A 51,598-nucleotide genomic window follows, 5' to 3' on the forward strand; every position below is an offset into this window, starting at 1 on the left:
TGTTTTCCGCTCCGTTTCCGGCGCTTCGTTCATCCAACTCGCTGGTGTCTTCTGCGGCTTGACGCCCCGTCCGACGTTTCAAACTCTAGCCGATCTCCACTCCGAAAAGCGAATCGACCGCAATCCAATAAAACGAGCACACCGATATACACACCGGGCCTCGCTCGCACATAGCAAGCCGACCCGGCCCGAACCCGGGACGTGGTGTTTCGAAAGGATTGGCCGCCCCGGGACCGTCCGCGCCGATGCGTGTCCGGTGCTCCCTGCCGAGCGACTGGCTGACAGTACCCCTACTCAGCGCCCGAAACAAATGCCCAGCCCAGGGCGCGCCCGCCAAGGCGAGCACGGACAGACCGTGCTCGACCTCGGCGGACGCACCCCCTACAAAACGCGACGCGCAGGGTCAGCCGACGGCGCCGAGGATCGGCGCCCAGGCGGCACCGGTGAGTGCGGCCACCGCCTGCTGCTCGGAGAGCGGAGGAGCGGCACGGGTCGGCTTCGGCGTCTCGGCGCCGGTGCCGCCGCCGGTGCTGTTCCACTGCACCATCTGAAGCTGCGCGCCGGTCGACTTCAGGGTCACCGTCACCGTCCAGCGGCGGGCGGTGTCGGGACGGACCGGGTGCGCGGCCGCGTTCTGCTGGAACATCACCAGGGCCCCGCCGGGAATCTCGGCGCTGCTCGGCAGCTCGCTCATCTTGCAGGTGTCACCGTCACGCTTGGGCTGCCACTCGCAGCTCAGCCCGTCGCCGTCCTTGAGCGGCAGCTGGAGCCGCACGGCCGAGACACCGACGAAGGCGGCGCCGTGCCCGTCGTCGAGGACCAGTCCGCCGTTGGCGACGCGCCCGTTGGACGGATCCGAGGGGTTGTTGCTCTGCCCGCTCTCCGCGCTGAACCGGCCGCCGGGGAACGACGCCTCCAGAGCCTGGATCATCTGGGTGTCGGTGATCGCGGAACGCGGCATCGCCATCGCCGCCACCCTGATGTCGGATCCTTCGGAGTGCATCCCGGCGAGCACGTCGGGGATCACCAGGCCGGCCGCCGCGATCACGGTGCAGGCGCCGACCCCGGCGATGACGCCGGCCGTGCGCCGACGCCGGCGGCTTCGCCCGCGCTGGACGGCTCCGCGCATGAGCGTGGTGAGGTCTGGTTCGAGGGAGTCGGTCGTGCGGTCCAGGGCGTGTGCGAGGTCTGCTTCGAACGGCATGCTGGCGTCACCTATTTCTGTCGCTGATGGGGGCTTCGTGGCGGTTTCGACCTGCGCGCACCGATGTTCAGTGCGGAACCAGGTCGGACAGGCTGTCGCCGAGCAGGGCACGCACCCTGCCGAGCGCCCGGGTGCCCTGGGAGCGGACCGCGCTGCTGCTCAGCTTGAGCATCCGGGCGGTCTCCTCGATGCTGCGGTCCTCCCAGTAGCGCAGCAGCAGCACCGCCCGGTCGCGGGGCGGAAGTTGGCCGAGCGCGTCCAACAGGGTGAGTCGCAGTGCGGTGTCGGGGCCGGCCGCCGCGCTGTCGGGCATGTTCCCGATGGGGCGCTCGCCGCTGCTCCGTCGACGCCGCAGGCTGAGGAAGGTGCGGACCAGGACCGTCTGGGCGTAGGCGGCCGGGTTGTCCGCCTTGGCCACCCGCTTCCAGTGCACGTACACCCGGCTGAGGGTCTCCTGGACCAGGTCCTCGGCAAGATGCGCGTCGCCGGCCGCGAGGACGTACGCGGAGCGGTACAGCGCCTTCGCCCTCGCCGCCACGAACGCCAGGTACTCATCCTCCTGTGCTGATTTCACTCGGTTCCCGCCTGTTCCCTTGTCCTGTGATCCCCGTGCATACCCCTCATGACTACGTAAGGCGTCAGCATGTCGCGCGGGCGGGGCACCTTCTTTTTTTTCACCGCTGCCGCGTCGGCCGCCCTCTACGGACACCTTCGTCTCCCCTTCGTCTCCCCTTCGTCTCCCCGCGGCCGACCCCGCGAGAAGCAGCCCCGGCCAGCGGTGATGCGGTCGGTATCATGCGCCCGGGGGTTCGTTTGCAGGCAGAGGGGAACGGTCGGTGGGTGGGTTGCGGTTCACGGTGCTGGGACCGATACGGGGGTGGCGGGACGGCGGCGAGCTCGCACTCGGGTCGCCGCAGCAGCGGAACCTGCTGCTCTCGCTGCTGCTGAGGGCCAACCACCCCGTGTCGACCGGTCAGCTCGTCGACGACCTGTGGGGCGAGGAGCCGCCCGCCAAGCCCGTAGCCGTGATCCGGACGTACGTCCACCGCCTGCGCCGCGTCCTCGGGCCCGCCCCGCTGACCTCGCTCAGCGGGGGCTACCTGCTCACCGTGGATCCCGGGGAGCTGGACACCCACCGCTGCGAGGAGCTCGTCGGCGCGGCGAAGGAGCTCAGCGGCGCCGGGGAGCACGCCCGCGCCGCCGCGACGCTGCGCCTGGCACTGGCCCTCTGGCAGGGCGAGCCGATGTCCGGACTCTCCGGCCCCTATGCCGAGCGGCAGCGCGGCGAGTGGACCGAACGCCGGGTGACCGTCCTGGAGTCGTGTCTGGAGGCCGAGATCGAGGCCGGACCGTCCGGCGAGGCCGTCGCCGAACTGACCGCGGTCGCGGCCGAGCACCCGCTCAGGGAACGGTTCTCCGAGCTGCTGATGCTCGCCCTCTACCGGGCCGGGCGGCAGGCCGAGGCCCTGAGCGTGTACCGCGACACGGACCGGCGGCTGCGGGCGCAGCTCGGCGTCGCCGCCGGGCCCGGTCTGCGCGAGTTGCAGCGCCGGATCCTGGTGGCCGACACCGCCCTCGTGGCGCCCGCGCCGCCCCGGCCCGACACCACCACCACGGCCCGCCCGCCGTACCACGCGCCGATCCGGCCGACCCAGGTACCGGCCGACCTCGCCGACTTCACCGGCCGCGAGGCGCAGACGGAAGCGGTGCGGGCCGTCCTGCTCGCGCCCCGCACCGTGCCCGTGGCGACGGTGTCGGGCCTGGGCGGCATGGGCAAGACGGCCCTGGCCGTCCATGTCGCGCACGGCCTGGCCGCCGACTTCCCCGACGGCCAGCTCTACGTCGACCTGCACGGGGCCGACGGCCGCCCGACCCCTCCCGAGGAGGTGCTGGGCGCCTTCCTCCGCGCCCTCGGCGTGCCGGCGGAGGCGCTGCCCGCCGGGCTCGCCGAACGCTCCGCCCAGTTCCGCTCGCTGCTCTCCGGCCGACGCGTGCTGATGGTCCTCGACAACGCCCGGGACGCCGAACAGATCAGGCCGCTGCTGCCCGGCCGGCCCGGTTGCGCCGTGCTCGTCACCAGCCGGGCCAGGCTCGGTTCACTTCCCAACGCGCAGGTCGTTGAGCTGCCGGCCTTCGCCCCGGAGGAGGCCCTCGACCTGCTCGGCCAGGTGGTCGGCGGGCAGCGGTTGCGGGCCGAGGCGGACACGGCCCGGGAGCTCGTGCGGCTCTGCGGTCACCTCCCGTTGGCCGTGCGCATCCTCGCCGCCCGCCTCTCCTGCCGGCCGGGCTGGACCATGGCCCGGCTGCTCGACAAGCTGTCCGAGAATCGTCGCCGGCTGGACGTGCTGCGCACCGAGGACCTCGCCGTCGAGTCGGCGTTCCGCTTCGGCTACGACCAGCTGACGCCCGACCAGGCCCGGGCCTTCTGTCTGTTGGCGGTGCCGGACGTGCCCGACCTGTCGCCGGGCGCGGTCGCGGCGGTGCTCGACCTGCCCGAGCACGAGGCCGAGGAGCTGGCCGAGTCGCTGGTCGACTGCTCGATGCTGGAGACCGCGCCGCCGGACCGCTACCGGTACCACGACCTGCTGCGCGCCTTCGCCCAGCGGCTCGTCCCGGAGACAGCGGCCGACGTCGAGGCCGGCGCGGGCTCGGCCCCGGAGGCGGACCGCCCGGCCGCCGTCCTCACCCGCCTGGTGATCCGCCAGCACGCCGAGACCGTCGCGGCCCTCGGCCCGGCCGCCACCCGCGCGGCCCTGACCGGCGCCGGTGCACCGTACGCTCCCGACTGCCGCGCGGTGGCCCGCGGTCGCGGCGAGTACCACGGCATCGGCGCTCTGGTCGGCCAGTACGCCGGGCTCCCCCGGCCACCCCGGCTCGATCTGGTGGCCGAACTGCTGCTCGGGGGCAGCCTGTTGTGCGAGACCGGCCAGGCCGCCCGGCCGCTGGGGCACGCGGCCAAGGTCCTGCTCCAGGCCGCCGTCCGGCAGAGCGACCGAACGGCCGAGGTCAGGGCCCGGCTGGTGCTCGGTCGGCTGCTGACCGAGGTCGGCTCCGAACCCGCGGCCCTCGGCGAGCTGATCAGGTCCCGCGACCTGTGCATCGCCCACGGCCTGCCGGGGCCGCTGCTCGCCCTGGCCCACGCCTCGCTGGCCGCCCTGTTCCTCCAGGTCGGTCGGCCGGGCGACGCGGTCGACGGCTTCGCGGCGGCGATCGCGGTCTGGGAACGGCTCGGCGACCGGCGCTCGGTGGCGGGCGAACTGCTCAACCTGGCCGGTGCGTTCACCGAGCTCGGCCGGCCCGAGGCGGCGGTCCGCGTCGTCGACCAGTCCCTGCTGATCTGCCACCAGCTCGCCGACCACGAGCTCCAGGCGCTCGCCCTCGACTCGTTGGGGACGATCGCCCACGATCGCGGCGAGTTCGAGCAGGCCCTGCGCCACCACCGCGGCGCCCTCGCCCTGCTGCGGCCGGACGACCGGCGCCGGACGGGCCGCACGCTCCTGCGGCTCACCGAGTCGCTGCGAGCCGTCGGCCGCGGCGACGAGGCGGTGGAGGCGGCCGACCGGGCGGTCGAGGTGCTGACGCTCGACGGCGACCGCCGCGGGCGGGGGCTGGCCTTGGCGGCGCTCGGTGACGCGCTCGCCGACCGCGGCGCCGCCGAGGACGCGGCCCGGGCGTGCCGGTCGGAGGCCTACGACATCCTGGCCTCCATCGGCTCCCCCGAAGCCGACCGGCTGCGCGCCCTGATCGGCCTCGGCGGGGCCGCCGACCGGCCCCGCCGGCAGTGGCCGTCCTGGCTGCCGGCGTGATCCTCCCCTCGCCCCGGGGGTGTTCGGCTGGCGGGCCGACGGCTCAGCGCAGCTCCCACACCTGGTTCTCCGCGTTCGAGCAGGCCGCCACCCTGACGTAGTAACCGGCTCCGTCGGACGTCAGGCAGCCCTTGGTGGCGCCGTTGACGATCTGGTAGCCGCCCCGAACCTGCGTGAAGGACCAGAGCTGGTTGTCGGTGAACGGCGGGCTCGTCCAGATCTGCACGCGCCCGTCGCCCGTGTCCAGGTCCAGCACCTTGGTGTAGTTGCTGGAGGCGTTGCGCAGGAAGTACTTCCCCTCGAAGACCTTCTCCAGCCGCCACACCTGGGCCGACGTGCCGTTGACGCTGAAGGTGCCGACTCGGTTGCCGTTCTGGTCCCCGGAGTAGGAGTTGTCCAGCGCGCCGCCGACGCTGGCGATCTGTGCCTGGGAGGGCAGCTGTGGCTGCGGTTTCGGCTCCGGTGTGGGCGGCGTGGGCGGCGCCGACGTCGCGGACGGTGTGGGCGTGGGCGGTTCGTGGGAAGCGGGCGGGGACGGGAGGGCGGAGGTCGGCGCGGGCGGGGCGGGGTTCTGGCCGGTGGTGGGCGCCGTGGAGGCCGGAGCCGGCACACCGGGCTGGGACGGGGAGGCGGAGGTCGGCGCGGGCGGGGCCGGGTTCTGGCCGGCGGTGGGCGCGCCGGAGGCCGGAACCGGCACACCGGGCCGGACGGGCCCGGCGGAGGTCCGCCCGGCGACCGGCTCGGGCTCGGCGCCGGGCGTGGGGCTCCCGCCCGCTTCCGGTCCGGCCGACGGCACCGGGGCCGTCGGCTCGGCGGGCTGCTGTCCGGCGGGTTGGCGGTCGGCTGCCACCGCCGCGGGAACGGCCGGGCCCGAGAGGCCGGCCACCGGGCCCGCGACGGCGGCGGCGTCCGGCGCGCCGTCCTCGTCGGACCGGATCACCGTCGCGCCGGAGGCCCCGACCACGCAGAGCAGCGACAGCGCCGTCACCCCGATCAGCCCGCGCAGGCGGAACCTGGCCCACGGTGCGCGTCCGGCGACCGGCCGGGGCCCGACCGGAGCCGGCGGCGCCGTCTCCTCGGCCGGTGCGAGGGCGTCCCGTACCGCCGCGGCCATCGCCGCCGCGTCGGGCCAGCGCTCGCCGGGATCCTTGGCCATCGCCCGCTCGACCAGCGCCCACACCGGCGCGGGCACGTCCTCCGGAAGCGGCGGCACGGGCTCCGTCAGGTGCTTGAGGATCAGTTCGAGGGCGGTCTCCCCGTCGAAGGGGAGCTTGCCGGCGAGGCATTCGTAGAGGACGACGCCGAGTGCGTAGAGGTCCGCCGAGGCGGTGACCGTCCCGGTGGAGGCCTGTTCGGGTGCCTGGTAGGCGGCGGTGCCGAGCACCATGCCCGGTACGGTCAGCCGGGCGTCGCAGCCGGGCCGGGCGATGCCGAAGTCCGCGATCACCGTCCGGTCGCCGCGGACCATCAGGTTGGCCGGTTTGATGTCCCGGTGGACCACCCCGGACTCGTGCGCGGCCTCCAACGCCTCCAGCACCTGGAGCGCCATCCGGAGGGTCTCCTCCACCGGCAGCGCGCCGCGGCGCTCCAGCACGGCGCTCAGCGGTTCCCCGTCGATCAGCTCCATGACCAGGTAGCCGACCGAGGGCCGCCCGTCCACGGCGCTGTGCCCGTAGTCGTAGACGCCGACGATGCCCGGGTGGCGCAGCTGCGCCATGACGCGGGCCTCGGCGTGGAAGCGTTCGGCGAAGCCGGATTCGTCCAGCAGGGCCGGCTTCACCACCTTGACCGCGACCCGGCGGCCCAGGACCTCGTCCTCGGCGAGCCACACGTCGCCCATCGACCCGCCGCCCAGCAGGTCCACCAGCCGGTAGCGGTCGGCGAGCACGGTGCCGCGCATGATACTCCCTGAATCAAGCCCGAGGACCGGAGCGAATCCGGAGACCGGCCCGGTTCCATGGGCGCACCTTGGTCCGGGGCGCCCTCCGAGGATCATGACACCGGCAAAACAACTACTGGCTGTCCATCATATGAATCACGATCGACTCAAGCCATTCCCGCCCCATGCCCCACCCCACGCCCCCGCGTCTCGACGGCCGCGTTGACGCAGCCGACCGGGTGGGGTGTCAGGCACACTCCCCCGGCTGCGACCGGTCACCGGTCACCGGTCCACTCGAAGGAACGCCGTCGTCGAGCCTCGCGGAAGCCGTCGGCGGGGAGGCGGCTCGTCCTCGGTCCCGGACGGCCGCGGAGCAGGCCGTCAAGGCCTCCCGAAGCGCCGGACCGACTTCTCGCGCTTCTCGCGCCAAAGGTTCGTAGCAAAATTACCTGTCACTGGAATGCAGGTCACCAGGCCTTTTCGCATCGCGCCCCCGGACCGGCCGACCTAGCGTGGTTCGCGGCGCTCCTCCCCGGCATTCCTCGCCGCACGCGAGCCATGGGACTGAGCCGCAGATCCGCCCGAGCACAGCTTCGGCGGCACACGAACAGATGAATTCAGAAAGGCTCACGCATGGGCTTCAACCGTGTCGACGCGGTGATGGCCGTTCCCGACAAGCCGAACCAGCTCTGGGTGTTCTCCAACACCGACTACCGGCGCGTCGAAATCACCGTGACGAGCAGCCACCCGTACCCGGACAAGCTCATCCTCAAGGGCACCATCCGCGAGGACTGGCCCAGCCTGTCGGACTTCGCGAAGATCGACGCCGTCATGAAGGTCCCGGACGGCAGCAACGAGTACTGGGTCTTCTCCGGCGACCGGTTCGTGCGGATCAACGTCGCCAACGGGGAGCCGCACACGGACACCAAGACCTACGGTCCGGCGCCGCTGAGCGAGTGGGAAGGCCTCACCAAGGGCTGACGGCCGCCTCGGGTGCCCGGACCGCACCGGACCCGCCGCACCCAGCACTGGACGCCCGGCCGGGCCGCCCCCGGCCGGGTGTCTCACGTACCCGTACGTGCCCCGAGCCGTCGGTCCCTTCGTCCACCCCACCTCCCCCGCCCACGTTCGCCCGCTCCGATCGGAGACCTGCCCATGGGTCAGTTCGTCACAGACGTCAACGTCCTGGTCGCCTACGACGACCCGGTGCGAAGTCCGTTCCACACACCCACCGGGTGGGAGTGGATCGACGTCGACCTGAACAAGGGCGCGCACGGCGCCTACCTGTACCTCGTCTTCGAACGGTCCGCCGACGACCGGCCCGTCACCGGCATCCGCGTCCTGAAGGACGACGAGAAGCCGCCCGCCGGGTACCAGAAGCTGCCGGTCGACCTCAACAGGGGGACGCCCGTACACGGCACGGCCCTGTTCCTGGCCGTCACCCGCCAGGAAGGCGCAGGCCCGCCCGTCGTCGACCTCACCGTCACGCACTGGAAGGACGGATCGCAGGAGATCCCTCCCGAGACGGGCTACACCCGCGTCGACACCGATCTCAACAAGGGCGCCAAGGGCGACCTCATCTACCTCGACTACCTCCGGGCCACCGAGACCGCACCCTCCGGTTCGCCCGCCACGCCGGACCAGGAGAACGCGTGAACACTCCCCACTCCCCGCAGAGCGCTCCGTCGCTGCCGGACTCGCTGCTGAAGGCCCTCAAGCGCAAACCCCGCCCCGGCGGTCTGAAGGCCATCCGACACGTGGTCTTCCTGATGCAGGAGAACCGTTCCTTCGACCACTACTTCGGCAGCAACTTCCGAGGAGTGCGCGGGTACGACGACCGCAACCTCGTCACGTTCCCCGGGACCGACGGCCGCACCGTCCTCGACCAGCCCGACCCGGACCACCCGTCCACGCCCCGGAGGCCCTACCAGCTCAGACCGGACCAGGGTACGGCCGAGCCGGCGGCCCACACCTGGCCCACCGGCCACCAGGCGTGGAACAACGGCCGCTACGACCAGTGGATCAAGGCCAAGGGGACCGTCACGATGGGCTACTTCGACCAGCCGGAGGTCGTCGGCACCTACCGGGCGCTGGCCGAGCGGTTCACCGTGTGCGACGCCTACCACTGCTCGGTGATGAGCGAGACCACCTCGAACCGCAACTACCTCTTCAGCGGATTCGGCGGCTGGGAGCCCGACGGGTCGCGGGTCACCGGATCGGCCGCGCACGACCGCGAGAACCCCGATGCGACCTACGCGGGGGACCGGACGCCGGGCTACAACTGGTCCAGTTACCCCGAGATCCTGGAGGGCAACAACGACCCCTTCGGCTCCGACGGGATCAGCTGGCGCGTCTACCAGGGCTGGGACAACTACTACGACAACAACCTGGACTTCCACGCCGAGTTCAAGCGGATCTTCCAGACCGTGCTGAAGACGGCCAAGCTCGACTACCTGAGCCTGTACGACTTCTACAAGGATCCGAAGCGCGTGCGCCCGGAGGACGTGGAGGCCCTCGCCAAGGCGGTCGCCGACCTGCCGCCGGCCGACCGGAGCCTCTACGACCGCGGGCTCTTCCGCTGCCCGCCCCCGCCGGACTCGAAGCAGAACCCGAAGAACTACCGCGACTTCGTCTACGCGTTCGCCCAGGACGTGGCGGCGAAGAGGGTCCCCCGGGTCTCGTACCTGGTGCCCTCGGACGCGGACTCGGAGCACCCGGGCGACGGCGGTTCGGCCCCCATGACCGGCGAGGAGGTCGTCGCCCAGGTCCTGGACGTCATCGCCTCCGACGAGGACATGTGGGACTCCACCGTGCTGTTCATCAGCTACGACGAGAACGACGGCTTCTTCGACCACGTGCCGCCGCCGGTGCCCCCGCAGGGCGTCGACGACGAGTACGTCGGCAAGGAGCCCATCGGCCTGGGCATGCGCGTGCCGATGATCGTCGTCTCCCCGTGGACCGTGGGCGGCTACGTCAACTCCCAGGTCTTCGACCACACCTCACAAATCCGGTTCCTGGAGGAGTGGTTGGGCGTACGGCAGCCCGCCATCAGCCGCTGGCGGCGCACCGTGGCCGGCAACCTCACCTCGGTCTTCGACTTCGACCGCACCGGCGACCCGCCACCGCAACCCACCGACCCCACCCGGCGTCTGGCCCGCCCGCTGCCGTACCAGCCGGACGCCCACGGCGCCCTGGACCAGAAGCAGGGCGCGTTCGTCCTCCAGCCGACCAACACCGGCGCCGCCGCCGTCCACCTGACCCTGTACGACAACGTCGGCACGTCCGGCGCCTACGACGCCCCTCGACACTTCGACGTGCTCGGCACCACCACGCCCGCCACCAAAGTGCCGGTGCGCGGAGGAAGTTACGACTTCTACCTCACCGGCCCCAACGGATTCCGCCGAGAGTTCGCCGGGAAGGCCGCCGGGGCCGCAGCCGAAACCTCCGTGGCCACCGCCATCGCCACCGCCCCGAAGCGCGTTCTCACCCTGACGATCACGTCGCCGAGCGCCACGCCGCAGACCGTCACCGTGGCGCCCCGGCACTACAGCACCGCGAAGGCGCTGACCGGGACCGTCGTCATGGGCAAACCCCTCGTCCTCGCCTGGGACACCGATGCCGCCGACGGCTGGTACGACCTGGACCTCGCGATCGCCGAGGACGCGTCCTTCCGCCGCCGCCTCATGGGCCACGTCGAGAACGGCCGGCCGAGCATCAGCGGCTGAACGGCGAAGAGGCCGGCGCCGGGGCGCGGCGCCGGCCTCTTCGGGTGTGAGGCGTCCTACCGGCGGCCGCGGGCCGGTGCGGGGTTGAGCTTGGCACTGAGCACCGACAGGAAGGTCGGGAGCCTGTCCACCGCGGTCTTGGGGACGGGGGTGACCTGGACGGTGTCCCGGACCACGTCCTGCACGACGAGCTTGTAGGTGCCGCCCTCCTCGACGAGTTCGGCGGCGTAGAGCAGTGTTTCTTCCACCAGTGATCCTCCGGTTGTCTGTCGTACGGCGGGTCAGGAGCCGTTGAGCCAGGCGTTCCACGCCTTGGTCGCCTGCTCCTCGTCCGCTCCCTCGGCGAACAGGTGGTGGCCCAGCCAGATCGGCCAGTTCCAGGTGCCGCCGTTGAAGAACCGGTACAGCGCGTCCGGGCCGCGCAGGCCGATGAAGTCGGGGCTGAGCCAGTCCACGACGACCGCCTCCGGGCCGCCGTCCGTACCGGGGACGTGGAGTTCGAGCCGGTCGCCGACGGCAGCGTCCTCGGCGAGGCCGAGGCGTCGGCGCAGGGCGGCGAAGTCGGCCGGGTCGGCGGTGGGTTCGGGGCGCTGGGCCTTGACGTAGACGGCGGGGCGGCCGCCGAAGTGCCGCAGGTACTCGGCGAGGCCGTGCTGGTAGAAGTGGACGTGCTTCTCGGCCGCGTCCGCCTTGGTGTCCCAGGTCGCGTCCCAGACGCCCTCGTGCACCCAGTGGATTCCCATCCGCAGGTGGCTCGTTCCGCTGTCCACCGGCTCGATCCGGTAGCTGAGCGTGTTGGAGAACTCGTCGCCCAGGGTCGCCCGGACGGCGAAGTGGCTCGGCGGCTCCCACACCACGACGGTGCTGTCGGACCGGGTGGCCTTTCCGCCGACGCGCGGCTCGACCTCCATCGGGTACAGCCAGCCCAGGTTGCCGGCGCCGGTGGCGACCGCGGCCCAGACCTGTTCGGGTGTCGCGGGCAGGTCCTGTTCCTTGCGGACCTCGAACTCTCGGGTCATGGTCGGTTCTCCTTCGTCGTCGGTCGGGTGTCAGTAGGTGAGCGGGAGGGCGCTCAGCCGCCGTTGCAGCGGGTTGGGCCGCCATTCGAGGGCCGCCCCGCCGGCGGCTTCGTCGGCCAGCCGCAGCTGCGGGAGCCGACGGACCAGCGTGCTGACGGCCACCTCCACCTGGAGCTTGGCCAGCGGGCCGCCGAGGCAGAAGTGCGGGCCGTGGCCGAAGCTGAGGTGCCGGTTGCCGGGGCGGGACAGGTCGAGCCGGTCGGGGTCCTCGAAGCGCTCGGGGTCGCGGTTGGTCGCGGCGAGGAACAGGTACACCAGCTCGCCCTCGCGCAGCGTCCGCCCGCCGATCTCGACGTCCTCCGCGACGACCCGGACGATCGCCTGGGTCGGCGTGTCGTAGCGGGCCAGTTCGTCCACGGCGGTGCGGATCAGCGCCGGGTCCTCGCGCAGCCGGGCCAGCTGGCCGGGGTGGCGCAGCAGGGCGAGCACGCCGTTGCCGACCAGGTGGGTGGTGGTCTCGTCGCCCGCGGTGATCAGGACGAAGCAGGTGGACAGCAGTTCGGAGTCGGTGAGCCGGTCGTCCTGCGCCTGCGTCGCGACCAGGGCGCTGATCAGGTCGTCGCCCGGTTCGCGCCGGCGCTGCCGGATGAGCCCGGACAGGTACTCCTCGTACTGCCCGATCGCCTCCTCGGACTTGTCGATGTCCTCGCCCAGCCGGCCGAAGCGGCGGAACCAGGTCTTGACCTGCGGGCGGTCCTCGGGCGGGATGCCGAAGAGCTCACAGACGACGGACATCGGCAGTGGGGAGGCGACCGCCTCGATCAGGTCCATGGCCGGGCCCGCCGCGAGCGCCTCGTCGATGAGCCGGTCGACGATCCGCTGGATGCCGTCGCGCAGGGCTTCGACCCGCCGGGCGGTGAACGCGCGGTTGGCGAGCTTGCGCAGCCGGGCATGGTCGGGCGGGTCGGTGTTGGTCATCACCCGGCCGAGCCGGTCGGTGAGCCGGCTGAAGGCCTTGAGGTCGCCGCCGAGCGCTCCGTAGGCGCGGGTCATCCGGTCCCGGTCGTTGGACAGCCGCAGGTCTCCCAGGGCCGCCTCGACGTCGGCGTACCGGGTGAGGTGCCAGATGCCCTCGGCGCTGCGGTGGACCGGGCTCTCGCGCCGCATGCGGGCGTAGAACGGGTACGGGTCCCGCCGGGCCTCGGGGGTGAGCAGGTCCGCGGCGAAGTCGTGGGGCGGGGCGAGGCCCGCCGCGGGGCGGGCCTCGTCCGTGGTGTCGGTCGCATTCACAACGGGCCGCGTTACCGCTGGGCGTCCATGGCGTCGGCGAGGCTCCTGGGCCGCATGTCGGTCCAGGACTTCTCGACGTACTCCAGGCAGGCGGCGTTGGTGTCGGGGCCGTGGGCGACGGTCCAGCCGTCGGGGACGTCCGCGAACTGGGGCCAGAGCGAGTGCTGGTTCTCGTCGTTGACGAGCACGAGGAAGGTGCCGTCCTGGTCGTCGAAGGGGTTGGTCATGGGTCAGTCCTCCTGGTGGGAAAGGGTGGTGGTGCCGTCGGTGTCGCCGGTCGTCTCGGTGATCCTGGCGGCCAGGATCGGCCCGATCTGGGCGAGCGAGCCGGCTTGGGTCATCCGGTCGTGCCGGGTGGTGATCTCGTGGGATTCGATCCGGCCGGCGACGTACGGGCGCCAGATTGCGGGCCCCGCGTTGTCCTCGGCCCGGTCGATCGTGGAGTTGAACAGCAGCAGGTCTCCGCCGAACCTGCCGGGGACGAAGTCGACCGCCAGCTTGGCGTTGTTGATCATGATCTCGACGATCACCTCGATCTGTCGCTCGTTCAGGCCGGCCAGCGCGCTGCCCCGCCGGTTCAGGACCTCGGCAACCTCGGCGTAGGTGATCTCCTGGTCGCCCAGCTCGTCCGGGTCGACGTCGAGCACCCCGACGAGCACGTCGCGCACGGTGGGCACCGGCACCTCCGCGAACTGCACGTCCTTCACCGGGTAGGCGTCGAGGATCGCCAGCAGTGCGGTCCGTTCGCCGCGCGACTGCAGCTCGCAGGCGAGCGCGTGGGCGATCAGCCCGCCGGCGGACCAACCGAGGAGCAGGTACGGGCCCTCCGGCTGGATCTTCTGGATCTGGTCGGCGTAGTCGGCCGCCATCTCCTCGTAGGACGTCGGCAGGGGTTCGGGCCGGCCGAGGCCGCGTGCCTGGATGGCGTAGACCGGGTGCTGCGGGCCGAGGTGGTTCAGCAGTCCGCTGTACGACCAGCTGATGCCGCCGCCGGGGTGGACGCAGAACAGCGGTGTGCCGGTCCCGGTCGAACGCAGCGGCAGCACCACGTCCAACGCGTCGTCGGGATTGTCCATGACCAGGCGCTCGGTGAGACCGGCCACGGTCGGCGCCTCGAACAGCATGCGCAGGCCCAACTCCAGGCCGAGCGTCTCGCGGACGCGGGAGGCCAGGCGGGCGGCCAGCAGCGAGTGCCCGCCCAGGTCGAAGAAGTTGTCGTCGATGCTCACCTGCTCCCGGCCGAGGACCTCGGCGACGAGACCGCACAGCAGTTGCTCCTGCGGCGTCCGGGGTCCGCGCCCGGCATCCGAGGCCCCGTACTCGGGGGCGGGCAGGGCGGCCCGGTCGAGCTTGCCGTTGGCGGTCAGCGGCAGCGCGTCCAGGGTGACGAACGCCGCCGGCACCATGTAGTCGGGCAGGTCGCGGCGCAGCCGGCCGGACAGCTCGGCCGCCTCGGGCGCGCCCTCGGGGGCGGGCACCAGGTAGGCGACCAGGCGCTTGTCGCCCGGCCGGTCCTCGCGGGCGACCACGGCCGCCTGGACGACGCCCGGGCAGCCCGCCAGGACGGCCTCGATCTCGCCGGGCTCGATCCGCAGGCCGCGCAGCTTGACCTGGTGGTCGGCGCGTCCGGCGAAGTCCAGCGCGCCGTCGGTCCGCCACGACGCGAGGTCGCCGGTGCGGTACATCCGGCTGCCGGACGGCCCGTACGGGTCGGCGGTGAAGCGCTCCGCCGTCAGGCCGGCCCGCCCGAGGTAGCCGCGGGCCACGCCCGTCCCCGCGAGGTACAGCTCGCCGACCATGCCGGTCGGCATCGGGCGCAGCCGGTCGTCGAGCACGTAGGCGCGCGTGTTCGCCATCGGCCGGCCGATCGGCACGGTCGCGGCGTGTTCGGGGAGGTCGCCCACCGGGTGCCAGGTGGCCAGGGTGGTGGCCTCGGTGGGCCCGTAGCCGTTGACCACCGCGATGCCGGGGCAGGCCGCCAGCACCCGGGCGACGGCGGCCGGGGAGACCACGTCGCCGCCGGTCCACACCTCGCGCACCCCGGCGAGCAGGCCCGGGCGCTCCTCGGCGACCAGGCGGAACAGTCCGGCCGTGAGCCACAGTCCGGTCACCCCGTTCGAGGTGATCGTGTGCTGGAGCAGGTCGAGGTCGAGCTGCTCCGGCGGCGCCACCACGACCCGGCCGCCGTTGAGCAGCGGGACCCACAGCTCGTAGGTGGAGAGGTCGAAGGCCGTCGGGGAGTGCATCAGCACCCGCTCGTGTCCACCGCCCCGCCATTCGGGGGTGAGCGCGAGGCCCGCCACGTCACGGTGGGTGACGGCCACGCCCTTCGGTCGGCCGGTCGAGCCGGAGGTGTACATGATGTACGCCAACTGCCCGGGTTCACAGGGGACTTCGACGTCGGACGGATCGGCGGCCTCGGACCGCACCAGTGCGGTGAGCACCTCCCGGGTGAGCACCAGGGCGGCCCCGCTCTCCCGCAGGATCAGGTCGATCCGGGAGGAGGGGAAGCGCGAGTCCAGCGGCACGTAGGCGCCGCCGGCCTTGATGATCGCCAGGATCGCCACGACCAGCTCCGCCGAGCGGTCCAGCATGACCGCGACCGGCGTCTCCGGCCGTACGCCCTGGCGGATCAGCGCCCGCGCCAGGCGGCCGGCCCGCTGGTCGAGCTCCGCGTAGGTCAGCTCGGTGCCGCCGGCCACGACCGCGACCGCCTCCGGGGTGGCCCGCACCTGGCGGGCGAACAGCTCCGGCACCGCGGCCCGGGGCAGCTCGGCCGCGGCGCCGTTGGAGCCGGCGAGCAGTCGGCGGCGTTCCTCGACGGGCATGATGTCGATCCGGCTGATCGGCCGGTCGGGGTCGGCGACGGCCGCGCGCAGCAGACGGGCCAGGCGCTCGAACAGCAGCTCCACGGTGGGCGCGTCGAACAGGTCGGTGGCGTACTCCACGGCGCCGACCAGGCCGTCGGGGGCCCCGTCCGGGCGGAACTGCTCGGCCAGGCTGAAGGTCAGGTCGACCCGCGCGGTCCCGGTCGGCGCCTCCAGGTGGCCGGTCTCCAGCCCCGGCAGCGCGAACTCGCCGAGCGGCGCGTTCTGCAGGGCCAGCATGATCTGGAACAGCGGGTGGTGGGCCAGCGACCGCGCGGGGTTGACCACCTCGACCAGGTACTCGAACGGCACGTCCTGGTGGTCGTACGCGCTGAGCGCCTTCTGCCGGACCCGGCCGAGCAGTTCGGCGAAGCCGGGGTCCCCGCCGGTGTCGGTGCGCAGCACCAGGGTGTTGACGAAGAAGCCGACGAGCTCGTCCAGCGCCTCGTCGGTACGGCCTGCGATCGGACTGCCGACCGGGATGTCCGTGCCGGCGCCGAGCCGGGTGAGCAGGGCCGCGAGTCCGGCCTGGAGCACCATGAACATGCTGGCGCCGCGCGCGGCGGCCAGGTCCCGCAGGGCCTGGTGCAGGTCGGCGTCCAGCCGGACCGCGACCCGGTCGCCCCGCTGGGAGGCCACCGGCGGACGCGGCCGGTCGGCGGGCAGCTGCAGCTGTTGCGGGACGCCGGCCAGCTCGTCCTTCCAGTAGGCCAGTTGCCGGGCGAACAGGCTGTCCGGGTCGGCGGTGTCCCCGAGCAGGTCGCGCTGCCAGGCGCTGTAGTCGGCGTACTGCACCGGCAGCGGGGACCACTGCGGGGCCTCGCCCCGGCAGCGGGCCGCGTAGGCCGCGGCGAGGTCACCGGAGAGCGGGCCCATCGACCAGCCGTCGGCGGCGATGTGGTGCACCACGACCAGCAGCGCGTGCCGGTCGGGGGCGAGCGCGTACAGCTCCGCCCGGACGGGCGGCTCCGCGGCCAGGTCGAAGCCGCGCCGGGCCGTCTCCGCCAGCCGTTCGGCCAGTGCGCTCTCGTCGATCTCCATCACCGGCAGCGCTGGGCGCGCCTGAGCGGCGCTCAGCACGACCTGGTACGGCACGCCGTCGATCTCGCGGAAGACCGTCCGCAGGCTCTCGTGCCGGGCGACCACGTCCGCGAGCGCGGCGTGCAGGGCCGGGCGGTCCAGTTCGCCGGTCAGGCTGAGCGCGAGCGGCATGTTGTAGGTGGCGCTCGGCCCGTCCATCCGGTGCAGGAACCACAGGCGGCGCTGGGCGAAGGAGAGCGGCACCCGGTCGGGGCGGGCCTGGGCGGTCAGTGCGGGCCGCACAGCTCCGGAGCCCTCCAGGCCGGCGGCCAGCCCGGCCACGGTCGGGGTCTCGAACAGCGTCCGGACCTCCAGCTCCGCGCCGAGGACCGCCCGGACCCGGGAGGCCAGGCGGGTCGCCAGCAGCGAGTGCCCGCCCAGGTCGAAGAAGCTGTCGTCGACGCCGACCTGGGCCAGGCCGAGCACCTCGGCGAACAGCTCGGCGAGGAGCTGCTCCTGCGGGGTGCGCGGCGCCCGTCCGGCCGCGACCGGGCCGAGGTCCGGTGCGGGCAGCGCACGGCGGTCGAGCTTGCCATTGGCCGTCAGCGGCAGCGCCTCCAGCGCCACGAACGCCGAGGGGACCAGGTAGTCGGGCAGCCGGTCCCGCAGCCAGTCGCGGAGTTCGCCCAGGAGGGCGCCGGCGCCCCGGTTGCCGGTCGGGCGGTTGGTCAGCGAGGACAGCGACGATCCCGTGGCCCGGGCCGGCCGGTACGCCTCGACCGGGGAGCCGTGGAGCGCCCGGGGGTCGGTGAAGACGACGTCCACGGCGTCCGCCGCGGTGGCCGACCAGGTGATGGCCGTCGAGCGGCCGAACTCCGACCCGAGGGCGTGGAAGTCCTCCGGATCGGGGAGGCCACCGTCCTCCGGGGCGTGCATCCGTTCCAGCAGCTCGGCGAGCGAGCCGTCCCCGTTCTGCACGGCCCGGGCCAGAGCGGCTTCCCGCGCCACCCGGCGGTTGGGCACCCCGGTGACCCGCAGCACGCCCGCGAGCGGCCGGACGAGCAGCTCGCGCAGTTCGGCCAGGCCGGCGACCTGCCGCCCCCACTCCAGCTCGACCGGCCGGCTCGTGGCCGCCGGGGTGACCGGTGGCTTGTGCAGCGTCACGTCGTAGCGGTAGCGGCTCAGTTCGTTGTGGTGTCGGCCGCGCTTGACCTCCACGGCCACCGCACCGATGTCCGCGCCGTGCTCCCGCAGGACGGTGAAGAAGTCCGGGTCGACCAGGAGCTCCTTCTCCACCCGCAGGGCCTGCTCCACCGTGCGGCGCACCGCCGTGAGGTCCGCACCTTCGCCGACCCGGTGGAGCTGGACGGCGGTGGCCAGCGGACGCAGCAGCCGCAGGTTGCGGACGTCGCCGACGAAGAGCGCGCCGCCGGGGGCCAGCAGCCCCATCAGCTTCCCGATCACGTCGGCGAGGTACTCGGCGGACGGGAAGTACTGCACCACCGAGTTGATCACGATGGTGTCGAACTCCCCGGCCGGGAGCCCGTCGGTGTCGTGCGCCGGGCGGGTCTGCAGCACCACGCGCCCGGCCAGGTCCTCCTGCCCGGCCACCTGGGCGGTGAGCGCCTCGATCGCGGTGGCGGAGAAGTCGGTCGCCCAGTACGTCTCGCAGTGCGGTGCGATCTGCGAGAGCAGCAGACCGGTGCCGACGCCGACCTCCAGCACCCGGCGGGGGCGCAGGGCCAGGATGCGGGCGACGGTCGCGTCCCGCCACTCCCGCATCTGCTCGACGGGGATCGGGCTAGCGTCGTAACTGCTGTTCCAGCCCACGAAGTTCTGGCCGAAGCCGGCGTCCTCGGGAGCGATGGGCAGGGCGTCGTAGATGTCCTGCCACTCGCCCACGTGGTCCGCTTCCAGGGCGCTGTCGCGGGCCTCCTCCTGGCGGGGGACGACGTAGCCGATGAGCCGGTCGTCCTGGGCGAGGACCGCGGCCCGGGCGACGGCCGGGTGCTCGGCCAGGGCCGTCTCGACCTCGCCGGGCTCGACCCGGAAGCCGCGCACCTTCACCTGGTCGTCCGCGCGGCCGACGTACTCCAGCTGCCCGTCGCCGAGCCAGCGGACCAGGTCGCCGGTGCGGTACATCTGAGCACCGGCTGGGCCGAACGGGCAGGCGACGAACCGTCCGGCCGTCAGGCGCGGCCGGTTCAGGTAACCGCGGGCCAGACCCGCGCCCGCGACGTAGAGCTCGCCGGGAACGCCGGGCGGCACCGGCCGCAGCCGGTCGTCCAGCACGTACACCCGGGCGTTGGCGATCGGCCGACCGATCGGCGGTACGCCCGCCCCCGGGGACAGCGGGTCGCTCATGGTCGCGCACACCGTCGTCTCGGTCGGACCGTACGCGTTGACCATCCGCCGGCCCGGCGCCCACCGGGCCACCAGCTCCGGCGGGCAGGCCTCCCCCGCCACGACCAGTGTCGACACCGCCACCGAGCGTTCCGGCACGGCGGCCAGGACGGACGGCGGCACGGTCGCGTGGGTGGCCGCCAGGCCCGGGTCGGTCAGCGCGGCCACCGGGTCCGCCGCCGGAGGCAGTACCAGGGCCGCACCGCGCAGCAGCGCGGTGTAGATCTCCGACACCGAGGCGTCGAAGCTGGGCGAGGCGAACTGGAGCACCCTGCTGCCGGGTTCGATCGCGAACCGCTCGATCTGGGCGGCGACCAGGCTCGCGACACCGCCGTGGGGGACCACGACACCCTTGGGGCGGCCGGTCGAGCCCGAGGTGTAGATCACGTAGGCCGGGTGCCGGACGTCGAGTGCGACGTCCGGGTCGGTGTCCGGCCAGTCGCCCTCGGCCACCATGGCGGCGTCGTCGACCATCAGCGCCGGGCGGGCGTCCGCCAGCATGAAGTCGATCCGCGCCTGCGGGTACACCGGATCCACCGGCAGGTACGCCGCCCCGGCCTTCAGGACGCCCAGGACCGCGACCACCGCCTCCACCGAGCGCGGCAGGGCCACCGCCACCAGCTGCTCCGGGCCCACCCCCCGGGCGATCAGCGCGTGAGCGAACCGGTTCGCCCGCGCGTTCAACTCCCGGTACGTCAACTCGACGTCGCCGCGGACGAGGGCGACCGCGTTCGGCGTCGCCGCCACCTGCGCCGCGAAGGCCTGCGGCACCGGGACGGCGCCCACCTCGCGGGCGGTCGCGTTGCCCCGTTCCAGCAGCCGGTGCCGCTCGTCGGAGTCGAGGAGGTCGATCCCCCCGATCGACCGGTCCGGGTCGGCGGTGACCGCCTCCAGCAGGAGCGTCCAGCGCCGCACGAGGGCTTCGACCGTCGAGCGGTCGAACAGGTCGGTGGCGTACTCCGCCGCGCCGACGATCCCGTCCGGGCTGCCGTCGGGGCCGAACCGCTCGACGAGGCTCACCCCGAGGTCGAACTTGGCGGTTCCGGTGGCCACCGCGTAGGTGGCCACCTCCAGGCCCGGCAGCGAGAACCGGCCCATCGGGGCGTTCTGCACGGCCAGGATGGTCTGGAACAGGGGGTGGTGGGACAGCGAGCGGGACGGGTTCAGCGCCTCCACCAGGTGCTCGAAGGGCACGTCCTGGTGGGCGTACGCCGACAGCGCCGTCTCCCGCACCCGCCCGAGCAGTTCGGCGAAGCTCGGATCACCGCTGGTGTCGGTGCGCAGCACCAGCGTGTTCACGAAGAACCCGACCAGGTCGTCCAACCCCTCGTCGGTACGGCCCGCGATCGGGCTCCCGATCGGGATGTCCGTCCCCGCACCCAGCCGCGTGTACAGCGCCGCCAGCGCCGCCTGCAGCACCATGAACAGACTGGTGCCGGTGTTCCGCGCCAGCTCGGTCAGAGCGGCGTGCAGTTCGGGGCTCAGCTCCAGGCCTACGTGGTCCCCGTGCCAGCCCGCGACGGCCGGCCGCGGCCGGTCGGCGGGCAGCCGGAGCAGCTCCGACAGGTCGGACAGCTGGCGCTTCCAGTAGCCGAGCTGCTCGGCGAACCGGCTCTGCGGGTCGGCTGCGTCGCCGAGCAGGTCGCGCTGCCAGAGCGTGTAGTCGGCGTACTGCACCGGCAGGTTCGACCGACTCGGCGCGCGGCCCTCGCTCCGGGCGGCGTACGCCTCGGCCAGGTCGCGGGCCAGCGGGCCGGTCGACCAGCCGTCACCGGCGATGTGGTGCATCACCAGCAGCAGCACGTGCTCGTCCGGCGCCACCGCGAACAGCTCCGCCCGCAGCGGCGGCTCCGCCGCCAGGTCGAAGGGCCGCCGGGCGAACTCGGCGAGCCGGTGGTGCAGCTCGGCCTGCGAGACCTCGGTCAACCCGGCCCGGGGCCGGGCCTCGGCCGGGTCCAGGACCCGCTGGCACGGGACGCCGCCCACCTCCGGGAACACCGTCCGCAGGCTCTCGTGCCGGGCCACCACGTCGGCCAGCGCCTCGTCCAGCGCCGCCCGGTCGAGCGTCCCGGTCAGCTGGAGCGCCAGCGGGATGTGGTAGGTCGCGGCCGCACCGTCCATGCGGTGCAGGAACCAGAGCCGGCGCTGGGCGAAGGACAGCGGTACGGCCTCCGGCCGCTCCCGCGCGGTCAGCGCCGGGCGAGCGTTGCCGGCCTCCATCAACGACCCGGCCAGACCCGCCACCGTGGGCTCCTGGAACAGCGCGCGCAGCCCCAGCTCCACGCCGAGCACCGAGCGCACCCTGGCGGCCAGCCGGGTGGCGAGCAGCGAGTGCCCGCCGAGGTCGAAGAAGTCGTCGTCGATCCCGACCTGCGGGCGACCCAGCACCTCGGCGAACAGCTCGCACAGGACCTGCTCCTGCGGGGTGCGCGGTGCCCGTCCCACAGCCGTGGTCACGTCCTCGGGCGCGGGCAGCGCGGCCCGGTCCAACTTCCCGTTCGGCGTCAGCGGCAGCGCCTCCAGCAGCACGAACGCCGACGGCACCAGGTAGTCCGGCAGGCGCTCACGCAGGTACGCCGCCAACTCCGCCGGACGGACGGTCGTGTCCGGACGAGCCGTGACGTAGCCGACGAGCCGGTCGTCCTGGGCCAGGACCGCGGACTGCGCGACGGCGGAGTGCCCCGCCAGGGCCGCCTCGATCTCGCCGAGTTCGACCCGGAAGCCACGGACCTTCACCTGGTCGTCGGCGCGGCCGACGTACTCCAGCTCCCCGTCGGCGCGCCGGCGCACCACGTCCCCGGTGCGGTACATCCGCTCGCCGACCGCCCCGAACGGGCAGGCGACGAACCGCCCCGCCGTCAGGCCCGGCCGGTCCAGATAGCCGCGCGCCAGCCCCGGCCCCGCGACGTACAGCTCCCCCGCCACGCCCGGCGGCACCAGGCAGAGCCGCTCGTCCAGCACGTACACCCGGAAGCCGGCGACCGCACGGCCGATCGGCGGCACGCCCGAGCCCGCCGCCAGCGGGGCGCTCATCGTCGCGCACACCGTCGTCTCCGTCGGACCGTACGCGTTGACCATCCGGCGCCCGGGCGCCCACCGCGCCACCAGCTCCGGCGGGCAGGCCTCGCCCGCCACCACCAGGGTGGTGGCCGTGAGGTCGGCGCCGTCCAGCGCGGCCAGGGCCGAGGGCGGCAGCGTCACATGGGTGACGTCGAGCCGGCGGTCCGTCAGGGCCTCCAGCGGGGCCTCGGCCGGGGCCAGGACGAGGGTGGCGCCGGTCAGCAGGGCGCTGCACAGGTCCCAGAACGACGCGTCGAAGCTGGGCGAGGCGAACTGGAGCACCCGGCTGCCGGGCACCACGCCGAGCCGCTCGACCTGCGCCGCCACCAGGCCCGACACGCCGCTGTGGCTCACCACCACGCCCTTGGGGCGGCCGGTCGAGCCCGAGGTGTAGATCACGTACGCCGGGTGCCGGACGTCGGGCACGACCACCGGATCGGTGTCCGGCCAGTCGCCCTCGGCCACCAGCGCCGGATCGTCGACCACCAGCGCCGGACGGGCGTCCTCCAGCATGAACGCGATCCGCGCCTTCGGGTACGCCGGATCCACCGGCAGGTACGCCGCCCCGGCCTTCAGCACGCCCAGGACGGCCACCACCGACTCCACCGACCGCGGCAGCGCCACCGCCACCAGCTGCTCCGTACCCACACCCCGGGCGATCAGGGCATGCGCGAACCGGTTCGCCCGGGAGTCCAACTGACGATACGTCAGCTCGACACCGCCGGAGACCAGCGCGACCGCATCCGGCGCCGCCGCCACCCGCGCCGCGAACAGCGCCGGCAGGCTCGCCGCGGCCTCCCCTTCCTCCACGGCGGGGAGCAGCTCACCGCTCTCCTCGGCGGACAGCAGGTCGATCCCGCCGATCCGCCGGTCCGGAGCCGCGGCGACCGCGGCCAGCAACCTGGTCCAGCGGGCGACCAACGTCTCGACCGTCGCGCGGTCGAACAGGTCGGTGCTGTACTCGACCGCGCCGCCGAGCCCGGCCGGCGCACCGCCGGGCCCGTACTCCTCCGCGAGGCCGAAGGTCAGGTCGAGCCGCGAAGTCCCGGTGGGCACCGCCACTCCGGAGACCCGGAGGCCGGGGAGTTCGAAGTCGCCGCCCGGCGCGTTCTGCACGACCAGCCCGGTCTGGAACAGCGGGTGGTACGACAGCGACCGGGACGGGTTCAGTGCCTCCACCAGGTGCTCGAACGGCACGTCCTGGTGCCCGAACGCCTCCAGCGCCGCCTCCCGCACCCGCCCCACCAGCTCGGCGAACGACGGATCACCGCCGGTGTCCGTGCGCAGCACCAGCGTGTTGACGAAGAACCCGACGAGGTCGTCCAGCGCCTCGTCCGTACGCCCCGCGATCGGGCTCCCGATCGCGATGTCCGTCCCCGCGCCCAACCGCGTGTACAGCGCGGCGAGCGCCGCCTGCAGCACCATGAACAGCGTCGCACCCGATCGCCGCGCCAACTCCACCAGGGCGGCGTGCAGTTCGGCGTCGATCCGGATGTCCAGCAGGTCGCCGCCGTACGACATGGCGGCCGGGCGCGGCCGGTCGGCGGGCAGTTGCAGCTGGTCGGGCAGCCCGGCCAGCGCCTCGGTCCAGTAGCCGATCTGGCGGGCGAACACGCTGCCCGCGTCGTGCTCGTCGCCGAGGATCTCGCGCTGCCACAGGGTGTAGTCGCCGTAGGTCACCGGCAGCGGCGGCCACGCGGGTGTCCCGCCGCCCTGCCGGGTGGCGTAGGCGGTGGCGAGGTCGTGGGCCAGCGGGTCCATCGACCAGCCGTCGCCGGCGATGTGGTGCATCACCAGCAGCAGCACGTGCTCGTCCGGCGCCACCGCGAACAGCTCGGCCCGCAGCGGCACGTCCGAGGTCAGGTCGAAGCCGCGCACCGCCGCCTCGCGCAGCAGGGCCGGCAGCTCCGCCTCGCCGGCCGCGCGCGCCGTCAGCGGGACGACGGCCTCGGCGGCCTCCAGCACCCGCTGGTGCGGGACTCCGCCGGTGTGCGGGAAGACCGTGCGCAGGGTCTCGTGCCGGGCCACCACGTCCACCAGCGCGGCGCCCAGGGCGGCCCGGTCGAGGCGGCCGGACAGCCGCAGGGCCAGCGGCAGGTGGTAGGTGGCACTCGGTGCGCCGAACTGCTGGAGGAACCAGAGCCGGCGCTGGGCGAACGACAGCGGCATCGGCTCACGGCGCGGCCGGGGCACCAGGGCCTGCCGCGCGGTGCCCGCGCCGTGCAGCCCGGCCGCGAGCCCGGCGGGCGTCGGCGTCCGGAACAGGCTGCGCAGCTCCAGCTCGACGCCGAGGGTCGCCCGGACCCGCGACATCAGGCGGGTGGCGAGCAGGGAGTGCCCGCCCAGGTCGAAGAAGTCGTCGTCGACCCCGACCCGCGGCACGCCCAGGACCTCGGCGAACAGCTCGCACAGGATCTGCTCCTGCGGGGTGCGCGGCGCGCGCCCGGCTCCGGCCGGGCCGAGGTCGGGGGCGGGCAGCGCCGCGCGGTCCAGCTTCCCGTTCGGCGTCAGCGGCAGTGCGTCCAGGAGCACGAAGGCCGACGGCACCAGGTGGTCCGGCAGCCGCTCGCGCAGGTACGCCGCCAGTGCCGCCGCAGTGGCCGGGTCCTGCGTCGAGGCCACCGCGTACGCGACGATCCGGGTCTCGCCCGGCCGGTCCTCGCGGGCGAGCACCGCGACCTGGGCCACGCCCGGGTGCGCGGCCAGCTCCGCCTCGATCTCGCCGGGCTCGACCCGGAAGCCGCGCACCTTCACCTGGTGGTCCACCCGGCCCGCGAACTCCAGCTCGCCGTCGGCCGACCACCTGACCAGGTCACCGGTGCGGTACATCAGCGCGCCCGCCGGGCCGTACGGGTTCGCGACGAACCGCGTGGCGGTGAGCCCGGGCCGGTTCAGGTAGCCGCGGGCCAGCCCCGCCCCGGCCAGGTACAGCTCACCCGTCACGCCGGGGGCGACCGGCCGCAGGGCCGGATCCAGCACGTACGCCCGGCAGTTGTCGATCGGACGGCCGATCGGCACCGGAAGCGGGCAGTCGGCGGGGTCGGCCGGCAGCGGGAAAGCGGTGATCACGTGGGTCTCGGCAGGCCCGTAGTGGTTGTGCAGCGTCCGGCCCGGGCGACGGGCCTGGAAGCGGCGCACCGCGCCGCCGAGCCGCATCGCCTCGCCGGCCTGCGCGACCAGCCGCAGACTCGGCAGCTCCAGCCCGGCCTCCTCGGCGGCCTCGGCCAGCGCCTCGACCACCAGGTTGGGTGCGAACAGCTCGGCGACCCGGTGCCGGTCGAGCCAGTGCGCGAACAGTTCGGCGCTGCGGCGCTGCTCCTCGGTCGGCACGACCAGGGTCTTGCCGTACAGCAGCGCGGAGAGCACCTCCTGCACCGAGACGTCGAAGCTGATCGCGGTGAACTGCGCGGTGCGGGTGCCGGGTTCGCCGCCGACGGCCTCGTGGTGCCACGCCAGCAGGTTCAGCAGCCCTGCGGCGGGCATCACCACGGCCTTGGGCCGGCCGGTGGAGCCGGAGGTGTAGATGACGTAGGCCGGGTGCCGCGCGTCCACGGCGACGGCCGGGTCGTGCTCCGGCCGCTCCTCTGCCGGGGTGACGGCCGCGAGGTCGTCCAGGACGACGGCCGGCCGGGCGTCCTCCAGCATGTACGCGATGCGGGCGGCCGGGTAGTCCGGGTCGACCGGCAGGTACGCCGCGCCCGTCTTGAGCACGGCGAGGACGGCGACCACCAGCTCGGCGGAGCGCGGCAGCCGCAGGGCGACGACCTGCTCCGGCCCCACCCCGCGCGCGATCAGCGCGTGCGCCAGGCGGTTGGCCCGGCGGTTCAGCTCGCGGTACGTCAGCACGGTGTCCTCGAACACCACCGCCGGGGCCTGCGGGGTCGCCCGGACCTGCGCCTCGAAGAGGGCCGGCAGGCCGTCGGCGGGAACCGGTCGGGCGGTGTCGTTGCGCGCCACCAGCAGCTCGTGCCGCTCCTCGGCGGTGAGGACGTCGATCCGGCTCAGCGGCCGGTCCGGCTCGGCGACCACCGCCGCCAGCAGGCGCAGCCACCGGGCGACCAGCGCCTCCACCGTGGTGTGCTCGAACAGGTCGGTGCTGTACTCGACCCGCCCGACGATGCCCTCGGCCGGCCCGCCGGTGCCGCCGCGCTCCAGCAGGTGGAAGCCGAGGTCGAACATCGCCGTGGGCGTGCGGACCAGGAGGATCTCGGCGCCCAGACCGCTCAGCTCGAACTCCGTGCGGGGCACGTTCTGCAGCGCGAGCAGCACCTGGAACAGCGGCTGACGGGCGAGCGACCGGGACGGGTTGAGGGCCTCGACGACGTGCTCGAACGGCAGGTCCTGGTGGGCGTACGCGCCGAGCGCGTCCTCCCGGACCCGGCCCAGCAGCTCGGCGAACGACGGGTCGCCCGAGGTGTCGGTCCGCAGCACCAGGGTGTTGACGAAGAAGCCGACGAGGTCGTCCAGCGCCTGGTCCGTCCGGCCGGCGATCAGGCTGCCGACCGGGATGTCGTCGCCCGCGCCGAGCTTGTCCAGCACCGCCGCCAGCGCGGCCTGCAGCACCATGTAGACGCTGGCCCCGTGCTCCCGGCCCAGGCGCACCAGTGCGCCGTGCAGTTCCGCGTCCAGGTCGATCGCGAGGTGGCCGCCGGCATATGAGGGTGCGGAGGGGCGGTGGCGGTCGACGGGAAGCCGGATCTGCTCGGGCAGGTCCGCCAGCGTCCGTGTCCAGTAGGCCGTCTGGCGGGCGAACAGGCTGTCCTGGTCGGCCGCGTCGCCAAGCAGCTGGTGGTGCCACAGGGTGTAGTCGGCGTACTGGACGGGCAGCGGCGCCCACTGCGGTTCCTCGCCCCGGCAGCGCGCCGCGTACGCGGTGGCCAGGTCGGCCGACAATGGGCCCAGCGACCAGCCGTCACCGGCGATGTGGTGGACCACCACCAGCAGCACGTGCTCGTCCGGTGCCGTCTCGAACAGCTCGGCACGCAGGGGTGGTTCGGTGGCGAGGTCGAATCCGCGCGCCGCGGCCGCCACCAGCAGCTCCGGCAGGTCCGTCCCGCCGGTCCTGGTGACCGGCAGCCGCGGCCGGACCGTCCGCGCGTCCAGCACGTCCTGGTACGGCACCCCGTCGACCTGCGGGTAGACCGTGCGCAGGCTCTCGTGCCGGTTGACGACGTCAGCCAGCGCCTCCTCCAGGGCCGCCCGGTCCAGTGGGCCGGAGAGCCGCCACGCCAGCGGCATGTTGTAGACCGAACCGGCGCCCTCCAACTGGTCCAGGAACCACAGCCGGCGCTGCGCGAAGGACAGCGGGACCCGGTCGGGCCGGTCAACGTGGCGCAGCGCGAGCCGCGCCTGGCCGGCTCGGCCGAGTCCGGCGGCCAGCCCGGCCACCGTCGGCGTCTCGAACAGGCTGCGCAGTTCCAGTTCGACGCCCAGGGTGGCACGCGCCCGGGCCACCAGCCGAGTCGCCAGCAGCGAGTGTCCGCCGAGCTCGAAGAAGTCGTCGTCGACCCCGACCTCGGCCACGCCCAGCACCTCGGCGAACACCTCTGCGAGGACGTGTTCCTCCAGTGTGCGCGGGGCCCTGCCGGTCCTCGGCGCGGTGCGGACGGGTGCGGGCAGCGCGCGCCGGTCCAGCTTGCCGGTGGCGGTCAGCGGCAGGCTCCCCAGGGGCACGAAGGCAGCCGGGACCATGTAGTCCGGCAGTCGCTCGCGCAGGTGGGCCCGCAGCTCGTCCGGCCGGAGTTCCGCCCCGGCGACGGCCACCGGGTAGGCGACCAGCCGCACGTCCCCTGCGCGGTCCTCCCGGACGGTCACCGCGACCTGGGCGACCTGCGGATGTTCCGCCAATGCCGCCTCGATCTCGCCGAGTTCGATCCGGAAGCCGCGCACCTTGACCTGGTCGTCGGTCCGGCCGAGGAACTCCAGGTTCCGGTCGGCGCCCCAGCGCACCAGGTCGCCGGTGCGGTACATCTGCGTACCGCGCGGACCGAACGGGTCCGCCACGAACCGTGCCGCGGTGAGCGCCGGCCGGTTCAGGTAGCCGCGGGCCAGGCCCGCGCCGGCGAGGTACAGCTCACCCGCCACGCCCGCGGGCACGGGCTGCAGCGTGCTGTCGAGGACGTACAGCCGGATACCCCCGAGCGGCCGGCCGATCACCGGGCGCGGACTCGATTCCAGCGGTGCGACGACGGCGTCCACCGTGCATTCGGACGGCCCGTAGTAGTTCAGGCAGGACACGCGGTCGACGGCCCGCAGCCGCTCCCACAGCTGGTCCGGAACGGCCTCCCCGCCCATCGAGACCACCGCGGGACGGCGCCCCGGGTCGTCCAGGAGCCCCCGTCCGACGAGCACTTGCAGATAGGACGGGGTGGCGTTGACGTAGTCCAGGCCGGCGCGCTTGACGTAGTCGACGAAGGCGTCCGGGTCGGACCAGGTCGCCTCGTCCAGGACGTGCAGCTCGTGGCCCGCGTACAGGCTGGACAGCTGGTCGCAAGAGGCGTCGAAGGACACCGAGGTGGTCAGCCCGATCCGCAGCCGCTCCTTCGTCCCCCGGGGGAACAGCAGCGGACGCTGGCTGACGAACAGGTTGAGCAGGCCGCCGTGGGTCGACACCACGCCCTTGGGCCGGCCGGTGGAGCCGGAGGTGTAGATCACGTAGGCCGGGTGCCTCGGTTCGACGGCCACCAGGGGGTCCGTCGCGGGGCAGTCGGCCACCAGCGCGGCTGTCGCCGGGTCGTCGAGCACCAGCCACCCGGCCGGGCGGGCCTCCGGCAGCCGGTCCCGGGTCCGGGCATCGGTCACCACCAGGACCGGGCCGGCGTCGTCCATCATGTGCCCGATCCGCGTGGCCGGGTACTCGGGATCGACCGGGACGTAGGCCGCCCCGGTCTTGAGCACCGCGAGGATCGCCACCACCAGCTCGGCCGACCTCGGCAGGGCCACCGCCACCATCCTCTCCGGCCCCGCGCCCCGCACGATCAGGGCGTGCGCCAACCGGTTCGCCCGCTCGTCCAACTCCTCGTACGTCAGCGAGACGTCACCGCACACCAAGGCCACCAGGTCCGGCGTCGCCCGCACCTGTGCCCGGAACAGCTCCGGCGCGCTCGCGGCCGGAAGCTCCACCTCCGGTCCGGTGCCCAGTGCCGTCAGCTCATCGCGCTCCTCCGCGGAGAGAAGGCCGTACCGGCTCAGCCGCCGCTGCGGGTCGGCGACCGCGGCGCGGAGAAGTCGCTCCAGGCGCCCGAACATCGTCTCGACGGTGGCCGGGTCGTAGAGGTCGTCGGCGTACTCGACGATCCCGTCGATTCCCTCCGGGGAACCGTCCCGCGCCTGCCGCTCGGACATGGTGAAGATCAGGTCGAGTTTGGCGGTGGTCGTCGCCAGGGGCATGTCGTCGACGTGCAGCCCGGGCGGGGCGAAGTCGGCCCGGGGCGCGTTCTGCAGCGCCAGCATCACCTGGAACAGCGGGTGGTGCGCCAGCGACCGCGCCGGGTTGAGGGCTTCGACCAGGTGCTCGAACGGCAGGTCCTGGTGGGCGTACCCGGCCAGCGAGGTGTCCCGGACCCGCGCCAGCAGCTCGGCGAAGGTCGGATCGCCCGAGGTGTCGGTGCGGAAGACCAGGGTGTTGACGAAGTAGCCGACCAGCTCGTCCAGTGCCTGGTCGGTCCGGCCGGCGACCGGGCTGCCGACCGGGATGTCGTCGCCCGCGCCGAGCTTGCTCAGCAGTGCCGCCAGTCCGGCCTGGAGGACCATGAACAGACTGGTGCCGTGTTCCCGGGCGAGCTCGCGCAGACCGCGGTGCAGCTCCGCGTCCAGTCCGACGTGCACGAAGCCGCCCCGGTGCGAGGCGACCGCCGGGCGGGGCCGGTCGGCGGGCAGCTGGATCCGCTCCGGGAGATCGGCCAACTGCCGTGTCCAGTAGGCCGCCTGGCGGGCGAGCAGGCTGTCCGGCTCGGCGGATCCACCGAGCAGCTCGTGCTGCCAGAGGGTGTAGTCGGCGTACTGGACCGGCAGTTCCTCCCACTGCGGTTCCTCGCTGCGGCAGCGCGCCGCACAGGCGGCGGTCAGGTCCTGCGCGAGCGGACCCATCGACCAGCCGTCACCCGCGATGTGGTGGAGCACCACCTGGAGCACGTGCTCGTCCGGCGCCAGCTCGAACAGGTCGACCCGCAGCGGCGCATCGCCCGCCAGGTCGAACGGCCGGTCCTTCGCCGCCGCCATCAGGGCGGGCAGCTCGGCCTCGGTGGTCCGGCTCACGAGCAGCCGCGGGCGGCCCGCCACGACGTCCAGCACCTGCTGGTGCGGCACGCCGTCCACCGCCGGGAAGACGGTGCGCAGGCTCTCGTGTCGCCCGACCACGTCCGCCAGGGCGGCCTCCAGGGCCCGCCGGTCCAGGGCCCCGGACAGCCGCCAGGCCAGGGAGATGTGGTAGTTGGCGCCGGCGCCCTCCAGCTGGTGCAGGAACCACAGCCGCCGCTGCGCGAACGACAGCGGGATCACCTCGGGGCGCTCGCGCCGTACCAGGGCGGCCTGAGCCGGTCCGGCCGCCGCCAGGGCGGCGGCCAGGCCGGCCGGGGTCGGCGCCTCGAACAGGGTCCGCAGCGGCATCTCCACGCCGAGCGTCGCGCGGATCCGGGCGGCCAGCCGGGTGGCCAGCAGCGAGTGCCCGCCCAGATCGAAGAAGCCGTCCTCGACGCCGACCGAGGTCGCGCCGAGGACCTCGGCGAACAGCTCACACAGGACCTGCTCCTGCGGGGTGCGCGGCGCGCGGCCGGTGCCCGCGGTGGCGAGGTCGGGAGCGGGCAGGGCCCGGCGGTCCAGCTTGCCGTTGGCGGTCAGCGGCAGCGCGTCCAGCACCACGAAGGCCGACGGCAGCATGTGCTCGGGCAGCCGCCCGGCCAGGTGCGCGCGCAGGTCGGCCGCGCGCGGTGCGGTGCCGGTGGCGGGCACCAGGTAGGCGACCAGCCGGGTGTCGTCGGCCCGGTCCTGCCGGGCCAGCACGGCGACCTGGGCGACGCCGGGGTGCGCGGCGAGGGCCGCCTCGATCTCGCCGAGCTCGATCCGGAAGCCGCGCACCTTCACCTGCTGGTCGGCCCGGCCGACGTAGCGCAGGCTGCCGTCCGCCGCCCGGCGCACCACGTCGCCGCTGCGGTACATCCGGGAGCCGGCCGGCCCGAACGGGTCGGCCACGAACCGCCCGGACGTCAGACCCGGCCGGTTCAGGTAGCCGCGCGCCAGGCCCGCGCCCGCGACGTACAGCTCGCCCGCGACGCCCGGGGCGACCGGGCACAGGCCGCCGTCGAGCACGTACGCCCGCAGGTCCGGGATCGCCGTGCCGATCTGGCCGGCCGGGGTACCGGACCGGTCGAGTGCCGCGTGGGTGACGTGCACCGTGGTCTCGGTGATGCCGTACATGTTGACCAGCCGCGGCGCGTCGTCCGGGTGCCGCTCGTACCAGCTCGCGAGGCGGGCGGGCTCCAGCGCCTCGCCGCCGAACACCACCGTGCGCAGGGCGAGTTCACGGCCGGTCCCGGGCGCCTCGGCGTCCGCCTGGATCAGCTGGTGGAAGGCGGACGGCGTCTGGTTGAGCACGGTCACCCGCTCGCGGGCGAGCAGTTCCAGGAACCGGCCGGGCGAGCGGCTGGTCTCGTGGTCCACGACCACCAGCCGGCCGCCGTGCAGCAGCGCGCCCCACAGCTCCCACACCGAGAAGTCGAAGGCGTAGGAGTGGAAGAGCGTCCAGACGTCCTCGGCGGAGAAGCCGAACAGTTCCCGGGTGGTGTCGAACAGCCGCACCACGTTCCGGTGCGGGACCACGACGCCCTTGGGGTCGCCGGTGGAGCCGGAGGTGTGGATGACGTAGGCGGGGTGGGCGGGGTCGACCGCGACCTCCGGGTCGGTGTCCGGCTGTCCGTCCAGGTCGGCGGTGTCCAGCAGCAGCCGGTCCACGCCGTCCGCTCCGGGCAGGTCGCCGGTCCGGCCGGTCGTCACGAGCAGCGCGGGCCGGGCGTCCTGGAGCAGGTAGGAGATCCGGGCCGCGGGGTACTCCGGGTCCACCGGCACGTACGCGGCGCCGGCCTTGAGCACCGCGAGGATCGCGACCACCAGCTCGGCCGAGCGCGGCAGCGCCACCGCCACCAGCCGCTCCGGCCCCACGCCCCGGCCGATCAGGGCGTGTGCGAGCCGGTTGGCCCGGGCGTTCAACTCGCCGTAGGTCAGGGCGACTTCGCCGTCCTTGAGGGCGACGGCGGCCGGGTTCGCCCGGACCTGCCGCTCGAAGAGCGCGGGGATGCCGGTCTCCGGCAGCTCGCCGTCCCGGTCTTCGCCGGCCGTCAGCAAGGCGCTCAGCTCGTCGGCGGACAGCACGTCCACCCGGCCGATCCGCCGGCCGGGGTCGGCGACCACGGCCCGCAGCAGTCGCAGCCACCGCTCGACGATCCCGGCGGCGGTGGCCCCGTCGAACAGGTCGGTGCTGTACTCCAGGACGCCCGAGAGGCCGTCGGGCTGCTCGGCCAGGACGAAGGTCAGGTCGCACTTGGCCGTCCCGGTCTGGACCAGATCGGTCGCCACCCGCAGCCCCGGCAGCTCGAACGCGCCGAGCGGAGCGTTCTGCAGGGCGAGCATGGTCTGGAACAGCGGGTGGTGCGCCAGCGTCCGGGACGGGTTCAGTGCCTCCACCAGCTGCTCGAACGGCACGTCCTGGTGCGCGTACGCGGCGAGCGCGTCGGCGCGCACCCGGCCGAGCAGTTCGGTGAAGGACGGGTCGCCCGACAGGTCGGTGCGCAGCACCAGGGTGTTGACGAAGAAGCCGACCAGGTCGTCCAGCGCCTCGTCGGTGCGTCCGGCGATCGGCGTTCCGATCGGGACATCGGTACCGGCGCCGAGCTTGCCCAGCAGCGCGGCCAGCCCGGCCTGGAGCACCATGAACAGGCTGGCCCCGCCGTCCCGGGCGAGCGCGCGCAGGCCCTGGTGCAGCTCGGCGTCGATCCGCACCGGCAGCTGGGCGCCCCGGTAGGACATCGCCGTCGGCCGGGGCCGGTCGAACGGCAGCTCCACCTGCTCGGGCAGGTCCGCCAGCTGCGCGCGCCAGTAGGCGAGTTGGCCGTTCAGCAGGCTGTCCGGGTCCGAGCCGTCGCCGAGCAGGTCCCGCTGCCACAGGGCGTAGTCGGCGTACTGGACGGTCAGCGGCGCCCAGTCCGGTTTCGCGCCCTCGGCGCGGGCCGCGTAGGCGGTCGTCAGGTCCTGCGAGAGCGGCCCCGTCGACCAGCCGTCACCGGCGATGTGGTGCACCACCAGGAGGAGCACGTGCTCCTCCCGTCCCAGCCGGAACAGTTCGGCGTGCAGCGGCGGCTCCGCGGCGAGGTCGAATGCGCGCCGGGCCGCCTCGGCCAGCCGGTCCGGCAGGTCACGCTCGCCGACCTCGGTCATCCGCAGCCGCGGCCGGGCCGCGTCGGGGTCCAGCACCCGCTGGTACGGCACGCCGTCGACCGCCGGAAACACCGTGCGCAGGCTCTCGTGCCGCTCGACCAGGTCCGCGAGGGCGGCCGCCAGGGCCCGCTGGTCCAGCTCTCCGGACAGCCGCAGCGTCAGCGGGATGTTGTACGTGGCGCTCGGGCCCTCCATGCGGTGCAGGAACCAGAGCCGGCGCTGCGCGAAGGACAGCGGGACCGTCCCCGGCCGCTCCCGCCGTCCCAGGGCCGGCCGTGCCCGGCCGGCGGCGTCCACCGCCGCCGCCAGCTCCGCCACCGTCGGCGCGTCGAACAGGTCGCCCAGCCGCAGTTCCACGCCGAGGATCGTCCGCGCCCGAGCGACCAGCCGGGTGGCCAGCAGCGAGTGCCCGCCGAGGTCGAAGAAGCTGTCGTCCAAGCCGGGCTCGGACACCCCGAGGACCTCGGCGAACAGCCCGACGAGCAGGTGCTCGGTCGCGGTGCGCGGGGCGCGGCCCGGCGTGGCGGGCTGTGACTCGGGCGCGGGGAGGGCCCGCCGGTCGAGCTTGCCGTTCGGCGTCAGCGGCAGTGCGTCCAGGACCACGAACGCCGACGGCACCATGTACTCCGACAGCCGCTCGCGCAGCCGGGCCCGCAGGTCGTCCGGCTGGACGACCTGCCCCGCCGCGGGAACGGCGTAGGCGACCAGCCGGGGTTCCTCCTCGTTGCGCACCGTCACGGCGGCCCGGGCGACCTGGGGGTGTTCGGCGAGCACGGCCTCGACCTCGCCGAGCTCGACCCGGAAGCCGCGAACCTTGACCTGGTCGTCGGTCCGGCCGAGGAACTCCAGGTTCCCGTCCGGGTTCCAGCACACCAGGTCCCCGGTGCGGTACATCCGCGATCCGGACGGCCCGAAGGGGTCCGCCACGAAGCGCCCGGCCGTCAGCACCGGCCGGTTCAGGTAGCCCCGGGCCAGTCCCGCGCCCGCGATGTACAACTCACCCGGCACGCCGGTCGGCAGCGGCCGCAGGGCGCCGTCGAGCACGTGCAGCCGGGCGTTGGTGACGGGTCGGCCGATGACCGGGCGCGGGCTCGAACCCACCGGCGCGACCACCGAGTTGACCGTGCACTCGGACGGCCCGTAGAGGTTGAGTCCGCGAACCCCTCCGGCCTCCCGCAGGTCCGCCCAGAGCTGCTCGGGGACGGCCTCGCCGCCCGCCGCGACCAGCGTCGGCCGCCACTGCGGATCGCTCAACAGCCCGTGCGTGACCAGGACCCGGAGGTAGGACGGGGTGGCCTCGATGTAGTCGAGCCCGCAGCGCGCGGCGTAGCCGACGAAGGCGTCCGGGTCGGTCCAGGTCGCGTGGTCCAGAACGTGCAGCTCGTGGCCCCCGAACAGGGCGAGCAGCTGGTTCAGGGAGGCGTCGAAGGACACCGACGTGGTCAGCGCGACCCGCAGCCGCTGCCGTCCGTCGAGCACCGGCCGGAACATGGCCTGCCGGTGGTCGGTGAGCAGGTTCAGCAGGCCGCCGTACGTCGGCAGCACGCCCTTGGGCCGCCCGGTGGAGCCGGAGGTGTAGATGACGTACGCCGGGTGTGCCGGATCGACGGCCACCCTCGGGTCCGTATCCGGCAGCGCGTCCAGGTCGGCGGTGTCAAGCACCAGCCGGTCGACGGAGCCCGCCTCGGGCAGCCGCTCGCCGCTGCGGGCGTCGGTCACCAGCAGCGTCGGCCGCGCGTCGTCGAGCAGGTACCCGATCCGGGCGGCCGGGTACTCCGGGTCGACCGGGACGTACGCCGCGCCGGTCTTCAGCACCGCGAGGATCGCCACCACCAGCTCGGCCGAGCGCGGCAGCGCCACCGCCACCAGCCGCTCCGGTCCGGCGCCGCGGGCGATCAGGGCGTGCGCCAGCCGGTTCGCGCGCGCGTCCAGCTCCGCGTACGTCAGCGAGACGTCCCCGCAGACCAGCGCGACGACGTCCGGGGTCGCCCGCACGTGCTCCCGGAACAGCTCCGGCAGGCTCGCGGCCGGGACCGCCGCCGCCGGCCCGCTGCCGACGGCCGCCAGCTCGCCGTGTTCCTCGGCCGTGAGCAGCTCGATCCGGCCCACCAGGTCGTCCGGGTCGCAGTCCGCGAGGGTGTCGAGCAGCAGGAGCAGCCGCTGCCGGTGCGCGGCGAGGTCGTCGTCGCCGTACGCCTGCGGTGCGCCGTGGAGCCTGAGGAGCGGGGGGTTGCCGTCCCGGTAGTCGAACACCCAGACGGCGAGGTCGGTGGTCGAGCCCGACACGAAGTGGTGCACGGAGGCGGGGTGCCCGGCGAAGCTCGGCCTGGAGTTGAAGGCCATGATGTTGACGATCAGCGGGAACGCCGTCCCGATGCCGCCGGGCGCGCCGAGGTCGCGCAGCAGGTCCTCACTGCGGTAGCGCTCGTGCGCGACGGCCGCCTCGACCTCCCGTGCCGTCTGGGCGACGAGCTCGCGCCACGACATGTCCGGCCGCACCGTCATCCGCAGCGGCACCACGTTGGACATCGTGCCGGGCACGGCCATCAGGTCGCGGTCGGCGCCCCGGCGGGCGGTGACGGGCAGGGCGAGCACCACGTCCTGGGCGCCGGTCAGCCGGTGAGCGTAGAGCGCCGTCGCCGCGATCAGCAGCCGGGACCACCGGACGCCGACCCGGCCGGCCGCCGCCCGCAGGGCGTCCGGGCGCCGCAGTTCCCGTTCCTCGGCCAGCCGGAGGGCGAGGTTGGGGTCGGTCGGGGAGGCGCCGGTGAGCCGGGTGGGGGCGGGCCGGTCCGCGAACCGCTCCGTCCAGTAGGCGCGGTCGGCGGCGAAGTCGGTGGACGAGCGGTAGGCGGCGTCGCTGTCGACCAGGTCCCGCAGGGAACCGAACGGGGACGGCGGCACGGCGCCGCCCCCGGCCAGCGCCGAGTACACCTCGCCGACCCGCTGCCGGACCAGCGAGCTGCTCAGCGCGTCCAGCACCACGTGGTGGTAGTTCAGGTACCAGAGGTACTCGGTCGGTGACAGCCGGATCAGCGCGTGCCCGAACAGCGGGTCGCGGGAGAGGTCCAGCGGGCGCAGCAGGTCACGTTCCATCCACTCCCGGGCCGCCGCACGGGGGTCGGGCTCCCCGCTGAGGTCGAGGTGCGCCGGCGCCCAGTCCCAACTCTCCCGGAGGACCTGGCGCGGGCCCTCGCCGTCGTCGAGGAAGCTCACGTGCAGGGCGTCGGCCTCGTCGACCACCCGGCGCACCGCGGTCTCGAACAGCTCCCGGTCCACCGGCCCGTGGATCTCCAGGCACTCACCGACGCGGTAGCCCGGGATCGGGTTCCGGGACCGCTGTTCGGCGAGCCAGATCTCGCGCTGGGCCGCTGTCAGGGGAAGGGTGTCGCCATCGCGACGGGACATGGGGGTACCTCCGAGAGTGTGGGCAGGCGTGGTCGCAGGGCGCGCCGGAGCACACCGATCGCGGTGACGTCACGCGGTGGGTGCTCAGGTGGCGCGGCTGCTGCGGTCAGGCGGCGAGTTCGCCGGCCTGGAGCTGCCAGAGGGATGCGTAGAGTCCGTGCTGGGCGAGGAGTTCGTCGTGGGTGCCCTGTTCGGCCACGACGCCGCCCTTGTCCATGACGTAGATCCGGTCGGCGTGGCGGACGGTGGAGAGCCGGTGGGCGATCACGACCATGGTCCGCTCGGCGGCGAACCTCCGGAGCGTGCGCTGGATGGCGGCCTCGGTCTCGTTGTCCACGGCGGAGGTGGCCTCGTCGAGGATCACGACCGGCGCGTCCTTGAGGATCGCCCGCGCCAGGGCGATCCGCTGCCGCTGGCCGCCCGAGAGCGCGGCGCCGCGTTCGCCGATCAGGGTGTCGTAGCCGTCCGGCAGCGTCGCGACGAAGGCGTGCGCCTCGGCCATCATGGCCGCCTTGACCACGGCCTCGTCCGAGGCGCCGAAGCTGCCGTAGCGGATGTTGTCGGCGATGCTGCCGTCGAAGAGGAACGGGTCCTGGGCGACGAACCCGACCGCGTCCCGCAGGTCCCGGCGCGGCAGGTCGCGCACGTCGCGCCCGTCGAGCAGCACGGCACCGGACTCCGCGTCCTGGAAGCGCATCAGCAGCTTGGCGACGGTCGTCTTGCCGGAGCCGGTGGCGCCGACGAGGGCGGTGACCTGGCCTGCGGGAATGGTCAGCGAGAGGTCCTCCAGCACCGGCGGGCGGCCGGGGTAGGCGAAGGTCACGTCGTCGAGGACGATCTCGCCCCGCACCTTCCCGGTGTCGAGCGGTCCGCCGGTGCCCTCGGCCTCGACGGGCAGGGCCCGCAGGTGGTGGACCCGGTCGTAGGCGGCGAGCGTGCGCTGGTACTGGTCGACGATGCCGCCGAGTCGGTTCATGCGCAGCAGCACCATCTGGGGCAGCCCGATCAGCGGGCTGAACACCTCGAACGGCAGGCTGCCGTTGAGCACCGACCGGCCGCCGATCAGCAGGGTGCCGGCCATCGAGCTGGTCGTGCAGACCCGGACGGTCTCGACGTGGCGGATCGTGCTCCGGTCGGTCCGCTCGTTGCTCTCCTGGGCCGCCGCGCTCAGCCGGTCGATGCGCTCGGCCTCGTAGTCCTCGGTGCAGAAGCTCTTGACGGTGGCGCCGGCCTCCAGGCTGTTGACCAGTTGGCTGTGCAACCTGGCCCGGTTCTCACCGGAGACGGCGTAGTCGGCCGTGACCTTCTCCTGGTAGCGGAGCGACAGCCAGGCGATGACCGGGATGGGCAGGAACGCGATCCAGGCGATCTGCGGTGCCAGCAGGAGGAACACCGGCACCAGGATGGCCAGGCTGGTGCCCAGCTGGAGCACGTCGTTGGCCGAGGTGGTGAAGAAGGCGCCCAGCTGGCGGACGTCGTCGGTGAGCACGCCGGCGATCCGGGTGGTCCGTTCGCCTTCCAGGTGCCGCAGTTCGAGGTGCTGGACGTGGTCGTACGTGCGGCTCCGCCAGTCGTGCTCGATGTCCTGGCCGAGTCGGCGCCACTGGAGGTTCGAGGAGTAGGAGAGGCCCGCGACGGCGGCACAAGCGACGGCCACCAGCCCTGCCAGGCCCCAGAGTTGGGCGGACGCGGTGGTCAGACCGATGCGGACCAACGGCGCGGCCTCGCCCTTGATGAGGACCAGAGCCGTCCAGCCGAGGAAGGTGGCGAGCGCCATCTCCGAGACCTGGCAGGCGACCGAGAGCGCGGAGGCGCGGAAGAGGCGGCGGCGGTGCGGTCCGACGACCTCCAGCAGGCGGTGGCGTTCGGTTCCGGTCCCGGCCGGCTCGCCGGCCGTGTCGGCCGTTCCGCGCCAGGCCTTCCGAAGGACGGCCACGGTCGCGGTCGCGACCCCGCCGAGTGCCACCAGTTGCCTGCTCAGCGCCGACCCCCGGATCAGCGCGACGCCGGCCGCAACCCCGCCGCCGACGGCGAGGACCGGTCGCACGACGAGGCCGCGGTCCGGGCGCGGGGCCGGTGCGGCGGGCCGCGCCGACGCCGGACTCACCGTCCCGGTCGGCCCCTGCGCGACCAGGGCGACGGCCCTGCGGACGATCCGGCCGACGTCCGCGGCGCGCACCCGTGCGTCGTGCCGGACGAGGACTCCACCGGTGACCGGACTCGCCTGTGCCTCGGTGATCCCGGGGACGCGCCGCAGGGCGGCGGCGAGGATCTCGGCCGTCCGGGGCCGTCCGAGGACCGGCTTGACGTCCCAGCGCTGGCGCCCCGGGATGACCGAGCGCGGGCGCACGTCCGAATCCACGGGAAGGTTCCCGGCTGCTGCGGCCAGCAGAGATGGCATGTGTACGATCACCTGTTTGCGGAGGTCACGGATGGACCGTCATTGGGCATGACGGAGCACCGCGACAAATGGAAAGTCTGAAGGGGAAAGCGATACGGCCGACAGGGCGGCGGTAGCTGCTCGGGCACATCTTCCGAGACCGGTCGAAACATGCGCCCGAGCGACTGATCGGTCCGCGGGGCGGAGCGTCAGGGAGTCTTGCCGGCGCCGACGGTCGCGGTCGCGCGGATCTTCGGGGCCCTCGACTCGTGCTCGACCCGGTGGACGGGCTCGGTCTTCTCCTTGTGCGGGACGGGGCCCTCGGCGGCCCGGTGGTGCTCGTCGGAGGTGATCTGCGCGGCCACCATGTCGGCGGCCACCTCGGCCGCGAGGTCGTGGATTCCCTCTCCGGCCTCATGGGCCGCCTTCTTCACCTCCATGGCGATGCCGACGGACGTCTTGACGACGCCACGGACCAGCGGCTTGAGGAGCCGCTTGGCCAGCGGCGCGACGATGAGGCCGATCAGGAAGGGCGGTACTACGGGCGGCATGATGCTCCAACCTCTCTACGCAGACGGATGACAGGGGACCCCGGGGGCACTGCGAACTCCGGAGCACACACAACAGGGCGGACGGAAGCACCCATGTCCGAAATTCTTCGTTCCCGTGCCGGATTCCCTGCTGGGCCGAAAATTCCTCTGGGGTCCACCGCCCGCTCTCTGGCCACCGTAGTCGAGCCAGGTCCACCGAGAGCAAACGTCCTTGGCGGAATTCACCCGTGCGAGTGCTTTAAATCCAATCCGCCTCCACGGGTTGGAATATGCATACTCACCAAATAAGCCAATTATCCTATTTAAATATCAGGTCCCGTCCTGGGCCCCTCGTTCCACCCGTCGGCGCAACACGGGGAACGGCAGCCCGCCACCACCCAGCACGGCCTCGTGGAAGGTCCGCACCTCGAAACCGGCCCCCTTCTCGGCCTCCGCCCGGGCCCGCAACCGAACGAACTCCAGGTAGCCCGCACGGTAGGACAGCGCCTGCCCGGGCAGGTCCGTCGAGTACCGCAGCAGGTCCGAGGCGATCTGGCCGTCCGCCTCGGTGGAGTTGGCGCGCATGAAGTCCCGGGCCTGCTCCAGGCTCATCGTCCCGAGGTTGAGCCCGGTGTCCACGACGAGGCGCTGCGCGGTGAATCGCTCCTGCGCAAGGCGCCCGTAGGCGTCCCAGGGGTCGTCGTAGAGGCCCATCTCCCAGCCGAGGCCCGCCGCGTACTCGGCCCAGCCCTCGTTGAAGGCGCCGAACTCGGCCACCTCACGACGCAGTTGCGGCAGCACGCGGTTCTCGGCCTGCCGGGCGAGGTGGAAGTGGTGCCCGGGGGCCAGCTCGTGGTGGATCAGGGAGGCCGCGCCGATCAGCGAGCGCCCTTCCAGACCGGAACCGTTGTAGCGGTAGCGCCCGATCGGGGCGGCCGGAGTGGGCAGCTCGTAGTACCCGAAGGTCATCCCCGCCTCCAGCGCCGGATCCAGCCGCGCCAGTCCGTACGGCGCGGCCGGCAGCACCGCGAACCAGCGCGGCAACAGCGGGGCGAGCCGGTCGAGGTAGCCGCGGTAGCGGGCCTCGACCTCCTCGGGAGTCCGCGCGTAGAGCCGGGGCTCGGTGCGCAGCCGCTCGTGGAACTCCCCCTCCGGGCCGTGGAATCCGAGGGCGGCTCGGGCCTCCCGCATCCGCTCGGCGAGCTCCCGGCACTGCTCCCGGCCGAGCTCGTGGAGCCGCTCGGGCGGCGTGTCGCCCCCGCTGTGGATCCGGACGAACTCCCGGTACGCCTCCTCCCCGCCTTCGTACCGGGCCCAGCCGACGGCCCGCGGCGCCTCGCGCAGGTAGCCCGGGTCGTCGAGGACGGCGAGCAGGCCGTCGAAGGCCGGCAGCAACTCGGCTTCCACCAGCCGCCGCACGCCGCTCCGGACCCGTCCGCGCTCGGCCGGCCCGAACTCACCGAGCCGGGCCTCGTCCACCTCCACGCGCTCCGCCACCGACGCCCGCAGGCCCGCGAGGGTGGCGCGCACCCCGGGCAGGGCCGGAGCGGGCACCCGGAAGCCGCGCGCGGCCTGCCCCGCCGCCTTGTCACCGATCGAGCCGACCACCCGGGCCAGCTCGCGTACCAGCACCAAGTACCGTTCGGCGTCCGCTGGTTCGCCGAACCGGTGGCCCCGCAGGACCACGTCGACGTACTGCGACAGCGGGAACAGCCGGTACGGCGTGGCCGCGGGCGTCAGCCAGTAGCAGCGGTGGGCGCGCACCTCCTGCTCGGCCAACCCCGCGAGGAATCCGACGGTGTCGGCATCGGTACCGGACAGCTCCGCGCCGTCGAGCGCCCGCACCCGGGCCAGCACCTCCTCGGCGAACCGCGCCCGCTCCTCGGCCTCGGCGGGCGACGCTCCGGGGAGCGTCTCGACCGGGAGCCCCTGGCGGACTCTCAGCAGTGGATCGCGCTCCAGCAGGAACTCCCAGTAGCGGTCCGCCAGATGGCTCGCCGCCCGGCCCGGCTCGTTCGTCCTCGCGCTCATGCGGCCAGTGTGGCGGTGCCGGGCCTGCCGCCCTGCCCGGTCGCCCGAAACAGCGGCCTCGGTATCCCCCGAACGGATGAGGCGGCTGGTTTCGCCCCCGGCCCGTGCGGAAGGCGACCGCATCAACCGGAGCCCCGGGATGTCACCGTGCGCACGGACGTTCTGATGAGCTTACTTGTCCCCGGTCGGCGCGCCGGGAGGGTCGGCTGTGCGTGCGCCGCAGCCGGTTCCCGGGATCGCGGCGCCCTCACCCCCCGGACCGCCCGCCGTAGCGTGCTCGGCGACCCCTGCGCCTCCGGCCGCCGCCACACCGCCCCGGAGGTCCTGATCGCGCCCGAGCGGAGCACCGTCGCATGACCGTCACCCAGGACAAGCCCCTGCACCACCACACCGGCGCGGGGTTACCCGCCCCGTTCGCCGTCGCGGGGACCGGGGTGCACCTGCCCCCGACCGTCGTCACCAACGAGCAACTGACCCGCTCCCTCGACACCAGCGACGCATGGATCACCAGCCGCACCGGCATCCGTGAACGCCGCCGCCTGGCCCCGGACCTGGCCACCTCCGACATGTGCGTCGACGCCGCGCACCAGGCCCTGGACGCGGCGGGCACCGCCCCCGCCCAGTTGGACGCGGTGATCGTCGCCACCTACACCTGGGACCAGCCCCTGCCCTCCACCGCGCTGATCGTCAAGGACGCCCTGGGCGCCCACCGAGCCCTGTCCCTGGACGTCACCCAGGCGGCCTGCGCATCCGGCGTCCAGGCCGTACTGATCGCCGCCCACCTCCTCCAGAACCCTTCCATCACCACCATCCTGGTCCTCGCCGCCGACTGCGCCTCCAGGATCACCGACCCCACGGACCGCACCACCGGCGTCTTCTTCGGCGACGCCGCGGCCGCCGTCGTGCTCACCCGCTCCGAGACCGCGGGCGCGGGCCTGCTCTCCTACGACCTGGGTTCCCAGCTCTCCTACGACGTCCAGGTCCCGGCCGGCGGCTCCCGGCTGCCCACCAGCGCGGCCACCCTGGCCGCCGGCGCCCACTACCTGCGCATGGACGGCCGCTCCGTCTGGAACACCGCCACCACCCGCCTGCCCGAGAGCATCACCAGCGCCGCCCGGCAGGCCGGCGTGCCGCTCGACGAGATCCGGCACTTCTTCCTGCACCAGGCCAACCTGAACCTCCTCACCGAAACCGTGAAGGCCATGGGCGTCCCTCAGGACCGCGTCCCCGTCACCGTCGACCGGCTCGGCAACACCGGATCGGCCGGCCTGTTCACCGCACTCCACTCCACCGTCGCCGCGGGCGGCCTGCGACCGGGCGACACCTACGTCCTGTCCGGGATCGGCGCGGGCTTCCAGTGGGGCACCCTCTGCCTCCGGCACGCCTGACCCCGACCACCGTGCCACATTCGAACACTCTTACCGGGCAAGCGAGTTGACTCGCCAGTGGCGGAACTCGGTGGCACCATGACGGCCATGCCCCGTCGTACCCCGCCGCCCTTCCGGACGGCCGCCGCCACCGTCCTGGCCGCCGCACTGACCGTCGCGGTGGCCGGCTGCGGGGGCGCGGCCCGTCCCTCGACGAGCACCCCGCTCGCCGAACACGGGACCGTCCGGATCGCCGCGTCCAGCGAGACGCCGAGCTTCGACCCGTACACGGCCTTCGGCGCGGCCCAGGCCCGCTACGCCTACGACTCGCTGGTCAACGTCTCCGCCGACGCCACCCTGGTCTCCGGCCTGGCCTCCTCCTGGGAGGCCACCACCACCACGGCCGTCTTCACCCTCCGCCCGGGGATCACCTGCTCCGACGGCACCCCCCTCACCGCCACGGCGGTCGCCCGCGCACTCACCTACGCCGGAGACCCGGCCAACCAGCTCGCCGGCGCCCAGACCGTCCTGCCCAGCGTCCCGTACACCGCGAGCGCCGACGACGCGACCGGCACCGTGACGGCGACCACCACCACCCCCTTCCCGTTCCTCACCCGCACCATCGGCCTGCTGCCGATCGTCTGCCCCGCCGGCCTCGACCGGCCCCGGACGCTGGACCGCTCCACCCGGGGCACCGGACCGTACGTGCTGACCCACTACACCCCGGGCGGGCCGTACGAGTTCACCGTCCGCGAGGGCTACACCTGGGGCCCGGCCGGCGCGACCACCGCGGAGCCCGGCCTGCCGGCCCGCCTCGTCATCTCGGTGGTGCCCCAGGCCTCCACCACCGCGAACCTGCTGCTCACCGGGGGCGTCGACATCGCGGACGTGAACGGGCCGGACCGCACCCGGCTCACCGGCCACGGCCTGTCCACCACCGACGTGGCGACCGTCGTCGGGATGACCTTCTTCAACCAGCGCCCCGGCCGGCCGCTGGCCGAACCGGCCCTGCGCCGGGCCCTGGTGTCCGCGCTCGACCGCCAGGGCCTCGCCAACGTCGCCGTCGGCGGCACCGGCACGCCCGCCACCGACTTCGGCGCCGAGGGCGCCGTCTGCCACGCCGACCTCGCGGCCGCGAACCTGCCCGCGCAGGACGCCACCGAGGCACTGCGCGCCGCCGGCTGGACCCGTGGCCCGGACGGCCGGCTGACCAAGGACGGCAAGCCGCTCCGGCTGCGCCTGATCACCAGCCCCGACCTCGGCCCCACGCTGTCACCCGTCGCCGAGCTGATGGCCCGGACCTGGACGGTGCTGGGCGCGGACGTCAAGCTGGTCACCGAGAGCCTGCCCGCGCTCGTCAACGCCATGTACCAGACCGGCGACTTCGACGTCGTGGTCGGCACCTCCCCCGGCTTCGCCCTGCCCGTCGGCTTCATCCCCTTCTTCTCCGGCCCGCCCCCCGCCCAGGGCCTCAACTTCGCGGGCGTGGCCAACCCCGAATACGACGCCCTGGTCGCCCAGGCCCTCCGGGAACCGGACACCGAAGGCTGCGCCACCTGGAACCGGGCCGCCGCCGCCCTCTTCCGATCGGCCGACGCCCTGCCGATCGCCGACGGCCGGAGCAGCGTGTACGGGCGCAGCACCACCTTCGCCACCACCTTCGGCGGCCAGCTCGTCCCCACCAGCATCCGCCTGCACCGATGACCGGGGGAACCCGCGTGACCGTACCCCGCCGTTCGCCGCCTCTGCCGCATCTGCCGCATCTGCCGCGGCACCTCATGCCCCGTCTCCTACGGCACCCGTGGACGGCGTTCCTCGGCCGGCGCACCGCCCGGCTGCTCCTCTCGCTCGGGGTCGTGCTCACCGCATCGTTCGCGATGATCCGCCTGGTGCCCGGAGACCCGGTCCGCGCGGCGCTCGGCGTCGACGCCTCCCCCGCCCTGGTGGCCGCACGCCGGCACCAACTCGGGCTCGACGAACCCTTCCTGGCCCAGTACCGGCACTATGTCGACGGCCTCGTGCACGGCGACCTCGGCACCTCGCTGGTCACCTCGACACCGGTCGCGGAGCTCGTCCGCACCCGGCTGCCGGCCACCCTGGAGATCGCCGGCCTGGCCTTCCTCGTCACCCTGGCCGTCGCCCTGCCCGGCGGCCTGCTCGCCGCCGTCCGCACCCGGGACGGCCGGCATCCGCGCAGCGAACTGGCGTTCACCACGCTCACCGCCGGCCTGGCCGGGATCCCCGACTTCGTCCTGGCCGCCGGGCTCACCGCGCTGCTGGCCGTCGGCCTCCAACTGCTGCCGGTGGCCGGCACGGCGGGCGCCGGGTCCTTCGTCCTGCCGGTCCTCGCGCTCTCCGTGGCGCCCACCGCCGTCCTGGTGCGCATCGTCCGGGTGGAGGCGCTGAAGGTGCTGTCCGAGGACTACCTGCGCACCGCCCGCGGAAAGCGGCTGTCACCGCTACGCCGTTACCTACGGCACGCGGCGCCGAACATGGCCACCGCCGCGCTCACCGTCGCCGGAGGCCTGCTGCCCGCCCTGATCGCCGGCACCGTGCTGGTGGAGAAGGTCTTCGCCTGGCCCGGCATCGGTTCGGCCCTGGCGCAGTCCGTGAGCTCGCAGGACTACCCGGTGATCCAGGCGATGGTCCTGATCCTGGGCACGACCGTCCTGCTCGCCGCGCTCCTGGTCGACGTGCTGCTGGCGCTGCTCGACCCGCGCTCGACGATCCGGGAGAGCTGAGGTGCCGATGCCCCTTCCCACCAGGTACCTCCGCTCGCCCATGGCCTGGGCCGCCACCGCCATGCTGGCCTCTCTGATCGTGCTCGCGCTGGCGGGCCCGCTCGTCTGGGGCGCGGCGGCCGACCTGCCCGACCCCTCGGCGGTGCTCCAAGGCCCCTCCACTGCCCACCCCTTCGGCACCGACAACCTCGGACGGGACCTGCTCGCCCGGGTCCTGACCGCCACCCGGCCCTCCCTGCTGCTCGCGCTGGCCGCGACCGCGATCGGCGCGAGCACGGGCATCCTCCTCGGCGCGTCCACCGCCGTCGTCGGCCCCCGCGCCCGCCGCCTGCTCGCGGCACTGATCAACCTCCTGCTCGCCTTCCCCGCGCTCCTGGTCGCGCTCTTCCTCGCGGTCGTGTTCGGCGCGGGCGCGGCCGGGGCGATGCTCGCCCTCGCCGTCGCCGGTGTACCCGGCTTCGCCCGGCTCGCCCAGACCCTCGCCGCCGCCGTCGCGGGCACCGACCACCTGGCCTCCGCCCGGGTCCTCGGCCTGCGCCGGCACCGGCTGCTGTGGCGGCACGTCCTGCCCAACATCGCCGAACCGCTGCTGCTGAGCGCGACCACGGCGGCGGGCACCTCCCTGGTCGCGCTCTCCGGGCTGAGCTTCCTCGGCCTGGGCGTCCAACCGCCCGGCTACGACTGGGGGCAACTGCTCAACCAGGGGCTCGACCGGATCTACGCACAGCCGCTGCCCGCCCTCGCCCCCGGCCTGGCCATCCTCTACGCGGCGGTGACGTTCCAACTGCTCGGCGAGGTCCTGGCCGGAGGCGCCGCCCGGCGCAACCCGGCGGACCGTACGGACCGTACGCCCCGGCGACGGATCGCGCCGGGTGGGCCGAGTGCGCCGAGCGGGCCGGGTGGGCCGAGCGGGCCCGCCGAGGACGGCCTCGTCCTCCAGGTCGAGGAGCTGAGCGTCGAACTCCCCACCCCGGACGGTGTGATCCGGCCGGTCCGCGGGGTGAGCCTCTCCCTGCGGCCGGGCGAGATCGTCGGACTCGTCGGCGAGTCCGGCTCCGGCAAGTCGCTCACCGCGCTCGCGATCGCCGCCCTGCTCCCCGAACGTGCCCGGGTCTCCCACCGCACCCTCCGGCTGCTCGGCGCCGACCTGGACGCCATGACGCCGAAGCAGCGCGACCAGCACCTCGCGACCGGCCTGGCGATGGTCTTCCAGAACCCGGCCACGGCACTCAACCCGTCACTCCGGATCGCCACCCAGCTCACCGAGGCACCCCGCACCCATCTCGGCACGAGCCGCACCCAGGCCCTGCGCGATGCCGCGGACGCCCTGCAACGGGTGGCCCTGCCCCCCGCCCTGCTACGGTCACGCCCCCACCAGCTCTCCGGCGGCCAGCGCCAGCGCGTGATGATCGCCGCCGGCCTGATGATGCGGCCCGGCCTGATCATCGCGGACGAACCGACGACCGCCCTCGACACCACCGTGCAGCGGCAGATCACCGAACTGCTCTCCGACCTGCGGCGGGACACCTCCGCCGCCGTCCTGTTCATCAGCCACGACATCGCGCTCGTGAGCGGATTCTGCGAACGCGTCCTGGTGATGTACGCGGGCTCCGTCGTCGAAACCCTCCCCGCCGACCGGCTCGCCACCGCCGCCCGGCACCCCTACACCCGGGCCCTGGTCGCCTCGGTACCGGACCTCACCGCGGACCGCGACCGGCCGCTGCCCACCGTGGCGGGCGCGCCGCCCGACCCGATCGCACCCGCCCCGGGCTGCCCGTTCGAGCCCCGCTGCCCGTGCCGGCAGGACCGCTGCGCCCGGGAGGCTCCGCAGCTGGACGACGTCGACGCGCTCCAGCGGGTCGCCTGCTGGTACCCCCCGCCGGCGCCGGCAGAGACGGACCGGGCGACGGAACATACGGAACATCAGGTGGAGGCGGACCCGTCATGACCAGCCTGCGGCTCTGCGACCTCACCGTCCGCCACCACGGCCCGCGCGGCCCCGTCACCGCCGTGGACCGCGTCTCACTGGAGGTCCCGGCCGGCACCACGCTCGGGCTCGTCGGCGAGTCCGGCTCGGGGAAGTCGACCCTGGCCCGCGCGATCGTCGGGCTCGCCCCCGTGCACGGGGGCCGGGTCCTCGTCGACGACCAGGACGTCCGGGTCCGTACCGTCCGTGCCCGGCGCCGGCTCGGCCGCCTGGTCCAGATCGTCCTCCAGGACCCGGACACCGCGCTCGACCCCCGGATGACCGTCCGCCAGACCCTCGTCGAGGCCGCCACCGTCTTCCAGTGGCTCGACCGGCACGCCCGTACCGAGCGCGTCGCCGCGCTGCTCGACCTCGTCGGACTGGACCCCCGGCTCGCCGGCCGCCTGCCCCGGCAGCTGTCCGGCGGCCAGCGCCAACGGGTCGCCGTCGCCCGCGCCCTGGCCGTCGGACCCGGACTCCTGATCGCCGACGAGATCACCTCGGCACTCGACGTCTCGGTACAGGCGTCCGTCCTCAACACGATCCGCGAACTCCGGCAACGGCTCGGCCTGTCCATGCTGTTCATCGGCCACAACCTGCCCGCGGTCTGCTACGTCTCCGATACGGTGGCGGTGATGCAGCGCGGCCGGATCGTCGAAACGGGCCCCACCGACGCCCTCCTGCGCGACCCGCAGCACCCCTACACGCGCGAGCTCCTCGCCGCCGTCCCCCGCCTGTCCGGCCCACCGCCCTCCCGGAGGTCCCGATGACCGTCGACCGACCCGACGCGGTGGTGGTCGGGGCCGGGGTGATCGGCACCGCCGTCGCCCTCGAACTCGCCCGCACCGGACGGCAGGTGGTCGTGGTGGACAAGGCCGGCGCGGCCGGCCACGGATCGACCGGCGCGTCCAGCGCGATCGTCCGGTTCAACTACTCCACCTTCGACGGCGTCGCCACGGCCTGGGAGTCCCTCCACCTGTGGGCGTCCTGGCCCGAGCACCTCGGGCTCACCACCGACCGCCGCCCGCTCGCGGCCTTCCGCCGCACCGGCGCCGTGCTGCTCGACGCGCCCTTCCCCGAACCCGCCGACACCGCGGCCCTGTTCGACCTGGCCGGCGTCCCGTACGAACGGTGGGACACCGCGACCCTGCGCGGGCGCCTGCCCGGGATCGACGCCGGGCGGTACTGGCCGCCGAAGCCCGTGGACGACGACGCCTTCTTCGACGGCCCGGCCGGTGAGCTCGGTGCCCTGTTCACCCCGGACGCCGGGTTCGTCGACGACCCGCAGCTCGCGGCCCAGAACCTCGCCGACGCGGCGGGCGAGCTGGGTGCGCGCTTCCTGTTCCACCGCACCGTGGTGGCCGTCGACCGGCACGCGGACCGCGTGGCAGGCCTCCATCTGGCCGACGGGGCCCGGATCGCCGCGCCGGTCGTGGTCAACGCCGCCGGCCCGTGGTCGGGAGGCCTCAACCGGCTGGCGGGTGTCGGCAGCGACTTCACCATCGGTGTACGCCCCCTGCGCGAGGAGGTCCACCAGATCGCCGCGCCCGACAGCTCCACCACCCGCCTCACCAGCGGCCCCACCGCCCGCCCCGGGCCGGTTCCGGTCGTCGCCGACCTCGACCTCGGCACCTACCTGCGCCCGGTTGCCGGGGGCCGCCTGCTCATCGGCGGCACCCAGCCGGCCTGCGACCCACCGGAGTGGATCGACGACCCGGACGAGGCCGACCCGCGCCCCACCGCCCACCGCTTCCGGACCCAGGTGACCCGCGCGGCCCGCCGCTTCCCCGGGATCACGGTCCCCAGCCGGCCCGTCGGCGTCGCGGGCGTGTACGACGTCGCCGACGACTGGACCCCGATCTACGACCGCACCGCCCTCGACGGCTACTACGTCGCCATGGGCACGAGCGGCAACCAGTTCAAGAACGCACCGCTGGTGGGCCGCTACCTCGCGACCCTGATCGACCTGGTCGAGGCCGGCCACGACCATGACGGCGACCCGGTCCGCTACCGCTGCGAGCACACCGGCAACGTCGTGGACCTGGGCGCGTTCTCCCGCCGCCGCCCCGTCCGGACCGGCTCCGCCCGCACGGTCATGGGCTGAGGGTGCGCAGTTCGCTCACCAGATCCGAGACCACCCCGACCACGAACCCGGGCTCCTCGGTCGGGAAGTCATGGCCGGTTCCCGTCGGCGTGTGCACCACCCGGGACGCGGTCGACGCCGCCAGGTAGCGGGTCCGGGCCCCGAGGTAGAAGCGCGCCATCCGCTCGGCCTCGGCGGCGTCCCCGGCGGCGGCCAGCACCGTCTCCCCGCCCGTGAGGTCGCGGGGTATGACCAGCACCAGCGGCAGGTCGCCGAGGTCCCCGTCGTAGACCACGGTCTCCCAGCCCACCTCCGCCAGGCCGACGGGCGAGAGCTCCGCGAAGATCGACGCGGCGGCGCAGTACTGGCCGGTCCGACTGTCCCGGCCCCGGCCCCGGCCCCGGTGAACACCGAACAGGTGCCGCACCGCCGTCAGCAGGAACTCCCGGCGCATGCCCGCGACCAGCCGATTGGGCGGCGCGAAGGCGATGACCTCCAGGGGCGTCGGATCCAGCAGCACGAGTCCGGCCACCACGTCCGGCCGCCGCCTGGCGGCATTCGCGACCAGCAGCCCGCCGAAGGAATGGCCGACGAACACGTATGGGGCCCGCTCCCCCGCCGCCTCCAGCGCGGCCACCAGCTCCTCCGCCTCGGCCGCCGTCGTCCTCGGGAAGGGCCCGACGTCACTCCAGCCCGAGCCGAACCGGTCGACCAGCACCGAGCGGGTCCGGGCCGCCATCATCGCGTGCAACTGCCCGAACTCCTCGCCCGGCGCGTGCCCGCCCGGCATCCAGACCACCGTCGGCCCATCCCCGGCAACCCCCTCGGCGAGGACGTGCATCCGGCGTCCGCCCACCCCGACCAGCCGCCCCGGCGCCCCGCCCGCCCCCGCGCCCCGGCCGACCAGCACCAGATGCCGCACCGCGCCGACCGCCAATACCACACCCACAGTCACCACTAAGCACCCGAGTGCCACCAGCCATCCCGCACCGCCCCCGACCAGCCCGACCCCCACACCCACCACCAGCACCGCGACCGGCACTCCCGCCCAGTCCCGGCTCAGCGACGCGAGCAGGGCATCCGCCACCCGTCCGTTCCGGCGCATCGGTCCTCCACGGCATCCGAGAGGCGACCTCTCCCCCTGTTCTTCCCCCATCCCCCCACTCCGACGCGCCCACACGAACACACATTCGACATGGCAGGCCCTGCCCGCCCTGCGCCCCACCCACCGCGCGCCCCGCCCCCGTGTCGCTGCCCATCGGAGAGGAGCCGGCCACCAGGCCACATCTCCACAAATGCAAAGAACCCCCATCCGGTTTCCCGGATGGGGGTTCTCTGTGAATGATTGTTCGGCGGCGTCCTACTCTCCCACAGGGTCCCCCCTGCAGTACC

The 51,598-nt window shown here is 73.8% G+C and carries 22 protein-coding genes; 10 read left to right on the forward strand and 12 right to left on the reverse strand.

Features of this window, described 5'->3' with window-relative positions; all coding sequences use genetic code 11:
- Window positions 1–403: 403 nt before the first annotated feature.
- Entirely contained in the window at window positions 404–1,204 is an 801-nt protein-coding gene (locus tag ACIOGZ_RS40285; protein WP_363587257.1) for a hypothetical protein, read from the reverse strand.
- A gap of 67 nt (window positions 1,205–1,271) precedes the next feature.
- Entirely contained in the window at window positions 1,272–1,778 is a 507-nt protein-coding gene (locus tag ACIOGZ_RS40290; protein ID WP_363587258.1) for a SigE family RNA polymerase sigma factor, read from the reverse strand.
- 283 nt (window positions 1,779–2,061) lie between these two features.
- Between ACIOGZ_RS40290 and ACIOGZ_RS40295 the strand changes: the two genes are divergently transcribed.
- Window positions 2,062–5,010: an AfsR/SARP family transcriptional regulator gene (locus ACIOGZ_RS40295; protein ID WP_400989579.1), complete on the forward strand. Its 2,949-nt coding sequence runs from the start codon at window positions 2,062–2,064 to the stop codon at window positions 5,008–5,010.
- 43 nt (window positions 5,011–5,053) lie between these two features.
- Here the strand turns inward: ACIOGZ_RS40295 and ACIOGZ_RS40300 are convergent, their stop codons facing one another.
- On the reverse strand, window positions 5,054–6,910 hold the full coding sequence (locus ACIOGZ_RS40300) for a protein kinase (RefSeq protein WP_400989580.1): 1,857 nt from the start codon (window positions 6,908–6,910) through the stop codon (window positions 5,054–5,056).
- Between the two features lie 612 nt (window positions 6,911–7,522).
- Here ACIOGZ_RS40300 and ACIOGZ_RS40305 point away from each other — a divergent pair.
- The 3 genes from ACIOGZ_RS40305 to ACIOGZ_RS40315 all read left to right on the forward strand — a co-directional run bounded on the left by ACIOGZ_RS40305 (window position 7,523) and on the right by ACIOGZ_RS40315 (window position 10,614).
- Window positions 7,523–7,870 (forward strand): hypothetical protein, encoded by a 348-nt coding sequence (locus tag ACIOGZ_RS40305; RefSeq protein WP_400989581.1) that lies wholly within the window; start codon window positions 7,523–7,525, stop codon window positions 7,868–7,870.
- A gap of 174 nt (window positions 7,871–8,044) precedes the next feature.
- Entirely contained in the window at window positions 8,045–8,545 is a 501-nt protein-coding gene (locus ACIOGZ_RS40310; RefSeq protein WP_400989583.1) for a hypothetical protein, read from the forward strand.
- On the forward strand, window positions 8,542–10,614 hold the full coding sequence (locus ACIOGZ_RS40315; protein WP_400989585.1) for an alkaline phosphatase family protein: 2,073 nt from the start codon (window positions 8,542–8,544) through the stop codon (window positions 10,612–10,614). The genes ACIOGZ_RS40310 and ACIOGZ_RS40315 overlap by 4 nt, the downstream gene beginning before the upstream one ends.
- Before the next feature lie 56 nt (window positions 10,615–10,670).
- Here ACIOGZ_RS40315 and ACIOGZ_RS40320 read toward each other — a convergent pair whose 3' ends face one another.
- The 8 genes from ACIOGZ_RS40320 to ACIOGZ_RS40355 form a co-directional block, all read right to left on the reverse strand.
- Window positions 10,671–10,862 carry a hypothetical protein gene (locus ACIOGZ_RS40320; RefSeq protein WP_244293816.1) on the reverse strand — a complete coding sequence of 64 codons (192 nt, stop codon included), beginning with the start codon at window positions 10,860–10,862 and terminating at the stop codon, window positions 10,671–10,673.
- 33 nt (window positions 10,863–10,895) lie between these two features.
- On the reverse strand, window positions 10,896–11,633 hold the full coding sequence (locus ACIOGZ_RS40325; protein WP_363632670.1) for an SRPBCC domain-containing protein: 738 nt from the start codon (window positions 11,631–11,633) through the stop codon (window positions 10,896–10,898).
- A gap of 30 nt (window positions 11,634–11,663) precedes the next feature.
- Window positions 11,664–12,923, reverse strand: coding sequence for a cytochrome P450 (locus ACIOGZ_RS40330; RefSeq protein WP_400989588.1), 1,260 nt, complete (start codon window positions 12,921–12,923; stop codon window positions 11,664–11,666).
- Window positions 12,924–12,934: 11 nt separating this feature from the next.
- On the reverse strand, window positions 12,935–13,150 hold the full coding sequence (locus ACIOGZ_RS40335) for an MbtH family protein (RefSeq protein ID WP_363587266.1): 216 nt from the start codon (window positions 13,148–13,150) through the stop codon (window positions 12,935–12,937).
- 3 nt (window positions 13,151–13,153) lie between these two features.
- Window positions 13,154–37,108, reverse strand: coding sequence for a non-ribosomal peptide synthase/polyketide synthase (locus ACIOGZ_RS40340; RefSeq protein ID WP_400989590.1), 23,955 nt, complete (start codon window positions 37,106–37,108; stop codon window positions 13,154–13,156).
- Window positions 37,109–37,214: 106 nt separating this feature from the next.
- Window positions 37,215–39,509, reverse strand: coding sequence for an ATP-binding cassette domain-containing protein (locus ACIOGZ_RS40345; protein WP_400989593.1), 2,295 nt, complete (start codon window positions 39,507–39,509; stop codon window positions 37,215–37,217).
- A 188-nt stretch (window positions 39,510–39,697) separates the two neighbouring features.
- Window positions 39,698–40,039, reverse strand: coding sequence for a DUF5132 domain-containing protein (locus ACIOGZ_RS40350; protein WP_363625554.1), 342 nt, complete (start codon window positions 40,037–40,039; stop codon window positions 39,698–39,700).
- A gap of 309 nt (window positions 40,040–40,348) precedes the next feature.
- On the reverse strand, window positions 40,349–42,049 hold the full coding sequence (locus tag ACIOGZ_RS40355; RefSeq protein ID WP_363632679.1) for a DUF885 domain-containing protein: 1,701 nt from the start codon (window positions 42,047–42,049) through the stop codon (window positions 40,349–40,351).
- A 353-nt stretch (window positions 42,050–42,402) separates the two neighbouring features.
- On the opposite strand from ACIOGZ_RS40355, the gene ACIOGZ_RS40360 reads away from it, so the two are divergent.
- From ACIOGZ_RS40360 to ACIOGZ_RS40385, 6 genes are all read left to right on the forward strand, one after another.
- Window positions 42,403–43,437 carry a 3-oxoacyl-ACP synthase III family protein gene (locus ACIOGZ_RS40360; protein ID WP_400989595.1) on the forward strand — a complete coding sequence of 345 codons (1,035 nt, stop codon included), beginning with the start codon at window positions 42,403–42,405 and terminating at the stop codon, window positions 43,435–43,437.
- An 87-nt stretch (window positions 43,438–43,524) separates the two neighbouring features.
- Window positions 43,525–45,120: an ABC transporter substrate-binding protein gene (locus ACIOGZ_RS40365; RefSeq protein ID WP_400989598.1), complete on the forward strand. Its 1,596-nt coding sequence runs from the start codon at window positions 43,525–43,527 to the stop codon at window positions 45,118–45,120.
- 74 nt (window positions 45,121–45,194) lie between these two features.
- Window positions 45,195–46,157: an ABC transporter permease gene (locus tag ACIOGZ_RS40370; RefSeq protein ID WP_363587273.1), complete on the forward strand. Its 963-nt coding sequence runs from the start codon at window positions 45,195–45,197 to the stop codon at window positions 46,155–46,157.
- Between the two features lie 40 nt (window positions 46,158–46,197).
- On the forward strand, window positions 46,198–48,105 hold the full coding sequence (locus ACIOGZ_RS40375) for a dipeptide/oligopeptide/nickel ABC transporter permease/ATP-binding protein (RefSeq protein WP_400989603.1): 1,908 nt from the start codon (window positions 46,198–46,200) through the stop codon (window positions 48,103–48,105).
- Window positions 48,102–48,893, forward strand: coding sequence for an ATP-binding cassette domain-containing protein (locus ACIOGZ_RS40380; RefSeq protein ID WP_363587275.1), 792 nt, complete (start codon window positions 48,102–48,104; stop codon window positions 48,891–48,893). The genes ACIOGZ_RS40375 and ACIOGZ_RS40380 overlap by 4 nt, the downstream gene beginning before the upstream one ends.
- A complete protein-coding gene (locus ACIOGZ_RS40385; protein WP_400989600.1) occupies window positions 48,890–50,227 on the forward strand; it encodes an NAD(P)/FAD-dependent oxidoreductase in 1,338 nt (445 codons plus the stop codon). The genes ACIOGZ_RS40380 and ACIOGZ_RS40385 overlap by 4 nt, the downstream gene beginning before the upstream one ends.
- Here ACIOGZ_RS40385 and ACIOGZ_RS40390 read toward each other — a convergent pair.
- Window positions 50,217–51,311 (reverse strand): alpha/beta fold hydrolase, encoded by a 1,095-nt coding sequence (locus ACIOGZ_RS40390; protein WP_400989601.1) that lies wholly within the window; start codon window positions 51,309–51,311, stop codon window positions 50,217–50,219. The genes ACIOGZ_RS40385 and ACIOGZ_RS40390 overlap by 11 nt on opposite strands.
- Between the last annotated feature and the right edge of the window lie 287 nt (window positions 51,312–51,598).

This window comes from Kitasatospora sp. NPDC088160 (assembly GCF_044741445.1).
GTDB lineage: Bacteria > Actinomycetota > Actinomycetes > Streptomycetales > Streptomycetaceae > Kitasatospora.

Coding starts and splice junctions, on each gene's coding strand:
- ACIOGZ_RS40285 (WP_363587257.1), bottom strand. CDS start 1,204: ATGCCGTTCGAAGCAGACCTCGCACACGCCCTGGACCGCACGACCGAC.
- ACIOGZ_RS40300 (WP_400989580.1), bottom strand. CDS start 6,910: ATGCGCGGCACCGTGCTCGCCGACCGCTACCGGCTGGTGGACCTGCTG.
- ACIOGZ_RS40305 (WP_400989581.1), top strand. CDS start 7,523: ATGGGCTTCAACCGTGTCGACGCGGTGATGGCCGTTCCCGACAAGCCG.
- ACIOGZ_RS40310 (WP_400989583.1), top strand. CDS start 8,045: ATGGGTCAGTTCGTCACAGACGTCAACGTCCTGGTCGCCTACGACGAC.
- ACIOGZ_RS40325 (WP_363632670.1), bottom strand. CDS start 11,633: ATGACCCGAGAGTTCGAGGTCCGCAAGGAACAGGACCTGCCCGCGACA.
- ACIOGZ_RS40335 (WP_363587266.1), bottom strand. CDS start 13,150: ATGACCAACCCCTTCGACGACCAGGACGGCACCTTCCTCGTGCTCGTC.
- ACIOGZ_RS40340 (WP_400989590.1), bottom strand. CDS start 37,108: ATGTCCCGTCGCGATGGCGACACCCTTCCCCTGACAGCGGCCCAGCGC.
- ACIOGZ_RS40345 (WP_400989593.1), bottom strand. CDS start 39,509: ATGCCATCTCTGCTGGCCGCAGCAGCCGGGAACCTTCCCGTGGATTCG.
- ACIOGZ_RS40350 (WP_363625554.1), bottom strand. CDS start 40,039: ATGCCGCCCGTAGTACCGCCCTTCCTGATCGGCCTCATCGTCGCGCCG.
- ACIOGZ_RS40355 (WP_363632679.1), bottom strand. CDS start 42,049: ATGAGCGCGAGGACGAACGAGCCGGGCCGGGCGGCGAGCCATCTGGCG.
- ACIOGZ_RS40360 (WP_400989595.1), top strand. CDS start 42,403: ATGACCGTCACCCAGGACAAGCCCCTGCACCACCACACCGGCGCGGGG.
- ACIOGZ_RS40365 (WP_400989598.1), top strand. CDS start 43,525: ATGCCCCGTCGTACCCCGCCGCCCTTCCGGACGGCCGCCGCCACCGTC.
- ACIOGZ_RS40370 (WP_363587273.1), top strand. CDS start 45,195: ATGCCCCGTCTCCTACGGCACCCGTGGACGGCGTTCCTCGGCCGGCGC.
- ACIOGZ_RS40375 (WP_400989603.1), top strand. CDS start 46,198: ATGGCCTGGGCCGCCACCGCCATGCTGGCCTCTCTGATCGTGCTCGCG.
- ACIOGZ_RS40380 (WP_363587275.1), top strand. CDS start 48,102: ATGACCAGCCTGCGGCTCTGCGACCTCACCGTCCGCCACCACGGCCCG.
- ACIOGZ_RS40385 (WP_400989600.1), top strand. CDS start 48,890: ATGACCGTCGACCGACCCGACGCGGTGGTGGTCGGGGCCGGGGTGATC.
- ACIOGZ_RS40390 (WP_400989601.1), bottom strand. CDS start 51,311: ATGCGCCGGAACGGACGGGTGGCGGATGCCCTGCTCGCGTCGCTGAGC.